Source organism: Cryobacterium glaciale (assembly GCF_004402535.1).
GTDB classification, from domain to species: Bacteria; Actinomycetota; Actinomycetes; order Actinomycetales; family Microbacteriaceae; genus Cryobacterium; species Cryobacterium glaciale.
Genome location: NZ_SOEY01000004.1, coordinates 1 through 53,451, shown reverse-complemented (window position 1 = coordinate 53,451; position 53,451 = coordinate 1). Strand labels below are relative to the sequence as shown.

Below are 53,451 nucleotides of genomic sequence, written 5' to 3'. Positions count from 1 at the left end.
GGCGGGGAGTTGCCTGGCCTGATAATTAGCGCTCTTTCGGCAGGAAACCAGCCACTAACTTGGCAGGATTTCAGCGCCGAAACGGCCTACAAAGAGTTGATCACACACAACCTCGCCGACGTGGCTCCTGCTTCCCTAGGCGACACGCGGGAGGACAGGCGCTGGTACGGCGGCACGCACCGCGCTTTCCACCGGTTGCTCGTGCTTATGGATCCTTTTCCTCACAACCAGAGCACCACGTCCACCTCCACGGAGGTTCAGGCCGTTCTGGACGCGCACGACTCCGACCGCGAGAAGAAAATGAGGACCCGTCTGGACGAATTCACGAACGCTTTCCTGCACATGACATTCCTGCAGCGCCCGCGACGCCTCCGTTACGCCCCTGGCCGCATCGACCTCGCCGTCGGCCAAACGTTCATAGCGTCGCCGACCACCCGCGGCTTTTCGAGAAAGACCCGGGCGGAGAAGGTTACGCACGAAGTCGGCGCCGATCCTCGTGCCCTTCCGCACGGACCCGTCGACGTCTTCGCCGGGGCAGGCACGGCTTACGACGGCAGGAACATCTCTCGCTGGGGCTGGATGGTTAATAGCGCCGTGCGGGTCGACTCGGAACGCCCCGGGGAATCCCGATTTCCCCGGCTGGCGATCAGCGCAACCCTGAGCCTGCCCAACATCGGGGCGGCAGAAGAAGCCGTCGCGCTGATGCGTACTGCACTTAGCACCGGCCTGGCACCTGGCATCCTGGACACCGACAAGGCCTACTTCGCCAATATTCCTGGCGCAGGTCTGCATGAGTCCGCATTTAACCTCGGCTTCACGCCCTCGACCGACTACCGCGTCGAGCAACTCGACGAACACGACCTTCCGGCCTCCCGCCGGGATCCGCACCCAACAGTTTGTGACCTTTGACAAAAACGACGGTATGCACCAGCGGCAGCCCATCACGTATGGGAGTAAGAAGTGGCAGGCTTTTCACAATCACGCACGGAACTCCATGGACTGCTTCAACGCCGATATCACAGAGTCACTTTTCGAGAGTCTTGGCGGCACCTCCCGCCGAACTGTGCGCGGGTTCGCTGCCGCCCAGATCTTCCTGACGATCTCGCTCAGCAACTCCAACCTGAGCGCTATCGCCGCGTCTATGCGCAGGCAAATCAGCAAACCGGTCATACCGTCGCCGGCCGCTGAACTACCCGCGAACATTCGTCGCAGGGACCGAGAGTGGCACTCCCCATACGCCTCGCCCAACCCGGCCGACACCTCGCACAGACCGGAGGACGGCGCGGTGCCGACGACCTAGTCGAAAACGAAGAAGTCGCTCCTGAGGAATCTCAGGAGCGACTTTGTCGTTGGGCAGGACTGGGGCCGAGGGTTGCATGGTTGCCGCGGCCTCGTCACCATTGGGTCTCGAACTCGTTTCTGGCGGCGGCAATCACAGAATCAGGATCGTGGAAGTGGTCCACGGGACGGTCTTCCTCCTTGAAGGATGTATTCGGCCCGCAGAGCCACAGCAACAGGTCGTGTTCGGTCCAGCCGTTCGCCATTGCCAACCCGATGAGTCGCCCCATCAGCGGGAGGATCTTTCCGTGAACCCGATCGAATTGAAATCCGGGATAAAGAACAGCGTTTCCCCTCACGATTCCAGTGATGAGATGCGCCGCGCGTTTCCGCGACGCCAACATCCGGTTTGACGGCCTGGCTCCCAGGACTTCCGCGACCTGGCTGCTGGTCAACAGCCCGAACTCCGCCCCCATACGGGCCCAGGCAATGTGGGTTGCTTGCACGCTGCGCGCCAGCTGATCCGATACGACGTCGGCGCTCGGATGCGCCGCTGGTCTGAGGCGTCGACCGCTTCCGTCGGGAACCCCGGCTTGGTCCGGCTCCGCAGTTGGCCCTGGTGTAGTCATGATCCGCCTTTCTCGGGGCGGTCTGCCTTGGATAGGGACCGCAGCCGCCGAACACTGTCGATGATCTCCCCTCACGGCGGGGCGGCGCCGAGTTTGTCGTTGAGTCGGTGGTTTGAAATTAGGAACCTTCGTAGATTTGTATTTCAGCAGGCCGGAGAGGTCCGACAGAAGGGCACCCGACCACGAGGATCGGGGATCGAAATGGTTGACACGAGTCACAATGCAACAGACGACAGCCCGGAAACAGGACCGGAGTGCCTGGGGGGTATCGAAGGCGGATGCTGGCTGATCGCGACCAGGCGCGTCGTCAGCATTCAAGCGGGACGGGCACGTCCCGTCGAGAGCCCGGAGCGATGACCTACGCCCTGACTGGCGCCGAAGGTGGCCGTTGGCTCGTCAGGACCATCGGGTCCATCCACAGATTTGATTTGGAGGCGATGACCGTCACCCGCATCCCTGGCAAGGATTCCGCGGCAACCCTGAACGATCAAACGCGTCCCCTCATTCAGATCGTGCACTGCACCGTCGGCGCCCGAGGCTACTGGCTCATGAGTCCAGAGCCTGACGAGTCGGAGTACGTCGAACATTTCTGGCACCTGTCGAGCACGATCCAATCAATCGAACCCGCCGTCGATGATGATCCCGACCGGGATATCGCCCCGCGACCAGACCCCGAGAGGTGAAGCGATGCGCTACGTGCCGGAGGGCCAACGCTCCCTAGAGTCCCTCGCCGACGACTCCGTCGGCTGCTACGTCATCAGCACAGAATCTGACACCCGGTACTGGATCCACTGCGACCGACGCTTGGTCCGCCGCATGCCCAGTGCAGAAAACGAGCGTGCGCTCCGGCTTCGGGGCGACGGCGAAGACCTCATCCTAGAAGAGATTGTCGAGTGCCGCCGCGGCCGGCCGCTGCTGCTCCTGATCAATCTGCGGTTGCCCGGCGTCTTCATCACCACTCGCGAATCCACTCCGATCATCCGCATCGACCCGATACCGGAAATCCGTGGTTGGTCATGACCGACACCAACCCTCGCCCGTACGACTACCGCCCCATCAACGCACTGCCGTATTGGCACACGATTGGTGGCTTCATCACCGCTGCAGTCGCCGACACTGCCTCGGCGACGAACCGTGACGAACGTTCCCTCTACCCCGCAACCGTGGCCTTCGTGCTCTGGTGCTGGCAAAGCAGAGGCACGCCCCTGGAACGCAAACGCATCTTTCGCCGCAGCACGGTCGAAGAATTTATCCACCTGGCCATGAAGAACTATGCCACCAGCAGCAGAGCCACCCACCGATCCACGCTCTGGCTCATGGTCGAAACTCTGAACCCGGCCGCCGTGACCGAGCACCGGCCGATCCCACGGTCAGTGCCGACAAAACCCTATTCCTCGTCGGACGTTGCCACGCTCTACAGCTGGGCCACATCGCAAGGAACCGAACATCGGCGCCGCGACGCCGTCGCCCTCCTCGCGCTCGGGCTCGGGGCTGGCCTGGCGGCGAGAGAGATCCTCGGAGTTCGCGTCAGAGATCTCGACGCCACAACCGATCACATCCACGTAATCGTGTGGGAAAGCCGGCCACGCGTCGTACCCCTCAGCCCTCAGTGGGACCGACCCCTCCGGCGAATCCTCGGGGACCTCACACCCACTGACTGGCTCTTCCGCCCCGGCCGCATCAGCGCGACCTCAGGACAAGTCACAGATTTTCTCCTGCGCGCCCGCACCGACCTCGACGTTCGCCCCAGTCGCATGCGCGCGACGTGGCTCGTGGAGCACCTCCGCGACGGGACACCACCCCAAGAACTACTGCGAATTTCCGGACTCAAAAATCTGGCAGCCCTCGACAAAATGGCCGCCTTCGTGCCCCGAACGGCGGTTCCTGCAAAAATTTCTCCAAGAAATTTTAACAAGGTCTGATCAGGTTTTTGGTGTGCCGTGATCATCGAGAATAGGGCAATAGTGCGGATTTTGACCCAGGCGCCGAAATTCCGCCGCACACACACTCTGCATGACCCGAAAAGACCGACTCAACGACATCTTCCGCGACGACTCCCGCACGTACGCCCACCTGCGCGCTGCGGACCCCGAACTTCCCGACCACGTCTGGGAAGTGATCATCCGATATCGGCCGCAGCTCTCCGACCTGCAGTGGGATGCCGTGCGCGAGTTCACGATCGTGACTGCCATCAACATGAAACCGCGCACGTTCGAGACCGTGCGGCGGATGATGACGATGACTGGCCGCTTCAACGCCTGGGTGTGGGCGAGCACCGGAACAACACTCACCGTCGAGCGTGTGTACACGCAGAACAACGTGTATCGCTACCTGCAGGAATGCCTTCCCAAACACTCCGAAACTCACCGCTGGGGTGTTGCACGCCAACTGGGCACCATCGCCGAAGTGCTCGCTGAAAACACCGTCACACGCCTCCCCACGCCCCACGCCCACCGTCGGCGCCCCTTCACTATTGCCGAAGTCGCGTCCATGCACAGCTGGGCCGCCAGCCTCACGACAGACCTGAAACGGCAAAACGCCCAGGCGCTCCTCGGACTCGCGGGCGGCGCCGGCCTCCGCGCCAACGAAATCATCGACCTTCGCCTCGGCGACATCGACATCGTCGACGGGCGCCTCTTCGTCACCGTCCCCGGCATGAACTCCCGCCGAGTTCCGGTGCGGCACCCGTGGAACCGCACCCTGCTCCGCAGCCTCGCCGGTCGTACCGACTCAAGCGAGTATGTCTTTCGTGCCTACCGCTTCGAGGAATACCGTCCTCGGGCCATCCAGACGTTCCTCACCGACCATCCCGGCCGTGTGCGAGCTACTCTGACTCGCCTGCGCGCAACATGGATCGTCGCACAGATCGATAACGGACTTCCCCTTCCCGTGCTCATGGCCTTGGCGGGGTTCTCCACCACGGGGAGCCTCGACAAGCATCTCGTTCACGCCCAACCGCTGGACGTCGCCAACTATGTTGGCCTCGTCATCGGCGAAGAGGTGCTCGCATGAGCGCCGGCGACATCGACTACGGCTTCACCGGATATACCCCCGACCTCGGCGGTATGACAGAAGCGGAAATCATGGGCCGTGGGCGTATCCACGACGTCATCGACCACCAGACCGTGGTGCTGATGGAGGGCCGCGTGCGCAAGACCGGTGTTTTGGAACGACTGCAGGCATGGCGTGACGAAGATGCTCTCGCTTTCAGCATTGGTGGTCGCCCGTCCCTCATCGCCGAACGCGCCGTTATGACCGCTCTGTTGCTGCTCGCAAAGGAAGGATCAGCAATGTTCGTCACCAACGTGCGCGACCTCTTCATGTTTCGCCTCAGCGATGCTTCCCGTGAACTCCTCGGATTGGAGAAATCCCTCGAAGCCTTTGTCGGCCACGTCGGTGAAAAGAACCGCTGGTACGCCAACACCATCCGCGCCTTCCAACGCATGAACGACCTTATGGACCCTTTCCCACAAGAACGACGACACTCAAAAACCTATACAGAAATCCAAGCAATCCTCCGCGCCCACGACGTTGATCTGGAAGTAAAACGCAAGGCCCGACTCGACGAGTACACCAAACTCTTCCTCGTGATGACCTATTACGAACAGCCCCGCAACATTCGACGTGCCTCCAAGAAGATGGACATTTCCTTCGACCAGACCTATATCGGGACCCCGACGGTGAAGGGGTACTCCAAGAAGAACCTCGCTAAACGTGTCGCAGACGAAGCCAAGGTTGAGGACATGAGGACTCTGAAGCCGGGGCCGGTTGATGCTTACGCTGGCTGGCATGTGAGCACAGGGCCCCGCACAGATGTGGGCAGAGGCCAAACAGATCTCACCGATCCCGGTAAGAAAACCAGCTCCGCGGAGTATCGGTGGGGTTGGGAAATCAACATCGCTGTTCGCGTCGATTCCGAAGCTCCCGGACAGAAACGATTTCCCGCCCTCGCCGTCGCCGCGACAATGAGTCTGCCCAATGTTCGCGTCGCCGAGGAAGCAGTCTCTCTTATGAGGGCAACCATGGCCTATGACCTAGCACCCGGGGTCGCCGACGCAGACAAGCAGTATTACGCCAACTCACTGACCGAACGCCTCCACGATCCGACTTTCGCCCTCGGGTATACGCCTTCCACGGACTACCGCGTCGACCGCCTCGGGCACCAAGGCGGCGACCACGGCGCCCTCTACATCGAGGGCGGCACCTACTGCCCCGCCACTCCTGATCCACTAAAAAACGCCACTAAAGAGCTCGTGAGTGGAAGCATTGACGACGAAACCTACGAAGCACGAATTAAGGAGCGCCGGGCTTTTCGACTGCACCAGAAAGAAAAGCCCGACAGCAAAGGTCGCGTTGTGCTGCGCTGCCCCGCCCTCGGCCCAAGCCCGACAGTAACCTGCCCGCTTCGCGAGATGCTCAAGACCAGGAAAATGCTGCCGGCCGTCGACGGTGAGGACCTCCCGGACTTCGCCGACAAGATCTGCGCCCAACACTCCGTGTCCTTCGACACGGCACGCAATCGCCGCACCGCCCAAGCCTTTGAATACGGCAGCAAACAATGGGACGAGTTTCACACCCACGCGCGAAACAGCATCGAATCGCTCAATAACCAGGTGAAGAGCGGCGGCACCGAACATATCGAATCTGCCAGCCGCCGCCGTGTGCGCGGATTCGGTGCCGCCCAAATCATCGTCACCATGCTGCTCACCAACTTCAACCTGCGCAAGATCGCCGCGTTCATCAGCGACAAGATTAAAGACGACGCGAAGAAGCAGGTCAACGGCGAACCGCCAGTCGCGCTCGTCCGGCGTCGCGACCGAGAATTCCACAACCCCTACACGGACACCTACCCGCCCGATGTAAAGCGACCCACCAAACCCAAACGATCAGACGGCGACGAAACCGGCGGACCACCGCGAAGAACCTAAACGGCCACATACGCCGCCACTACCGCCCGAGAGGGCACGCCTCCCGCATTCCGAACAATCCGACGCGCCCCAAAACACAAAAAACCACCGGCGACACGGTCTCGGTCGACGAATCGCCAACACAACTCCACGAATACCCCGCTTAAACCAGAAATCGCTCCTGAGAATCCTCAGGAGCGATTTCTTTTTGTTCCAACCAGACCGTTTCGTGAACAGTTTCGCGAACGGCCCTTTGGTCGGGCTGACAGGATTCGAACCTGCGACCCCTTGACCCCCAGTCAAGTGCGCTACCAAGCTGCGCCACAGCCCGCCGCTTCCACAACGCGATTTCAACGTTCAAAACCTGCGGAAGACAACTGTAAGAGCTTACCGCCTTCTATGAGGCCCTATGAACACATCGTTGGGAACGCCCAGCGCTAGCATCTGCTTATGACTGAGACAACGGATGCGGATCCCACCGACGGTCGAGACGAATCGGCTGCAGAGCGCCTCGACCGCAACTGGAATGACACGCTCCAGGAACTCCGAGTCACACAGACCGGTACCCAAATCATCACGGGCTTTCTCCTGACGCTGGCTTTCCAGAACAGATTCACCGACCTCGACCGCGAACAGGTCGGCATCTACCTCGTGCTCGTAGTGCTGGCTGCTCTGAGCACGATCCTGGGGCTGGCCCCCGTGAGCCTGCATCGAACCCTGTTTCGTAAGAGGGCCAAGGCGGAGCTGGTTGCCACAGCCCACCGGCTCCTCATCGCCACCCTGGGTGTGCTCGGGCTCGTGGTCGCCGGCGTCGTGCTGCTCATCTTCGATGTTGTCGTTTCGACCGCCGCCGGTTTCATCGCCGGCGGTGCCACACTCCTCGCCATCATCGCAATCTGGGTTCTCCTCCCGAGGGCTGCCCGCCCCGATCGAACCTCGCAACATCGCTGAGCGGATGCTGGGGGAGCCGCCCGCAGGTCGGCTCGCCTCGTGCACAACCACGCGTCTCGCTAGGCTGACCTGAATCATGCGAATTCAAGATATCGGTGTGACACCCCTCAAAGGCGGCCGCCACCAGCCGCGGGAAAACCTTGTGCTCGCGGCCGACGGCCCTGTCGGCGATCGTGACTTCGCCGTCGTTGATCTGCACGCCGGCACGGTTTTGAAGACGGTCGAGCATCCGCTGCTGGTGTCTTGTGCGTCCACCTGGGCTGGCGGGGTGCTTTCCGTGGAGATCGACGGCCGCCGGATCGCCGAGAAGCCCACCCTGGCGGGTGAAGTTCTCGAACTCGATTACTGGGGTCGATCCACGTCCATGCAGGTGGTCGACGGTCCCTGGGCTCAGGAATTCTCCCGCTTGCTGGGGCGCAGCGTCGTTCTCACCCGGACCGCGGTGGCGGGAACAGTGGTCTACGGCGATTCGGTCACGCTCAGCACGACGAGTTCCCTGGCCCGGCTGGCTCGAGAATCGGGCATGGCGGTCGATTCGCGCCGATTCCGTGCCACCTTCACAATCGACACCGGTGACGCCGACGCGCACGTCGAAGACTCCTGGGTCGGCCGAGAACTAGAGCTTGGTGGGGCCCGCCTGCTCGTGAAGGACGGTATTCCGCGGTGCGCCGTCATCGACGTCGACCCAGACACCGGTGCGCGCGGAACCAACCTCCTGAAAGCCCTCGCCGGCTACCGACTGCGGTCGAGCGATATCATGTTCGGCGTTTACGCCGAGGTGGTTCGCCCGGGGACCGTCTCGGTCGGAGACGACGTGCGGCTCGTTCCCTCGCCGCAACCCTGAAGCGAGACTCAGCGCTTGATTTCAGCCTCGGGGCGCAGCCGGATGAGGCGGTGCGGTCCGTCCTCTTTCAACTCGGCCTGGTCGCTGCGTGAGGAGAGAAAATCGGTGAAGGAACGAAAGCCGAGCGGCTTTTCGTTGAACGACGGGTCCATGCGGCGCATCTGGTTCTTGATCGTGCCCGTGTTGAGCCACTCGTCGGCATCGCCCTTGGCGTGACCGATCTGCAGGGCGCGCACCAGGAGGTCCGTGGCCAGTGTTTGCGGGTCGATGTCATCGCCCGGCTCCGGCTCGTCGTATTGCGCGTCTTCGGTGTGCGAGAACATGGGAATCGTGGTGAGCCTGCGGGCCGGGCTGGCAACCGCGTCGACCTTGGTGGGAGCAGGTTCGGCGACTTTCCGGCTCTCCCGCGGCGACTCTGTGGCGGCAGGGCTGGCCGAACCGATCCCGGGCAGCGAGTCGTAGTCTTCGAACTCGTCGCACGCGGCCGCGAGGGACGTGCTCGTCGAGCCCGCGACGCCGATGCCCACCACGAAACGGCCCAACCGCTTCGACTTCTGGGCGAGGGCGATGTAGTCCGAATCGCCGGCGATGATGATCACGTGGGTCAGGTCGGGCAGCCGGAAGAGGTCTTCGACCACGTCGACGGCCAAACGGATGTCAGCCCCGTTCTTGGTTCCGCGAGTCGTTGTGGTAAACAGCTGGGTCAGATCCACCGCTCGGGACATGAGCTGGCGCTGGTAACTCGCATTGACCGGCACCGACCAGTCGGCGTAAGCACGATTGACCACCAGGGTGCCGAACGACGCGGCGAAGTCGATGATGGCGTTGAAATCAACCGTCGCGGAGGCCAGCCGTGCGGCGATCTCGGGGTCGGCATCCGGGCTCTTCTTATTGAAATCGCGGATGCCGTCGCGCTGGAAGGCATTGCGCCCGTGTAACTGTTGGTAGCGCGAGATGACGATGTTGTCGAAGTCGATGTAGAGCCCGACGCGCGCATCGTTTGGTTCGGTCATGGTGAGCTCCTCAGCCGCAGGCGGAAGACTCAGTAGCGATCCGGTATGTATAGTCTGCTGCGGACAACGCCGCGAGGGCAACTCGGGGAGCAGGACGGCGGGAGATACTGGAGGGATGGACGACAAAGACACCCTCGCTGATTTTCTGCGTTCGGCCAGGGCACGCCTCAGGCCAGCCGATGTCGGGCTGCCGGTAAATCCGCTCGCGGCGGTCCGGCGGGTGCCCGGACTGCGCCGTGACGAAGTCGCGGGCCTGGCCGGCGTAAGCGTGGACTACTACGCCCGCATGGAGCAGGGTCGGGTGACACAGGCATCCGATGCGGTCGTGAACGCGCTCGCCGGGGTGCTGCACCTGAATGAGGCGGAGCGCAGCTACCTGTTCTCGCTGTTATCCGCCTCGACCGGCGGCCGCGTCCAGCAGCGGCGGCGCACCCATACGGTTCGGCCGTCGGTGCGCACCATCATGGACTCCTTCCCCGAACAGGCGGCATTCGTACTCGGCGTCGGCATGGATGTTCTCGCCATGAACGACCTTGCCAAGCTGCTGCTGAAAGACTTCACAAAGGGCTCGGGGCTCGTTCGCAGCATGGCCCGATGGACATTTCTCGACCCGTCTGCGCGCACCCTGTACCTGGACTGGGAGATTGTGGCGTGCGACGTGGCGGCTATGCTCCGTCACGACGCGCGGTCCCACCCCAACGACCGTGCTCTCAATGAGCTGATCGGTGAGTTGACCGTCAAGAGCGATGAATTTCGCGCTTGGTGGAGTCAGCACCGGGTGTGGGAGTGCACGTTCGGAGTCAAGCGTTTCATGCACCCAATCGTTGGCCGGGTCGACGTGGACTACGAAACCTTCCCGGTGCCGGGGGAACCAGACCAGCAACTCTTCGTCTACAGCACGCAACCCGGGTCCGCCTCGAACGATGCCGTGCGCATTTTGGCCTCCTGGCGCACAGATCAGAAGGATGCCGCAAGGCTCGAGTCCAGTCGCTGACGCTTTTAGAACCCTTCGCGCAGACGCGGAACATACCGTCCCTCAAGGCGTGCGCGCTCGTCGGCGCTGAGATCGAGGTCGAGCGAGGCGACGTCAGCGACGACGGCTGCGACAGCGCGATCGCCGTCCTCTGCCTGTGCGTACAGGGCCTGGCTGACCAAATCCGTCTCGGTGCGGGCGGTCGTCTGGATCCAGTCCCGGGTCAGCTTTCCACGCGCGAAGGGGCTCCACGGGGTGAGACCGCTGCTGGCATCGGCGGCGAGTAGAGTCATTTCGCGCTCCTCTTCGCGGCTGATCAGGTTGTACTGGCTCTGCATCGACACGAACAAAGTCCAAGCGCGCCTTACCCGAGCGCACCACGTCGTGCAACGCTTCCAGCGTCTCCTCGAGGGGAGTAAACGGGTCGAAACGATGCACGATATAGGCCGACTGGTCGCCTCGGTCAGCGTCCAGGCGTGGTTTCCGCGCGCCGAGACATCCAGACCGGTGGTTCCGAGCTTCACGTACGTCACGGGACTCCTTTAATGACGGATGCCCCGGGCCGCATTCAAATCTGCGGCCCGGGGCGGTTCGTGCCTGGGTTTGTTATTGACCGGCGCGGCTTATGCCGCGCCGGTCAAAGCGACTACGCGTCGGCGCGGGTCTCGTTCGCAAACGTGGCCACGTCGATGACGAAACGGTACCGCACGTCACTGCGGATCACACGCTCGTATGCCTCGTTGACCTGATCGACCGTAATGATCTCGATGTCGGCGCCAATTCCGTGGGCGGCACAGAAATCGAGCATCTCCTGGGTCTGGCGGATGCCGCCGATCTTGGAGGCGGCGATAGAGCGACGCTGGGCGGCGAGCCAGAACATCTTCACGCTGTCGGGCTCGGTGGGGATGCCGACGTGCACGAGCGTGCCGTTGAGGGCAAGCAGCTTCAGGTAACGCTCCAGATCGAGGTTCGCGGCCACGGTGTTCACGATGAGGTCGAAGTGGTTCTCGAGCTCGGTGAAGGTGGTCGGGTCGCTGGTGGCGTAGTAGTGCTCGGCGCCGAAACGCAGGCCATCTTGTTGCTTACTCAGGGTCTGGCTGAGCACGGTGACCTCGGCGCCGAGCGCGTGGGCGATCTTCACACCCATGTGTCCGAGGCCGCCCATGCCGAGGATGGCGACTTTCTGGCCTGGGCCGGCCTGCCAATTCGTGAGGGGGGAGTAAAGCGTGATGCCGGCGCAGAGCAGGGGAGCGGCCTCGGAGAGCTCGATGCCGTCGGGAATGCCGAGCACGTAGTTCTCGTCAACGACGATTGCGGTGCTGTAGCCGCCGTTGGTGGGGGTGCCGTCGTGGTTGCGGTCGTTGTAGGTGCCGACCTCGCCCTTTAGGCAGTACTGCTCCTCGCCGGCGAGGCAGTTGGCGCACTCGCGGCAGGAGTCGACGAAGCAGCCAACGCCGACTCGGTCGCCCACCTGGTAACGGGTGACGTCGCTGCCGGTAGCGGAGACGATGCCGGCGATTTCGTGGCCGGGAACCATCGGGAACAATCCCGTGTCCCACTCGTCGCGAGCCTGGTGGATGTCGGAGTGGCAGATGCCGGCGAACTTGATGTCGATCGCCACGTCGTGGGCGCCGGGGGTGCGCAACTCGATCGTGGTGCGAACGAGGGGCTGGTTGGCCGCGGGGGCGGCGAGGGCAGGAACGGTGGTCGTCATAGAAAAATCTTTCAGTGCCGGTGGTGGAATGCGGGGGGACCCCGTGCCGTGGCACGTGTCGACGGTGACATCCGCTCGCACAACGGTACGCGGTGCCACCGAACTGTTCGAGGCTGGAAGGTGGCACTAACTGACCTACCCAAGGGCCGGAGAGAACGCTTCGGCCGCCGTTCGATGGTCAAGGAGCGCTGTGGCCCGAGGGAATATTTCGTCGTAGGCGGATCTTGTAGCAGGTATGCCTAGCATCATCGCTGGCGACTCCGATAAAGACCCAACGCTGGCCGAGCACTCGTGGAACCTTCACGCCAAGCGCGACCGATTCCGCATGCAGATCAGCGCCGACTGATCTCCGTTCGATTGCAGTGGCTGCGGTCGAACATCGTCAAGCGGATGTCTAGGCTGGGCACATGGCCACAGTCATCCTCGTGCGGCACGGCCGCACCACCGCAAACGCCACCGGAGTGCTGGCCGGACGAACAATCGGGGTCAGCCTCGACCAGTTCGGGCGGGACCAGGCGACGCTCACGGGCGAACGGCTCGCGGCCGTTCCGCTGGTGGGCGTGGTCTCAAGCCCCCTGGAGCGCTGCCGGCAGACCGCGCAGCTGATCATCGACCGTCAGGCCGGCTCCCTGGTCACCCCTCTCGACGAGGAACTCACCGAGTGCGACTACGGCCAGTGGCAGGGCCGTACCCTGAGCGATCTGGCCACCGAGAATCTCTGGTCGGTCGTGCAGACCCAACCGTCAGCCGTTGTCTTTCCCGGCGGCGAATCGATGGCCGCTATGCAGGCGCGGTCGGTTGCCGCCATTCGACGCCACGACGCTGTTTTCGAGGCAGAGCACGGGCCCGGCGCCGTCTGGGTGGCGGTGAGTCACGGTGACATCATCAAATCAATTCTGGCCGACGCGCTCGGCATGCACCTCGATCTGTTCCAGCGCATCAACGTGGGGCCGGCATCCGTTTCGATCGTGCGGTACGGCGCGGGCCGGCCGAGCGTTCACGCGACCAACACCGATGCGGGCGATCTGTCGTGGCTGGTCACCAGCATCCACTCGGCCGACGCGCCGGTGGGGGGCGGGGCCGGGTCGCAGGCTCCGCTCACCTGACGCGCTTAGAGTATTTGTATGCCCACAATCGTTCATGAATTCGACTGGCCAGATCGAGTCGTCGTCGGCACGGTCGGCCTGCCCGGGTCGCGCACCTTCTACCTGCAGGTGCGCGCCGGCACCCGGGTCGTGAGTATCGCGCTGGAGAAACAACAGTCGGCGCTGCTCGCCGAGAAGATCGACGAGATTCTCGACCGGCTGATCACCTTCGAGGGCAACCCGTTCAGTATTCCCACGACGACACCCGTCGAGCTCGTCGACAACGACCCACTCGAGCAGCCCGTTGCGGAAGAATTTCGCACCGGTGCCCTGAGCCTCGGCTGGGATCCGTCCACCGTGCAGGTCGTGATTGAGGCCTACCCGCTGATCGACGGCGACGAAGACGGCGACGACGATGCGCCCGACCTGGTGGAAATAGCGGAAATGCTGCTGGTACGCATTCCCGTCGGCACCGCACGCGCTTTCGCGAAGCGTACCCGTGAGGTCGTGGGCGCCGGGCGGCCCATGTGCCCCCTGTGCGGCTATCCAGTGGAGGCCGACGGACACACCTGCACCCTGCCCGACATCTGATGCCCGACCCCGACCTGCTGCACGGCGAGCTGCGGCTCACTGGCCGGATCAACACGGCGTCGAACGCGACTTTCCTGGCCAGCATCGACGAGGCGGCGGTCGTCTATAAACCGGTTGCGGGGGAGCATCCGCTCTGGGACTTCGCCGGCCTCGCCAATCGCGAGGTGGCCGCCTACCTGGTCTCGCAGGTGTTCGGCTGGAATGTCGTGCCGCGCACCTGGCTGCGGGGCGGCCCGATGGGCCCGGGAATGGTGCAACTCTGGCAGGATTCCGACCCCGAGCAGACCGTCGTCGACATCGTGGCCGCCGAGGCCGTGCCCGACACCGGATGGCGCCACGTTTTCGACGGGCGAGACGAGAATGAGCGGATGGTCACCCTCATCCACGAAGACACGGCCGCGCTGCGGCGGATGGCCGTGTTCGACATCGTCGTGAACAACGCCGATCGCAAGGGCGACCACATTCTGCCGATGCCCGACGGCCACCGGCACGGCGTCGACCACGGACTCACCTTTCACGCAGAGCACAAGCTGCGCACCGTGTTGTGGGGGTGGCTGGGTGACGCGCTCAGCACCGACGAGCTCGACGGCGTCGACCGCGTGATCGCCGAATTGAACGGTGCCCTCGGCGAAACTCTCGCCGGGCTGCTCAGCGCGGAGGAAGTCGCGGCGCTCGCCGAGCGCTGCGACCGATTGCGCTCCGCAGCACGGTTCCCGGCCCCGAGCGGCGACATGCCCGCGGTGCCCTGGCCCCTGTTCTAGCTGCGACAAACGCCCGGACTGTGCCACGCTGGAGGCATGGATCTTGAGGTGTCACCGGCGCTCACCATTCCCGAGCGCGAACTCGGCTGGCGGTTCTCCCGATCGTCAGGCCCCGGCGGCCAACACGTGAATACCTCCGACAGCCGCGTCGAGCTGTCCTGGAACGTCGCCGACTCACTGGTGCTCTCCGATGATGAGCGGATGCTGCTGCTCACCCGCCTCGGGCACCGTCTCGTCGCCGGGGTGGTCACCATCGCCGCGAGCGAGCAGCGCTCCCAGCTGCGCAATCGCGAGATCGCCCTGCGCAAGCTCGCCGACCTGGTGATCGCGGGGTTGGCCGCGGAACCGGCCGCGCGCCGCGCGACCAAACCCACCAAGGGCTCGGCTCGGCGGCACCTCGCCGTCAAGCAGCAGCGCTCGGCGACGAAGCGCAATCGGCAGCGGCCGGCCGCCGACTAGCGGCCGGCATCCGCTGAGAGAGGCTTCTACCGAACGAGCAGCATCTGCCGAAAGTACGCTGCCAGCTCGTCGGTTGCCGTCAACGGCAGCACGTTCGCGACGTACTGGTCGGGGCGCACGACGACCACGACGCCGTCGCGGCTGATTCCGCGCCGGTCGAAGATGTCGTGCTCGGGGTCGGTGGCGTACAGCTTTTCGTAGTCGATCAACCCGAACGGGCCGGTCTTGGGCAGAAAAGCGTCGGACACCTGGCTGATATCGACCTCGGTGTGCGCCTGCTGGTAGATCACCTTGACGTCGAAGACGCTGTCGACGTCGGCGCCGGCCGGGGTGTGGGCGAGCAGCGGCGAGTCGCCAGCGGTGCGCATCCACTCGGCCCAGTCGGCGACGGCGGAGCTATCGGCGTCGGCGAACGCGTACACGCGCCAGCGGCCGTCGGCGCGGTGGTGGTGGCCCAGCTGCACCGGGTTGGCGTCGCCGACGCGCACGACCGGGGCGGACTTGAAGCGCTTGCCGATGGGGAATCCGGTGGCGAGCGACTGGTGGGTGGCCTCGCCGATCAACATCGACGGCGGGTACTGCGTCATGAAGCCGGAGGGGAATTCCGCCGTCTGGGTATAGAAGTCCTCGAGGGGAATCTTGAGGTCCTCCGGCTTCGCGGCCATGAGTGAAGACCACTCCTTGTCGAAGTCGATCAGGTTCTTGGCGATGACCTGACGCTCGGCGGAGTAGGTGCAGAGGAGCGTCTCGGGGCTGCGACCGTCGAGCACGTAGCCGAGCTTCCAGCCGAGGTTGAAGCCGTCCTGCATCGAGACGTTCATGCCCTGGCCGGCCTTGGCGCTGTGCGTGTGGCAGGCATCACCCATGATGAAGACCCGCGGCGAGCGGATGCCGATTTCCTCGGGAAGCACGTCGTCGAACCGGTCGGTGAGCCGGTGAGCGACCTCGTACACGCTGTGCCAGGCGACGTTCTTCACGTCGAGTGTGTAGGGGTGCAGAATCTCATTCGCCTTCACGATGATCTCGTCGATCGAGGTCTTGCGTACCTCGCCGTTGTCGTCGGCGGCCACTTCGCCGAGGTCGACGTACATGCGGAACAGGTAGCCGCCCTCGCGCGGAATGTGCAGGATGCTTCCGCCGGTTCCGGACTGGATCGCGCACTTGGTGCGAATGTCGGGAAAGTCGGTAACGGCGAGTACGTCCATGACGCCCCAGGCGTGGAAGGCCGCGTCGCCGGCGAGAGTGCAGCCGATCGAATCGCGCACACCGCTGCGGGCGCCGTCGGCGCCGACCACGTACTTGGCGTGCACGATGCGCTCCTGGCCTGAATCGGCGCCGGTGGTGTGCCGGAGCGTCACGGTGACGGGGTAGTCACCCGCGTTGGTGTTGGTGAGGCTGAGAAACTCGAACCCGAAATCCGGCGTCATGCGGGTGGGGGAATTGGCCATCACCTCGGCGAAGTAGTCCAGCACGCGCGCCTGGTTGACGATGAGGTGCGGAAACTCGCTGATGCCGGTGGGATCGTCGATGGCGCGGGCGGTGCGGATGATGTTGGCCGGGTTGGTGGGGTCTGGCTTCCAGAACGCCATTTCGGTGATGCGGTAGGCCTCGGCGATGATGCGCTCGGCGAAGCCGAAGGCCTGGAAGGTCTCTACGCTGCGGGCCTGGATGCCGTCCGCCTGGCCGATCGCGAGGCGTTCGCCGCGACGCTCGACGATGCGGGTCGTGATGTTCGGAAACTGGGAGAGCTGGGCGGCGGTGATCATGCCGGCCGGGCCCGTACCCACGATGAGAACGTCGACGTTGTCGGGCAGTTCCTCGGGGCGATCGATGCCGACCCCGGCTGCATCCTGTTGGCGGGGATCGGTGGACACGTATCCGTGGTGGTGAAACTGCACGGCTTCCTCACTTCTCTGTGTGGTTTGTGTGATTAGTTGTTACCAGCATCACTGCTTGTTCGATAATAGAACGCGGTGTTCTATTATCGTTTATTGAATCATATACGTTCCTGAAAGATTCGCAACGTCGGCGGGGCGGGTATCGTGCTGCCAATGACGATTGACCCGAAACTCCTCGAATGGATGCTCGACTCAGACCCCGCACTGCGCTGGCGGGTCGAGCGCGACCTGGCCGGCGCTCCGCCCGTCGGTAAGTGGCCCTTGACACAGTGCGTGTTCTCACAACGATGGAAGGGAGTCCGCAGCGCGCGGGCATCCGTCGCCAGACCCACCTCGCCAGACCCACCTCGCCAGACACAGGAGTCACCATGGTTACCAGCATCTTCGTCAACCTCCCCACGAGCGACCTCGACCGGTCGAAAGCCTTCTTCACCGGACTCGGTTGGAGCATCAACCCGTTCTTCACCGACGAAAACGCCGCCTGCATCGTGATCGAGGAGAACCTCTACCTCATGGTGCTCACGCGGGACTTCTTCGCCACCTTCACCGACAAGCCGATCGCCGACCCCAGCACCACGGTGCTCACCCAGACCGCGTTCAGCCGGGACTCCCGCGACGAGGTCGATGCGATTGTGGACAAGGCGCTCGCCGGCGGTGCCACCGAGCCGCGTGCGGCCCAGGACTACGGGTTCATGTACGCCCGCGACTTTTAAGACCCCGACGGCAACGAGTTCAGTGCCCTCTGGATGGACCCGGTCGCCGCCGAAAAGGGTCCGGAGGCCTATATGGCCGAGCAGCCGTCCGAGAGCTGACTCCGGATGGCGGCACGCAGCTGGACGGGCACCGCGGTGCCGGCTGCGCTTAACCGCGGGTGACCGGACCGCGGTCTGGTCGGCTTGGTAGATGACGATGCCGACCATCTCTGCGAAGGTGGCCAGACCATTCCGCTGCCGAGGGCTCCGGTGAAGCCCGACTTCGTTCCCATGACGTCGGCGACCAGCCAAAACCTGGCGGTGACGGCGGCCTCATTAATGTCGCTTCCCCCTGGTGCTGTTCGCTGGTCCATTCTGCCTTTTTGACGAGTGTCGCTTGAGCAGCCGGGGCGCTCGCGGCTAGCCATCCGCTTGAAGAGGGCCGATGATTGCTCTGTGAAAACATGCAGCGTGCGGAGCGGGTCGTGAACCCGGCGGCGCGACGGGTGCAGCGCGTCTACCTCACCCTGATGCTCGGCAATACGCTCGCAGCCTCGTTCATCTGGGGCATCAACACGCTGTTTCTGCTCGACGCGGGGCTGTCGAACTTCGAAGCCTTCGCCGCCAACGCGTTCTTCACCGTGGGCATGGTGATCTTCGAGATTCCCACCGGGGTCGTCGCCGACACCGTCGGGCGCAAGACGTCGTACCTGCTCGGCACCATCACCCTGTCGGCCACAACCGGCCTGTACTGGATGCTCTGGCTCTGGCACGCCCCGTTCGTCTGGTGGGCGCTCGTGTCGGTGCTGCTCGGGCTCGGCTTCACCTTCTTCTCCGGCGCGGTGGAGGCGTGGCTGGTTGATGCGCTCGCCTTCACCGGGTACTCCGGCAGCCTCGAGGCCGTGTTCGGACGTGGGCTCGTGGTGACCGGAATCGCCATGTTCACCGGCTCGGTGCTCGGCGGTGTGATCGCCCAGGCCACCAACCTCGGCGTGCCGTTCCTGGTGCGTGCAGGAGTGCTCGTGGTGATGCTCATCTTCGCCTACATCGTGATGCGAGACCTTGGCTTCACCCCGGACCGCTCTGCCGGCCCGCTGAAAGCGACCCGCAACGTGCTCACCCAGTCGATCGAACACGGCCTCAAAAAACGATCCGTGCGCTACGTCATCTTCTCGGCGCCGTTCGCCGGCGGGGTCGGCATCTACGCGTTCTACGCGCTCCAGCCGTACCTCTTGCAACTCTACGGGGACCCGACGGCATACTCCATCGCCGGACTCGCCGCGGCCGTACTGTCCCTCGCGCAGGTGGGCGGCGGATTGCTGGCGCCGCGCATCCGCTCTCTCTTCGCCAAGCGCACCAGCATGATGCTCGTGGCCGGACTCATCAGCATCGGAACGCTCGTGGCGCTCGGATTGAACAGTATGTTCTGGCTGGCTGTGCTGCTCCTGGTGGTCTGGGGTTTCGTCTTCGCCGTCGCTGGACCGGTGCGGCAGGCCTACCTCAACGACATGATCCCGTCGAAACAACGCGCGACCGTGCTGTCGTTCGATTCGCTGTTCGGCAGCTTGGGCGGGGTTTTCATTCAGCCGGCCCTGGGCCGTGCGGCCGACCTTCAGGGTTACGGCCCCTCGCTCGTGATCGGCGCCGTCGTCGAGCTGATCGGTGTGCCGTTTCTGCTGGCCAGCCGCCGCCAGAAGGACCGCGCCGATACCAACACCGTACGAGCGGATGCCGCCGCTCGCGCCGCGTAGACCACGTTGCTCCCGTCCCGCCCTGAGTAGGATCATCGTATTGTCCGCTAACCGAGCAAGGGGAACTCATGGCCACCGGTGAGACGCAAATCGACAATGGTATTTTTCGCGTGACCAAATGGACGATTGAACCCGGAGATGCCATTCCCATGCACGTTCATGAATATGAATATGCGGTTGTGCCCCTCGTCAGTGAAACCATGCACGTGATCAACGCCGACGGCTCAGAGATCGTCGCGGAAATTCGTAACGGGCAGAGTTACACGCGGCCATCCGGTGCCGAACATACCGTCGAGAATCGCGGGTCGCGGACCATCGAATTCGTCGAGGTTGAAAAACTCGCCTGACGACCCACCTACTGTGTCCCGCACCCTTGCGCGACCGAAGCGATCACAGTAACCTACAATCAAATGGTTGTATATGAGAGCGTGAGCGACGAGACCGACCGCATATTTCATGCGCTCGCGGATGCCACGCGCCGCGACATCGTCGTGCGGGTCGTGCAACGCGGGCAGTCGGTGTCGACGCTCGCTGAGCGGTACGCCATGAGCTTCGCCGCCGTGCAGAAGCACGTCGCCGTGCTCGAACGCGCGCACCTCATCGTCAAAGAGCGTCGCGGGCGGGAACAGATCGTGCACGGCAACCCCGACACGCTGCGCAAAGCCACAGTGCTGCTTCAGCACTACGAGGAACTCTGGCGGTATCGCGCCCAGAGCATCAGCGACATCTTGTCCGAAGATGTCACGGTGAAACAAGAAGGAGAATCATGACCGTCGTCAGTTCACAGACAGATCCTGAGGCGCTGACCCTCACCTTTGTGGCCGAATTCAACGCGAACGTCGAACGTGTGTGGCAGATCTGGGAGGATCCGCGCCAGCTCGAGCGCTGGTGGGGACCACCCACCTGGCCAGCCACCTTCGACCGTCACGACTTTGTTCCCGGCGGCAGATCGAGCTACTACATGACCGGACCGGACGGTGAGAAGGCGCGCGGCTGGTGGGTGACCACCGCCATCCGCTCGCCGGAGCATTTGGAATTTGACGATGGCTTCGCCGATGACGACGGCGAGCCCACCGGGGATCTGGGGGTGACCCATGCGGTGGTCACCCTCGAGCAGGTCGAAGCTCGAACCCGCATGACCATTTTCAGTACCTTCGAGAGCGCCGATCAGCTCCAGCAGATGATGGAAATGGGCATGGAAGAAGGCATGCGCGAGGCGATGGGGCAGATCGATCGCCTGCTCGCCGAGGTGCGGGCTTAGGCAGGCGTGAAAGGGGCTCCCGACCAATCTTGGGAGCCCCTTTCGTTGCGGGGGTACGCTGTGCCGCATGAAAACAGCCGTGTACCGCCACTACGGACCCCCGAGCTTCGTGCACGTCGAGGAGGCGCCGCCTCCGACGCCCCAGGCCGGCGAACTGCTCGTGCGGGTCTTCGCCAGCACGGTGAACCGCACGGACTGCGGATTTCTGAGCGGCAAGCCACGCCTGGTGCGGTTGTTCAGCGGTCTCCGCGCCCCGCGGGCGACGGTTCTCGGCTGCGAATTCGCCGGTGACATCGCGGCGGTCGGGCCTGGAGTCAGATCGTTCACGGTGGGCCAACGCGTTTTCGGCTACAACGGCGTGAAATTCGGCGGGCACGCTGAGTACCTGGCCATCGCCGAAACCGGTCTCGTCGCCGAGATTCCAGCGGCACTGTCGCACGAGGAGGCTGCACCGATCGTGGAGGGCGCCCACTACGCGCTCAACATGATTCGTGCGGCGAAGATCACGGCCGGGCAGAACGTGCTGGTCAACGGCGCAACCGGGGGAATCGGCTCGGCAGCAGTGCAATTGCTCGTGCACCTCGGTGCTTGCGTCACCGCGGTCTGCGCCACGGCGCACCTGACTCTGGTTCAATCGCTCGGTGCCGCGCGGGTCGTGGACTATACCCGGGACGACTTCACGGCGCTCGATGACGAGTTCGACGTGGTGCTCGATGCGGTGGGCAAGAGCAGCTTCGGGCGGTGCCGGCGGCTGCTCGTTCCCGGGGGAATCTATGTGTCGTCCGAGCTTGGGGGCTTCTGGCAGAACCCGGTGCTGGCACTGACCACGCCACTCCTGCGCCGGAAGCGGGTGCTATTTCCGATTCCCAAGGACACCAGGGAAGACGTGTTGTTTCTCAAGGGCCTGGTCGAGACAGGTGAGTTTCGGCCGATGCTCGACCGCACATATTCCCTCGACCAGATTCGCGAGGCCTACGAGTACGTGGCGGTCGGCCAGAAGGTCGGTAACGTCGTCATTCGTGTTCGCGACGAGAGTGCTACGGAGTAGGGCCTGCCGCCTCAGCACGGCATCGGAGTAGGCGCGCACGAGGGTGGAGATTCTCGGCGCCACAGTCCCCTCCTGCAGGTCGTCATCTGGATGTCAGTGTTTCGCTGATGTTCGTGTTGACCTGGCTGGTGGAAAAATCCAAGCTCGGTCGCGGCATGCGTACCATCGCTGAAGACCCGCATGCTGCCGCCTCGCCCCAGGGCCACTACCGGTGAGTCTGATCAGGGCAACGCTGCCGCGAACTCAGTTGGAGATACTAACCCTTACGGTTATCTCGATACTCGGCCACGCTGTAGTCCTCTTTGAGTATTTGCAAATGCATCCACGTAGTAAGACCAACGACCCACGGTTCGCGGCGCAGCTCATCCGTCAGATCGCTCGCCTCCCGCAAGGTCTTGAAGACTGCCGTCGCGATGATTCCAAAATCACCTGTCGTGGTGGCAAAGAACGCCACGCCCATCCTAGTAAGTGCCTCCACGCCGGCGTGAGAACTGCCGGTGTGCCGTATGCCGATGCCGAGGGCGAACGTGTATGCGCGTCCAAAACTACCCTGCGGTACCGCAACCACGCGAATGATCTCACCATCAATGAGCCTCGTCATGCGATGACGCACGGAGCTTTCTGGCAGGCGCAGAGCCGCAGCCAGCACGCGCACCGGGGCGCGCCCATCCCGTTCCAACGTTTCGATCAGGCTCATATCGGTCGCATCAAGGGAGGACTGTTCCACCGCCTGGAGAGTCGGAGCATAAATATTGTGCACGATGTTTTCGTAGCGGTGTACCCGGATCGAGAGCACTTCGCTGTGTGTTCGAATGGCCGAGAGCAGTTCGACCAGCTCAGTTTCGAAGCGACAGCGCACCTGAATGCACAGTCCCGCCTCTCCGGTCGTTGTGGAGACGTAGGTGGTCAGGGGGGACTTGGCCATCTCTTCGTACAGGTCGCGGGCGTCACCGCGAAGTACGACCTGGAGGTGTCCCTCAACTGTGAAACCGAACATGCGTGGATTGACGCTCGCCGTGAAGCGAAGTTGTCCGCTGTCCACCATGGACTTAATGATTTCAGTGACGTTGCTCCGGGTCAGTCCGAGCTCTTCTGCTATGGAGGAATACGACGCACGTCCATCTCGGCGCAGGTGGTCAATGACATGATCCTGCACAATGGAGCTGCCGAAGGTATCGGTCACTCGTGCCTCGTTTCAAAATCAGGGTTACGATATCCTGCCACACCATGTGCATATTCGCCTCAAATGATCCCTATTTTGGGTAATTTGCACCGCAAACTCGGTTTTTTCGCTACGATCTATCACAATAACCGCCGCTTTTTTGTGAAACAGTTTCAACAATGAGGTTCATCTGCGCCCTGCCTGGTAGCTGCTCCTCCTGCTGCGAACCGATGGGAAATCATGAAGGTCATTATTGTTGGTGCCGGGCTCGCGGGGCTGACCGCCGCGTGGAAACTTCGCCAGCACGGCCATGACCCCGTGGTTCTTGAAGCACGAAACAGGGTGGGCGGGCGCACCTGGTCCGAGACTCTCGGCAACGGCCAGATCACCGAGCGTGGTGGCGAGTATGTCTTTCCCACGGAGTTTGCCATTCGGCGCTTGTCAGCAGAGATAGAGGTGCCGATCCTGACGCACAACGTGCGGTATGCACGGAGAACGGTCAATGGGGTGCACCTCAGCCTCGACGAGCTCAACTCCGTAACCGACCGACTTATCGGAACCCTCACCGAGATGCTCGCCGATCGTGTGGTCAACGTTTCGGTAGACGAGGTATTCCGGGCAACGATTGGTGCAGATTTTCATGCTCATCCGGCGTACCGGAGAATGTCAACGTCGTTGGCCGGCGACCCTGCACTCATCAGCGCACAGGCGGCTCTGATGCACGAGTCCTCGGCCGTTGGTGGCTACGTAGAGGACGGCGGTCGATTCCTCGGGGGCAACCAGTCGCTCGCCCTCGAGCTCGCCCGACTGCTGGGAACGGCCGTACGGCTGGAGTCCCCGATCAGCGCGATTGACCAGTCGCGCTCTGGCGTTCAAGTAACCCTGCGCGACGGTAGTACCGTCGATGGCGACGCAGCCGTGTTGGCTGTGCCGCTCCCCATCCTGCGCAGCCTCACCCTCGACTTTGAGTTTCCGGAATCACAGCGGAGCGCGCTTGACCACCGGTCAATGGGCACGGCAGCGAAACTCGGTGTTCCCCTGTCGGATGTTGATGCGGATACCGCGCTCCAAAATGCTGACCACGCGTGGTGGTCGTGGCGATCTATGTCGATCGATGGCGAGCAGCGTGTTCCCGCGCTCTCCTGCTTCGCTGGGGGGCCGAGCACGCTCGCTGCGCTTGAGACGGTGAGCGGACCTGATCGGTGGGTTGCCGAACTCAAACGGATGCGCCCGGAGCTTGTCATTGACGGCGACGTGCTGCTGACCGACTGGACCACCGACGAGTGGACCCGGGGATGCTACTCGGCGCCGTCCCTCACCTGGCGCCCCGACGACGCATCGGCGTTCGACTCGGCGGCAGGCTTGGTTGCGATCGCTGGAGAGCATACCGGACTCCAGCAGTCTCTCAATGGCGCGGTCGAGTCCGGTTTTCGAGCAGCCAAAGTCATTTCGAGCATCGCGCAGATGGGGTAGAGGCTACACAGTGGAAACCACAGACGTTGTAGTCATTGGAGCCGGATTCGCCGGACTGGTAGCCGCACGAGAGCTCGGCCGTTCTGGCCACAGCGTGATCGTTCTTGAGGCGCGAGATCGAGTCGGCGGTCGAACGTGGACAAATCATGCTCTCGGCCATGACCTCGAACTCGGTGGCACCTGGGTGCACTGGGTACAACCGCATGTGTGGTCGGAAATGACCCGGTATGGCCGAGAAATAGTGCGCAGTCCAATGGCCGAGGAGGCGTACTGGCTGGGCGCTGGTGCCGAAGTGCGAAAGGGTACGCTCGCTGACTTCACAGCTCTGATCGACGAGGGGCAGCGACAGATAATAGCGGATGCGCTCGCTATGATTCCTCGCGCCGTCGATCCCACGGTCGGTGGGATCACCGAACGAGACCAGCTGTCCCTACAGCAGCGATTAGACGAAATAGCCCTTGATGATGAGGCACGATCCGCGAACGAATCCGTGTGGGTCGGTCACGTTAACGCTCCGTTGAATGAGGTCGGGCTCTCCAGTGCGCTGCGCTGGGCGAGTGCGGCAGGCGGACACTGGCCGCTGATGCACGAGGCATCGGCAACGTATCGCGTGGTTGGCGGAATGTCTGGTTTCACCGCTGCCATCGCCGCAGATGTGCCCGGTGACATTCGCTTGAACTCAACCGTGACGGCAGTCGAACACGACGCCACCTGCGCTGTCGTCTCGCTCTCCGATGGACGACAGCTGCGGGCGCAACGGGTTGTCATGACTCTTCCGATCAACGCCGTGGACACCATTAAGGTCACACCCGTCCTCCCCGATGCGTGGGTGCGCTCCAACCGGGAGCGTGTTGCCTCCCAGGGGTTCAAAGTGTGGATCAAAGTGCGTGGCCGCCTGCCGCGGTTCTTCGCCTACGCCTCCCAGCACCACGCGATCTCGGTGCTCAAGAGTGAGTTCGTTGAGGATGACCACACGATTTTGGTCGGCTTCGGCGCCGACCACCGAGCCATTGACATCACGAGTGTGGAGCAGGTGAACGCGGCGCTCGGAGTCTGGCGCGACGACCTCGAGGTGATCGGGGTTGCTGCGCACGACTGGATGAAAGATCCACTCTCGCAGAACACCTGGATGACGCACCGCCCAAGCCAGCTGACGCGCGATCTCAGTGAACTGCAGCAAGCAGATGGCGTGCTCCACTTCGCCGGATGTGACACCGCCGATCTGTGGGGCGGTTTCATCGATGGAGCCATCGAGAGCGGATTGCGCGAGGCGCGTCTGGTGTCGGCTTCCCTGGCGACCTAGAGCTGCCAGGCCCCGTTGGGGCCTGGCAGCATCCGCGTTGTTCAGCTGCTTTGTGCAGGACTACGTGAGCGACACACCTTCATCACCCGTGTCTTCGAGAAGTACACCGCAGTCAACATCCCATCGCATCAATGCCCGGCTGCCTGGCTCCCGGACCCCAGCGGCCTGTGCCGCACGAACAGTGCCCGTACTGCCATCTGGCAGCTCTACTTCACAACGCCACGACGAACCAAGGTAGTTGGCATCGAGCACTGTGACCGGAAGAGTATTGATGCCGGCCGCGGACGGCGCGGATCCTTCATCACAGAGAATGATGTTTTCCGGACGAATGAGTATTGCCAACGACTCGGAACTGAGCTGCCCGGGAACGCGAATGGCGTGCCCGGAGATATCCAATGTCGTTTCACCGGCTCCACTGCTGACCATCGAACCGGACAGCACTGTGGACTCACCGAGAAAACGGCCGACAAAGAGCGTCTGGGGTTTTTGATAGAGGTCTGCCGGACTTCCGACCTGCTCAATCCGCCCATTATTGAATACCGCGATTCGGTCAGAAAGCGACAGCGCCTCCTCCTGGTCGTGCGTCACGTAAACAAACGTCGATCCGACCTCTCGGTGAATTCGCTTGATTTCTTTTTGAAGCCATTCGCGCAGTTTCTTATCCAGGGCACCCAGCGGCTCATCCATGAGCAAAACGCGGGGCTTATAGACGAGCGCCCGAGCAAGCGCCACACGCTGTTGTTGACCGCCCGACAGCTCGGTCGGAAAGCGGTCGCCGAATTCCCCCATGCGCACCATTTCGAGAGCGCCGGCGATCATCGTTTTCTGCTCTGCCTTCGAGATTTTGCGCCGATCCAACGGATAGGCGATATTTTCGGCAACCGTCTTGTGTGGAAACAGAGCGTAGTTTTGAAAAACCATGCCGATGTCGCGTTTGTGTGCGGGTAGTTTTGCGACGGGCTTTCCGTAGATATGCAGCAAGCCCTCTGTGGCCGAAACAAAACCGGCAATCATATTCAGTGTTGTCGTCTTACCCGAGCCGGACGGACCGAGGAAGGTCATGAATTCACCTGGCTTTATAACCAGGTTGATGGCGTCGACAACAGCCTTGTTGCCGTAGCGTTTCGTCACGTCGCGCAGGCTGATGCCCGCGTCGTTGATCACACTGATGACCTCGGTATTGAGGTGCAATTGCCGGAGCTCCTGTTCGTTCTGGCCCACGGTGAAGGCACTACTTTCCGGTTTCATACTGAAACTCGCTTTCTCTTGCGGGTAGCAAATTGTGCAGTGAGCATGACTAATACAGAGGTGAACATGGCAATTACCGCAACGGCGGCGACGGTGGGATCACTGGTCTGAGTCACGCTGTTGTAAATTTTCACCGGCAACGTCTGCAACTGCGGACTCTGAACAAACAGCGACAAGATAATTTCATCGAAGGAGGTGACGAATGCGAACAGGGCTCCTGCTGTCACCCCGGGCATGATGAGCGGGAGGGTGATGCTGAAGAACGTGCGAAGTCGTCCGGCTCCCAGCGTCGCCGAGGCCTGTTCCAGCTTGGGGTCAACACCCTGTAGCGAGGCCGTCACGTTTATGATGACCAGCGGCAGCGCAACGACGGTGTGGGCAAGCACGAACCCGGGAAGGGTGCCGAGCAGGTTGAATCGCAAGAAGAGCGAGTAAAGCCCGATGGCGATGACAATACCGGGAACGATGAGCGGCGTGAGAAAGTAGCTCTCCAGCAGGGCCTTCCCCCGAAACTTGACCTTGGACAGGCCGATCGCCGCCATGATCCCCAGCGCCGTGGCGACAACCATGGTGATGAGCGCGACTTGCAACGATGAACCCAACGATCGCAGCCAGGACGGGTCGGTGAAGAAGTTCTCATACCACTGCAGGGAGAACCCCTGAGGTGGAAAGTTGAACGACGCCGCCGAGTTGAACGACATAGGAATGATGACGAGGGTCGGAAGGAGCAGCCAGAGAACGATAAGAACAGCCAGTGCGCCCAGTGCGCGTTTGAACGTCATTTTCCACGCCCCGCGAACAGATTCGTTCCCTTGGAGGCACGACCCACCAGTGCCAGAACCACAATCGTCGTCGCCAGCATGAATATGCCCAGGGCGGTCCCGTGTCCCCACATGAGGAATCCGCTGATTTGTTGGTACATCAGTGCGGACATCATGATTTCCTTCGACGAGCCGAGCAGAGCGGGAATGATGTAGAAACCCAGCCCAAGAATGAAGACCGTGACCGATCCCGCAAATATCCCCGGTCGGGACAGCGGCAGGTAAACCGTGAAGAAGGCCGTGACGGGCCTGGCCCCCAGGTTTGCCGCAGCGGGCAGCAATCGCTTATCGATCTTGGCCAGTGCCGAATAGATCGGCAGCACCATGAAGGGCAGGAGCACCTGGGACATACCAAGGGCCACCCCGAACGTGCTTCGAATGAGCGGCAGTGGTCCGATTCCAAACACCGCTTCAAGAAGGCCGTTGATAGGACCGGTGTCTTGCAGCAGTACCAGCCAGGCCAGTGTTCGCACCAGAATACTCGTCCAGAGCGGCAGCATAATGAACAGTTGCAGCATATTGCGGGTGCGATCACTGACAACCGTCATCAAATATGCGTACGGGTACGCGATAAGCAGGCAGACGACCGTAACCAGGAGTGACGTGGCGAAGGTGCGAAAGGCCACGACCATATTGGTGGGCGTGGTGAAGAGCCACACGTAGTTCTGAACACCGAGCGTTGGATCGCTGATACTTCGGTAGAAGACATCGATAAGCGGTGCCAGAAAAAAGAACGAGACGACCACAAAGGCTGGTATCAGTAGCAGAAACGGGCGCCAGTTCTTTGGCTCTCGAACCTGCTTTGCTGTGGCACCGCCGCGACCGGAGCCTTTGCTCCGGTCGCGCAGGGTAGATATGTCAGGCATGCCGGTTAGCTGCCGGTAACCCAGCCGGCCCATGCCGCCGACAGCGCGTCATAGTTTTCCACCCAAAAGTCAATGTTCGGAGCGATTCCGGTTTTCAGGTGTTCGGTGGTCAACCAGGTCTCCAGAGTCGCGTCAACCTTCGGCTTCGCGTCAACGTTCACCGGTCCGTACGAGGTCAGCTCCGTCATGCGTGCCTGCTGTTCCGCGCCGAGGTAGAAGTTCACCGCAGCGAAAGCCGCCTGCGGGTCTTTGACGCCCTTGGGAATGGCCGTGGAATCAACCATAATCATCCACTCGTCCCACATGGGAGCGACCGGTGCGCCAGCCGCAGCGGCGCCGTAGCCACGGCCCGACCAGACCAGGCCCATAACGGCCTCGCCCGATTCCAGCTGCTGCTGCGCCTGAGATCCCGATGTCCAGCCGATAACGTCGTCACCGAGGGCGCGGTACTTGTCGAAGGCGACGTCGATGTCGGCAACGGTGACGTCGTTGACGTTCTTGCCGTCTGCCGCTAGCGCAAACTCAACGGTTTGGGGGTCGACATACGGAGATTGACTGACCGTGCGCTTACCCGGAAACTTCTTCGTGTCGAAGAAGTCTGCGGCGCTGGTCGGCGGGTTGTCACCGAATGCGTCTGTGTTGTAAGCCAGGACGAGGCCGTACAGAATGTTGGGCACCATGCACTTGTCGGTGATCGTTCCTTCAGGAACGCGTGAAATATCAACCTGAGAGTAGTCGTACTCCTCATAGAGGGTTCCGCAGCCACGCGCAGTATCGAACTGGGTGGCGTTGGTGACGTCCCACGTGACATTTCCGCTGTCGACCATGGCCTTGAGCTTGCCGGCGTCGAAGGCGTCCTGCAGGAACGTAGCACCCGAGATCTTTGCGAACGGATCCCATGCTGCATCACGTTGGCCGTCTTGAAAGATCCCGCCGGAGGCCGCGTAGGTCAGAGTCACGCCGTCAAAGACACCGTCGGCGACGACTCCCGCCACCGGCGTGCCGAGATCTCGATCTGCCACAGGGGGGGTCTCGGTACCTCCGGCGCAGCCGGCCATGAGTATTGTGGCTACTCCGCCAAGGGCTATCGCGTTTAGCTGTCGCTTCAGATTGTGATTTCGCATTCTGTACCTTTTTCTCTCACTCCGTTGTGAATTCTTTTAGGCCGGGTGTAGGCAGCGGCCTGGTATAGACAACCGACGCGTCGTTGATCTGCGGAATCGGTAGGCCAAATGTAGCAAGTCCGGTCTCGAAGTGCGAACGTTTTACCAAAAATAGGTAGCTCAAAAGACGAAAAGTGCAAAGAAAACGCGAGGAAACTAACATTTCAGTGACGTTTTACGGAAACTTTGGCGAATTTATACTGATGCCGCTAGGCGTGGACGAAGGCGTGGACGAAGGCGTGGACGAAGGTGATGGGCCAAATTGACTGCCTGCTCGCCGAAAAGGTGCGCGCTGAGGTTCGTGCGAGCATGGTCTACCGCACGGACTGCGGCTTTCTGCGCGGGAAGCCGCGGGTCGTACGGCTGTTCATTGGGCGGCGGGCACCGAGGGCGACGATTCTCGGCTGCCAATTTCGCCGGCGAGGTGGCGGGCATCGGAGCCGAGGTCACTGCGTTTACGGTCGGCCAACCTGAATTCGGCTACAACGGCGTGAAATGCGGCGCCCACGCTGACTTTCTGACCATCGCCGAAACCGGTCTTGTGGCCGACTCGAACAGATTCGAGAGGCGTATGCCTACGTAACGTCCGGTCAGAGGATCGGCGACGTCGTCATTCGTGTGCAGGCTGAGGCGGAATGGTCTCGCCGGCTTTTCGCTCGCGGAACGCGATCATGTTCATGCGGTTACCGCAGCGCACGCTGCAGAACCGCTTGGACCCATTGCGGGAGAGGTCGAGCAGCAGGCCGGTGCAGCCATCCGCTTCACAGCTGCGTAGGCGACCCATTTCATCGCTGCGGATCACGTCGATCAAGGCCAGGGCGGCCTCGACGCGCATGCGCTCGCCGAGCGGCGCCTCGGGCACTGTCGCGTGCAGGTGCCAGTCGGACACGTCGTGGCGCGCGAGCTGCGGGAGCGCCTTCGCCTCGCGCAGCATACGGTTGACTTCGACCACGGCGTCGTCACGGTCGAGGGTCCAGACCCGGCGGAGCAGAGCACGGGTCTGCCGTACGTCGGCCAGTTCGGCGGCATCCCCGTCGATGCGGCCGGTGAAGGGGATCGGGGCGAGCAGCGCGGCGAGGTCGGCGAGTGTTTCGAGTTCGTCGCGACCGCTGCGGGAGGCACCAGGGTCGGTGTTGGCGAGCAGGACTACGAATTCGAGAGCCTCTTCCGTGTCAGGGGCAAAATGCAAGTTGACTCCTTGTCGGTTCGGTCGTACTGTCAGTGGCACAGACCACTTTAGACCATGACGGGCTCGACCAAAGGATTTTCAATGAAGCTGTCCTCACTGCCCGGCGGCCTGGCCGTCGCGGCGCTCTCGGCCCTCTCCTTCGGAACCTCCGGCGCCCTCGTGAAACCACTGCTCGAGGCCGGATGGTCTCCGGCCGCCGCCGTCACGGTGCGCGCTTTGACCGCCGGACTGGTGCTGCTGCCCTTGGCGGTTGTGGCGCTGCGCGGGCGCTGGGCCGCGCTCTGGCTCGCGCGTTGGCGGGTGCTCGGCATGGGCGTCGTCGGAGTCGCGTGCACCCAGCTCGCCTACTTCGCGGCGATCTCGACCATTCCGGTCTCGACCGCGCTGCTGATCGAATTTCTGGCTCCTCTGATTCTGGTCGGCGTCGCCTGGGCCGTCTCCAAGCGGATGCCCCGCCCGGCCGTCTTCCTCGGCTCGGCCCTTGCAGTCGGCGGCCTCGTGCTCGTGATCGGCCCCGGAGCGATCCAGGCGGTGGACCCGATCGGTCTGACCTTCGCGTTTCTCGCCGCGATCGGCTGTGCGGCCTATTTCTTCATCGCCGCGCGCCCGGACCGCGACCTGCCGCCCGTTGCACTCGCGGCGTTCGGCCTGATCGTCGGCGGCGTCATCCTCGGTGTGCTCGGGGCCACCGGCCTGCTCTCGTTCACGGCGACGTTCGGCGACCTGCCGCTGTTCGGTGCGCTGGCGCCGTGGTGGGTGCCGGTGGTGCTGCTCGTGCTGGTCAGCACGGCCATCGCCTACGCCACCGGGATCACGGCGGCCGGTGTGCTGGGATCGCGGCTCGCGTCGTTCGTCGGGCTGCTCGAGGTGGTCTTCGCGTCCCTGTTCGCCTGGCTGCTGCTCGGCGAGCAACTCACGCCCCTGCAGCTGCTCGGCGGACTGCTCATTCTCGGCGGCATCGCGGCCGTGCGCTCCGAACGGGCCGAGGCGCTGCCGCCGGAAGAGCCGCCTCAGCACGATGTGGCGATCGTCGCCTCGGGTGAGGCGACGGCCGCGGCATCCGCTCACTGAATGGTCAGCCGCCGAACGCGAAGAGGCAAAACGTCACGCGGGGTAGAGAACAATCGCCAGGTCGTGCCCGTCTGCTTCCCTGTTAGAAGCCAGGCGCGCAGCATCCGCTTCGGCAAGGTGACCGGAGAGCGTACACAGCGAGTTTGCTAACCTCGGTGCCATGCTCCTGCGCCCCTTCACCGTGCTCGACGGTGAAGCGACCCTCGATGTGTTTCTGCGCGCGATTCGTATCACCGCGAGCAGCAGGTACACGCCCGAGCAGATCGCCGCGTGGGCTCCGGACGACATGGACATCGTGGCCTGGACCGCCAAACGAGCACGGACCGCGACGGTTGTGGCGACCAATGGCGTTCAAGTTGTTGGATTCACCGATCTCGACGACCGCGGCTACATCGACATGCTGTTCGTCGATCCCGATTTCGGTCGGCGAGGTGTCGCCTCGGCGCTCCTGGGCTGGGTTCTCGAGCGGGCCGACGACCGGGGTCTGACCGAGTTGTCGACCCATGCCAGTCTCGTCGCGCGGCCCTTCTTCGAAAAGTTTGGCTTCGTCGTTCTGGAGCAGCGGTATCCGGTGCAAGGCGGTGTGCGGCTGACCAACTTCATCATGCACCGCGCGCTGGCTGACCCCGCGATCTAGGCTGAAAGCCATGACCGGCAAGAAAGACCGCAGCGACGCCCGACTGAACGTGGCTCGATACCAGATAGAGCGGATGCTGCCGCCCGCGCAGGTCACTCCCGAACCGGAGCAGAACACCGCCGGGCAGTCCATGATGGAAGCCCGTGCCCAGTACGTGGAAATGGCCATCCAGCAGGCCATTCGTCGCGGTGAGTTCGACAACCTGCCCGGGGCCGGTAAGCCGCTCACGAACCTCGACCGCGGGTACGATCCGGATTGGTGGATTCGCCAGAAGATCGAGAGCGAGAAGATCACCGGGCTCGGGCCGCCCGCCCTCACCCTGCGAACCGAGAACGTCAAGCTTGATGCCCGCCTCGATGGCGCCCAGTCCGAGGCCGCGGTAATGGAGATTCTCAACGATTTCAACGGCCGCGTCGTGGCAGCGCGCCGGCAGTTGCAGGGTGGGCCGCCTGTAGTGACCCCCACCCGCGACGTGGACGAACAGCTCACGCTCTGGCGGGAGCGTCGGGCCGCACGAAGTGAGGCCGCCAGGCAGCAGCGCGAGCAGCAGGCGGCTGCGTTCGCCGCCATGACCTGGCGCGAACGCCGCCGCGCTCGCCCTCGCTGAATCTGCAGCGCCGCGGTCGTTGGCCCCCAGCATGCGCATCACGGTCGGCCGAAGCTCGCGCATGTCGATGTTCTGGTGACCGCGTCGCGTAACGTTGGACAGCCCAGGAGAAAGCCTTGCCATGACGAATACCCAGACGCACACCCCCGAAACCGGACTGACCGCTGCGAGCACCGAAGCCCTGAGCGTGCGAGCGCTCTATGAAATTCTTGAGCAACGCTTCAACGGCAAGACCTGGTCGCTCAACGAAATGGCGATCGGTTACACCAACGATGTCGGTTATATCGGTCGGCTGCTGCTCGCCCACGACGGCACCTGGCCGATCGACGGCGACTCGACCGCCGAACTGAAGCACAAGCTGGCTGAATCGCTCTGGTGGACCTTCGTGCTCGCCAACAAGCTCGACATCGACATCGACCAGGCGTTCAGCGAGACGATGAGCACCATTCGTAAGAACCTGGAAGCCACGATCGAACGCACCGCGCTTTAGGGAAACATTCCCGCGCCCCCGGCGTTAGCTCTCACATGAAGACAATTGTGTACAGCGAAACCGGTGCCCCGTCCGTGCTCCACCTCGTCGAACGGCCGGTAACCGATCCCGGAGCCGGCGAAGTGCGCGTACGAATCGTGGTGGGCGGGGTGAATCCGACCGATTGGAAGTCGCGCCGTGGCTCGGCACCGGGGGAGGCGCTCGCTTTCGATGACATCGTCCCGAACCAGGACGGCGCGGGGTTCGTCGACGCGGTCGGAGTCGGAGTCTCGAACGTGGCCGTCGGCGACCGCGTCTGGCTCGCCCTCGCCGCATACCAGCGGGCTGACAGCGGAACCGCCCAGGAACTCGCGGTGCTGCCGGCGGAACGCGTCTTTCTGCTGCCTTCCCCGGCCAGTTTCGACCAGGGCGCCAGCCTCGGAGTGCCGGCCATCACCGCCTACCGGGCCCTCACCGTGGCCGAGGACGGCCCCCGGCGTCTGCATCCGGGGGCGCTCGACGGCAAAATCGTGCTCGTCGCGGGCGGTGCCGGCGCCGTCGGCCATGCCGCCATCCAACTCGCGCGCTGGGCCGGAGCTGCGGTGATCACGACAGTGAGCGGTGCAGCCAAGGCCGCCCTCGCCGCAGCCGCCGGCGCCCACCACGTGGTCACCTACACCGAATCCGATGTCGCCGCTAAAATCCGAGCCATCGCACCCGACGGCGTCGACCTCATCGTCGAGGTAGCCCCGGCCCAGAACTCCGAACTCGACCTCCAGGTCATTCGCAACCGCGGATCCATCGCGGTCTACGCCAACAACGGCGGCGACCAGATGACCCTTGACGTGCGCAAGCACTTCAGTCTCAACGTGCGCTACCAGTTCGTGTTGCTGTACACGGTCGGCATCGAGGTCGTGCAGCAGGCCGCTGCAGCGATCAACGAAGCACTCGTCGACGGCGCTCTGCCCGTCGGATCGGATGCGGGACTGCCGCTGCACCGCTTCGACCTGGCCCACACAGCGGATGCCCACGCCCTCGTCGAGAGCGGCGTCACCGGCAAGGTGCTCATCGACGTTTCCGCAGGCTGACGCGCAGCGGCGGAGTTCAGGAGTCGGCCCGGCGCATAACTCCTGCAATTTGTGGGGCGCAAACGGAACTTCCACGTGGTTCTGCGGGTGCTGCGGCAGGCCCGGTACGAATTGCAGGAGTTATGCGCGCCGGGGCGCTGCACGGTAGCCAAATCTGCAGAAAGCACCCCCGCCGCAAACGGTGAGGGGGCTTTCGTGGGCTCAGGCCTTAGTACTCGCGGCGCGGAGCGCGCGGCGGGCGGTCGCCCTGCTCGGCGGAGCGTGAGGCGCCGCCCTTGTCAGCACGCAGCTCGATGAGCTTGCCGCTGATGCGGGTGTTCTCCAGCTTCGAGAACACGTCACCCGACAAGTCAGCGGGCAGCTCGACCAGCGAGAACTCGGGCAGAATCTTGATGTGCCCGAAGTCGTCGCGGCTCAGCCCGCCCTCGTTGGCGAGGGCGCCGACGATCTGACGCGGTTCCACCTTGTGACGCTTGCCGACCTCGATGCGGTATTGTGCCATCGGCTTGCCGCTGGAACGCACCGGGCGTTCGCTGCGCACCGGACGGTCTTCGCGCGGAGCATAGCTGCCGCGGTCGTCGCGGCTGCCGCCACGGTCGTCGCGACCAAAACGGTCGTTGCGGCCGCCACGCTCCGGTCGATCGCCGCGCTGCTCCGAGCGTTCGACGCGCTCGTCGCGTTCGATGCGCTGCTGCGCCCGAACGTCCTCGGCGGAGAGTAGCAGGGGAGTCTCGCCCTGGGACACCACGGCGAGGGCAGCGGCCACGTCGACCTCGGGAACGTCGTGGTGGGACACGTAGTGCGCGATGATGTCGCGGAACTTGCTGATGCGGTCGGTCTCGTCGAGGGCCGCGGTGATGGCATCGTCGAAGCGGGTGAGGCGCGTCACGTTGACGTCCTCAACGCTCGGCAGCTGCATCTGGGTGAGCGGCTGGCGGGTGGCCTTCTCGATGGCGGTGAGCAGGCGACGTTCGCGCGGGGTGACGAAGCTGATCGCCGCGCCCGAGCGGCCGGCGCGGCCGGTGCGGCCGATGCGGTGCACGTAGGACTCGGTGTCGATCGGGATGTCGTAGTTGACCACGTGGCTGATGCGCTCGACGTCGAGTCCGCGAGCGGCGACATCCGTTGCGACGAGAATGTCGAGCTTTCCGCTCTTGAGCTGATTAATTGTGCGTTCGCGCTGAACCTGCTGCACGTCACCGTTGATCGCCATGGCGGAGTAGCCGCGGGCACGCAACTTCTCGGCGAGCAGCTCGGTCTCGTTCTTGGTGCGGGCGAAGATGATCATGCCCTCGAAATTCTCGACCTCGAGAATTCGGGTGAGCGCGTCGAGCTTCTGCGGGTACGACACCATCAGGTAGCGCTGCGTAGTGTTCGCGCTGGTTGTGGTCTTGCTCTTGACCGTGATCTCTTCGGGATCGTGCAGATACTTCTTGGAGATGCGGCGAATCTGCGCCGGCATCGTGGCCGAGAACAACGCGACCTGCTTGTCGTCCGGGGTGTCGGCGAGAATGGTCTCGATGTCCTCGACGAAGCCCATGTTGAGCATCTCGTCGGCCTCATCGAGCACCAGGAACTTCAGCTCCGAGAGGTCGAGGGTGCCCTTGGCGAGGTGGTCCATGATGCGACCGGGAGTACCGACAACGATGTGCACGCCGCGACGCAGGGCTGACAGCTGCTGGCCGTAGCCCTGTCCGCCGTAGACCGGCAGCACGTGCACGCCGCGCATGTGTGCGGCGTACTTCTCGAAGGCCTCACAGACCTGCAGCGCGAGTTCGCGGGTGGGCGCGAGCACGAGGGCTTGCGGGTTCTTCTGCGACAGGTCGAGACGGTTCAGAATCGGCAGCGCGAACGCGGCCGTCTTGCCGGTACCGGTCTGGGCGAGTCCGACAACGTCGCGACCCTCCAACAGCGGGGGAATAGTGGCGGCCTGAATGGCCGAGGGGGTTTCGTAGCCGACGACTTTGAGCGCCTTGAGCATGGCTTCGTTGAGTCCGAGATCGGCAAAGGTCTTGGTTGCAGTGGCAGTTTCTGCCTCGTTCTGCGCAGTGGTGTCTGGTGCGGTCATAGTACAACGGTAGTCGACGCCGCCGCTCCCTGCGTAAAGGCTCGTCCGGCGCGCGATAAAGCGGATCCCCGCGGCCGCGGCATCCGCTTGCCGTCGCGCGGGAGGGAGGTTGCGGCTGCCGCCGAAACCGGCGGGGCTGGACACCTCTATTGGTGGTGCGATCGCGCTATTCTCGTTGCATTCCGGGCAGCGTCGCCCGGAGGGGGGCCGAGTGCTGGGTGAAAGGTTCCGCCACATGTTCACGCAAGGTTCTCCTCAAAACACGAAACTCCTCAACCGCTGGCGAGCAGCGATGGCTGCCCTGTTGGCGACGGTGCTGTGTCTGACAACCGTTGCTGCCAGTGCCTCCGCGATCGGCACGAGGACCCACAGCGTAGCGCTGCCGGCGCCATACTCGCACTCGGTGTTCATTAACAACGACGCCAGTTTCCTCGATCACCGCATGAGCCTGCCCACATCGAGCACGAGCGTCCGTTTTATCTTGCCGGCCGACGTCGCCGCACTGAACATCACCACCGTGCGCTATAGCCTGTACGGCGAAAACTTCACCGTGGGCGGCACCGCATCGCTCGACGCCCAGAAACGCAGCGTCACGATCCCCTTGCCGGCCGGGTTCTTCGCCGTGACGCCAGATCATCGACCCTTGATCGGGCCGTCGGACAACGGAGTTCCACTTCATGCCGCCGGATACTACGGGGTAACGTTTTCAGGGGCCGGAGCATCAGCGCAGCCGCCGCAGGTGGGCTTTCCCTCCGGGGACAGCCTGGAGGCCAATCTGATTCTGGAGCGTGGTACCCGTACCGGCGAGCGCGCTCCTGCCCTCAGCCTCGCTCGCGGAGATGTTGACACGGTGTATTCCATCAAGCAGCACTGGGTAACGTCCACTCTGACGGTACGAAAGGGCGACCTGGTCACGGTGGCGGGCCCCCGTGGATTCTGGACGGGCACCACTGCACCGTTCGTGTCACGGCAGGTCACTCTCGGATCCGACCTCAACGACGACTCGCTGGACAACCTTCCGCTGCCCTCTGCGGTGTCTGCCGACGGGAGTAAAATCACGGTCACCGTTCGCGACGGTTCCTCGTCGACATCAGACTTCGTGCAGCCAGGGGCAGCACCAATGATCACAATGACCATGATGACTGGCCTTCTCTTCGGCGGCGTCGAAGACGCCGACTACGTCGCCGTGCATATCCCCGTTCGGACGGTCCCGGGGGAGCCGACGATAGGAACGCCGACAGCGGGCAAGGCCTCCGCTACGGTTCGCTGGGCGGCCCCCACCAACGGTGGTGCTGCAATCCTCGGTTATCGGGTGCGAGCCTATGCGGGCGGGAAGCTCGTGACCACAAAACTCGTGGTCGGCCGGGTGCAATCGACGGTGGTGACCGGGCTGAGGAACGGCACTTCGTACACCTTTGATGTGGCGGCGGCCAACAGGGTCGGAATCGGACCGGTCGGGAAACGGTCGACGGCGGTCACACCCCGAGGCTAGTTCGGGGCCTCCCGGTAAAGCACGGGCACCTCTGAAAGACTGATCTCATGGAACAACGCGTGCACTTCATTTCCTTGGCCACGAGCGACCTCGAAATGGTGCGCACCTTCTATCGCGACGGCTTGGGCTGGACTCCGCTGATGGACGTTCCCGGCGAGATCGTGTTCTTCCAGGTGGGGCCCGGCCTGATGCTCGGCCTGTTCGACGCTGAGAAGTTTGACGAAGACCTGCAGCGCGAACACACGACCACCGGGGCCAGCGGCATCACCCTCGCGCACAATCTCGGCAGCCGGGAGGAGGTCACCGCCACGATCGCCGCGATGGCGGCCGCGGGCGGCACCGTGCTCAAACCCGCCCAGGACGGCGCGTTCGGCGGCATCTTTCACGGGCACGTCGCCGACCCGAACGGCGTCATCTGGGAGATCGCGCACAACCCGGGCTGGCACGTCGCCGACGATGGAACCGTTTCGCTCGGCTGAGGACTAGGGCTTGAGGAAGGCGATCGCCGCCTCGCGGAACGGCCGCGACGTGGGTGCGTTGAAGTGGTTGCGGCCGGGAATCTCGAAGAAACTCCCGTTCGGCGTCGCCTCGGCCAGCGCCCGCGAGGCGGCGAGAATGCTGTCTTCGCTGCCGGTTGCGAACAGCAGCGGCTGGGCGGGGGCGTTGGTCGGTCCGGGCTGCGGGCCGTCACGCATGCCTTCGACGAGGGCGACGAGTGCCGCGAGATCGTTGCCCGGCAAGGCCTTCGCCATCGTGAGATAGGCGCCGGTGAGGCGGTCGGTCACGGCGGCGCCGTGCTCGAGGTGGGCGCGGGCATCCGCTATGTGAAAGCGTTTCAGCGGATCGCCGTCGGGGATGCCGCCGAGAACCGCTTGCGTGATGCGCCCGCCGAGCTCGCGGGCGGCCTGCCAGCCGACCCGGGCGCCGAGGGAATAGCCGACGTAGCGCACCTCGGTGAGCAGGTAGGCGTCGAGCACGGCCTCGACGTCGCCGACGAGTAGTTCCATCGTGTAGGCCTCGGCCGAGTGCGGTTTGTCGCTCGCGCCGTGGCCGCGCTGGTCGATGCCGATCACGTGAAAGCCGGCCCGGGTCAGGTCGCGCGTCCAGCCGGTGGCGTGCCAGTTCGCGATCGCGCTCGAGGCGAAGCCGTGCACCACGAGCACGGTCGGATGATCGGGGTCACCCAGCTCGTAGGTGGCCAGTTGCACCCCGTCGAGGGACGGGACAAAACGGTGCTCGGGGGCGCTTCGGTGCAACATTCCCCTATTTCACCACGGATGCGGCGGCACCGTTTCCCCAGATTCGCCTGCCCGTGCCCTACCCGAGGCCGCACAGGAAGACTACTCTGGGCCGCAACCAGGCCCGCTGTGACCGGCAGCCGTGGCGGTGTCGGAAAGTACGGTGAGGGTCGTGTTCGCTGATCGAGCGGATGCCGGGCGCCAGCTGGCCGCGCGGCTAACGTACCTGCGACCCAGCGACCCGGTGGTCGTGGGGCTGCCGCGCGGGGGAGTGCCCGTGGCGTACGAGGTGGCGCGGGCGTTGCACGCGCCGCTGGACGTTATCGTGGTGCGGAAGCTCGGTCTGCCGGTTGATTCCGAGGTGGCCATGGGCGCCATCGGCGAGGGCGGGAAGCGGGTGCTCAACGACGATATCGTTCGGCACGTCGGCGTGAGCGCGGGGGAACTGCGCACGGTCGAAGACCGGGAGCGGGCGCTGCTCGAGGCCAGGGAAACGCTGTTTCGCGGCGGTCGGCCGCGGTGCGAGCTGTACGGCCGGGTGGTGATCATCGTCGATGACGGCATCGCGACCGGTGCCACGGCCCGCGTCGCCTGCGAGGTAGCTCGACAGCTCGGCGCCCTGCGGGTCGTGGTGGCCGTCCCCGTCGCTCCAGCCGGCGCGGACCTTCGGCTGGGTGCCGACGAGATCGTCAGCGTGGTGCAGCCCGCAGAGTTCTGGGCGGTCGGTGCGCACTACCGGGATTTTCGAGCGACCACCGACGCCGAGGTTGTGGCCCTGCTCGCCGCGGAGACGGTCAGCTGATCGACCGCAGGGCGGACTGCACGATGACGACGTCCGGGCCGTTCTTCTCGTCGATGAACTTCTGGATGGTGCCATCGTCGTAGAGCACAGACACCCACAGGTATCCGTTCATCGGCATCGAGGTCAGTATCTGCGGTTGGTTGAGTCCGTCTTGAATGGTCTGGAGGGTGGCGTCGTCGCTCGCGCCCGCGTTCTCCGGGTCCTGGCGCGGATCGGGGGACCCGATCGGCGAATACAGCGACAGGGGAATCGGCGGCTGGGTCTGGGTGAAGGCGGTGTCGTCCCAGGTGCCGAACACGGCGTAGGTGCCCCAGGTGACCGACGACGCAGTTTCGGAATACTGCGCCTGGGCCCAGTCCCAGCCGAGAATCGTCGGGCCGCTGCACTGCGGCGGATAGGACTCCAAGATCGGGCCCAGGCAGAGTTGCGGCTCGGCTTCGCCCTGTTGCAAGACCGTGCCCTGGCCGACCAGTTCGTCGCTCGTCAGCGTGGGCTGCGGAAAAGCGAGGTACGGCGGCAGCGTTCTCGGAACCTCTGCGCCGGGTACCGCGTCGCCCGCGCACGCGGCAATCGTGACGAGCCCGGTGGCGGCGAACGCGGCGAAGACGAGCGATCGAGGTCTCATGCTCTGAGTGTGGCATCGACCCGAGAGTGTCGCCAGCGCCAGTGGAGTTGGTCGCCGAATCGTGACGTTTTCGCGGTGGAGGCCTGGCGCCGGTTACGCTGGGCACACAGAAGAGCGAGCGGGAGCAGTCAGTGAACGAGAACACATCCGGGCTCAGCCCCGAGGTCATCGAGGGCGTTTTCGACCTCGCCCGCGACGGCCTCACCGGCCCCTTGGGCGAAATGATCGACGCCGGAGTCGGCCTCAACGTCGTCAACGCCCGCGGGGACACGCTGCTGATCGTCGCGGCCTACCAGCAGCACGCCGAGACCGTCGGTGAGCTGCTTCGGCGCGGGGCGGACGCATCCGTTGTCAATGCCATGGGCCAGACCGCCATCTCCTGCGCGGTCTTTCGGGGCAATGAGGCGATTCTGCGGTTGCTGCTCGAAGCGGATGCCGACCCTCGCCTCGGCACGCACAGCGGCGTGGCCATCGCCGACCAGTTCGGCCTGCCGCGCATGCGCGAGATCATCGAGTCGTACCCTCGCGACTGAGTAGCCGGAACAAGGGCGCCTCCCGGATGGGAGACGCCCTCATTTATACAATCAGGTTAGCGGCCCAGCCCGAGTCCGAGGTCGCCGAGAACGTCATTGACGATCGAGTCGACCGAGCCGTCGATGTTCTCCACATCGACGCCGCCGACGTCCGTTCCGACGTCGGTGCCGTTTCCGGCATCAACCGGGGCGGTGACGGGCGCTTCGATCGGAGCGACCACGTCGTTGCCGTTGCCGACCTCGTTGCCGGAGGCAACATCACCGACGTCGTTGTTGAGGGAATCGTTCACGAGCGGTCCGTTCACGACTCCGCCGTTCACGAGGCCGCCGTTGGCTACGCCGCCTGGTGAAGTGTCATTGCCGAGAACACCGTTACCGGTCGTGTCGTTGCCCGAGAGGTTGAACAGATCGCCGATGATGTCGAGGCGGTTCTGTTCGGACGAGCTGTCGGTGCTCGTGCTGGTGGTGGTGCTCGTGCTCTCGCCGTCGAAGGCTTGGGCCGGGGCGACGAAACCGCCGATGATGAGGGCGGATGCTGCGGCGCCGGTGATTCCCAGCGCGGTAATCTTGCGAACGTTCGTGTGCTTCGTGATCGTGTTCATGTGAGCTCCTATTCGTTGTTCTGTTCCGGCCCGATGTTCACCCGGGCCGCACAGATGGTCCGGAGCCCCGCCTCATCCGGTTTGGTCGACGCACCCCAAATGGGTGTCGTGCATCGTTTTTTGGCGCGGGTCCTGCACACCGTGACGCGAGCCGATCGCCGCCGTGGGGGGCATCCGCTCACGGCGGTGGTTCAACCTGAGAAGAGGCTGGCAACCGGTGAGCGTTGCCCGTCGCGACGGCGAGCGAGGGCAAGTTCTAGAGGAGCAGGCCCACGACGCGGTCACGCAAGACGTTGCTGCGCTCGGTGAAACCGCGCTGCCGGCGCACATACTCGGCCTTGCCGGCGGGAGTCTCGACCGTGACCGGCTCGTAGCCCCACTCCCTTAGGTCGTAGGGGGAGGCCTCCATGTCGAGCTGGCGAATGTCTCGGGCGAGCTCGAAGGAATCGAGCAGTACCTCGCCGGGAACCAGAGGGCCGAGCTTGATCACCCACTTGTAGATGTCCATGCCGGCGTGCAGGCAGCCGGGCTGCTCCAGCAGTGGCTGGTTCTCCCGGGAGGGCTCCAGCTGGTTCAGCGGGATGGCTGCGGGGGTGAAGAACCGAAACGCGTCGAAGTGGCTGCAGGCCACACGGTTGCCGTCGATGACGGCGTCGGTGTCGCCCTGGCCGAGGCGCAGCGGCGCAACGTGGCGGTGCTCACCCTGGCGGTAGACCATGGCCCACTCGTGCAGACCGAAACAGCCGAAGTGGGCGGGTCGCTGCCTGGTCGAACTCAGCAGTGAACCGATGAAACGGATGACGCGCTCGTTTTTCTCGGAGAAGGCCGCGACATCCACTCGGCTGTCGCTGCCGTTGCGCCGGTACCACTTCCAACTGGCACGGGGGTAGTCCGCGGCCCCCTGCAGCAGCACGCCGGCACCCGGATGCCAGCGGCGCAGCAGGCCGGGACGAAACGGGTAGTAGGTGAACAAAAAATCGTCGACCGGATGCGTCTGGCCGGTAGCTGCGCGCTCGCGACGGCCACGCGTGAAGGCATCGGCGCGTTCCTCGTGGGCCTGCTCGAGGGCGAGCCATTCGGCGGCCCCGAGCACCCGGGTCTGGTCAGTCAGTTGCACCCATCGACACTACGCCTGGAATCGTGAAGCCCCGCCTTCAGCTGGCCGGAATTTCTCGCCACTTTCTCATTACGAAACTGCCAGGAACCGTGCTGTTCACGCGTTGCCCTGTGGGAGGGGCCGGGAATGCGCATCCGCTTGTACGGCGAGCGAGCTAGGCGGCCAGGGGAGTGGCGCCGGCCTGCCAGCGGATGGCACGCATGCCGGCCCGGGTACCGTGTGGTTCATTACCGTGGCCGCGCAGGCGGCGGCACTCGACGAGGTCCTCGGCCGGCGTGATGTGCGGGTCGCGGCAGGAACTGTCGTAGCCGGTGTAGTCGATTTCAAGCAGGAGTTCGTCGTCGGTCATGGTGGTTCCACTTCGGCGGGGCATCTCGTCTGAGGTGCCGGGCGAATGCACCTGCCGGAGCAGGCCTGTGCCTCGAATCGATCAGGCGCGAATTGTTGGCACGCGATCGGGATCGAGGCCCGATGTCACTCTCCGGCGATGCTGGCGGAGCTGGTCTGTGCGTACGAGGGTAAGTCGCCCGCGTGCAGAACGGTTGCAAGAAGGCGAAAATGTTTCATTTCGTTACACGCTGGTGATGTGTGGTTAACCTGCGTTGGCACCCTTCTCTCCCGGGCGTACCCTCGAACTATGAAACGTGCACTCGCACTCAGCCTGGTCACCGGGCAATTTCTTCTCCTGGCGGCTCTGATCTTCCTGCCGCGCGGCACGCTCTGGTCGACGAGCATCGGGGTGATCGTGGCCGCGATCGTGTTGGGGCTGGTCGGCGCCGTACTCGCGGTGCTCGGCGTCGTCGGGCTGGGGCCGGCGTTGACCGCGAGTCCGATTCCACGCGAGGAAGCCCCGCTGGTCACCACAGGGGTGTACGGGCTCGTGCGCAGCCCCATCTACGCGGGACTCATGACCGGCGGCGTCGCGCTCGTGCTGGTGGGGGCCTCCGCCTGGCACATTGTGGTGTGGGTCGCGCTGGTCGGGCTGCTCTCGTTCAAGACCCGGTGGGAAGAGCGGATGCTCGTGGCCGGGCACCCCGATTACCGCTCCTATGGCACGCGGGTCGGGCGCTTCATGCCCGGTGTCGGTCGATTCGCCGAGCGCGGGTGAGTCGCGGCAATTTCGCGTTCGTCGGCCGAACCGGGTAACGAATTCGGTGCGGCGGTGTTGCCCCCAGTATGACTATTCCGCTCTCCATTCTTGACCTCGCTCCGATTGCCCCCGGGCAGACCGCTCGGGAGAGCTTCGCGGCGAGTGTCGCGCTCGCGCAAACGGCCGAAAAACACGGGTACGAGCGCGTCTGGTATGCCGAGCATCACAACATGCCGACCATCGGGTCGTCGGCGACGAGCATTCTGATCGGCTACGTCGCCGGGCAGACAGCCACGATCCGGCTCGGATCCGGCGGCGTCATGCTGCCCAACCACTCCCCGCTCGTCATTGCCGAGCAGTACGGCACCCTCGCCGAGCTCTACCCCGACCGCATAGACCTGGGCCTCGGGCGTGCGCCCGGCAGCGACCAGAACACCGCCCGGGCGATGCGCCGCGACCCGCGCGCGTCCGACCAGTTTCCGCAGGACGTCATGGAACTGCAGGCCTACCTGCGCGGCCAGTCGATCGTGCCGGGCGTGCAGGCCGTACCCGGCGCCGGCACCAATGTGCCGCTGTACATTCTGGGGTCGTCGCTGTTCGGCGCCGGGCTCGCTGCCGCGCTCGGGCTGCCCTACGCCTTCGCATCGCACTTCGCGCCCGACGCGCTGCACGACGCCATCGCGCTCTACCGCCGCGACTTCACGCCGTCGGAGCAGCTGGCAGCGCCGCACCTCATCGTGGCGGCCAACGTGATTGCGGCCGACGATAAAGCGGATGCCGTGCAGCAGTTCGAAACGACCCGCCGCACCCGGGTGCGCGGCATGCTCTCTCGCGGGCCGGCGACCCCCGAGTACAGCGACGACCAGATCGACGTCTTCCTGACGACGCCGGAGGGCCGCAACATCGCCAACATGATGCGGTATTCGGCCGTCGGCACGGCGGACGAGGTGCGTGCCTACCTCGAGGAGTTCGCGGAGGGAACGCAGGCGGACGAACTCATCCTCGCCCACCAGTCACCGTTCATCGCCGGCCGCCTGCGCTCGGTGGAACTCACCGCCGACGCCATGAGCCTCGTCGCCGCCTAGTTGTGCTGCCCAGGGGTACTAGGGTCGCAGCATGACCCCGGACGCGCTCGTCGATCTCTGCCTGAGCCTGCCCCAGGCCATCGAAACGTTTCCGTTCGGCGAGGAGACGAGCGTGTTCAAGACCAGCGGCAACGGCAAGATTTTTGCCCTCGCGGTCCTTGCGAGCGAGCCGCTCACGGTGTCGCTCAAGTGCGATCCAGAGGAGAGCCGCGCCCTGCGGCAAGAGTTTGCGCTGTGGATCACGCCGGGCTATCACCTGAATAGGAAGCACTGGATCACGATCGTGCTCGACGGCCACGTTCCCGCTGAGCTCGTCGAACAGCTGCTGCGCGACAGCCACGCGCTCGTGCGCCCGCGGGTGCCTCGAGCCAAGCCGCAATAGATTCCAATTGCTCGACCAGCGCTGGCGCACGGAAGGGCGGCCTGGTCAGTCGTCGAGCGGCTCGCCCAACGGATCGGCGGCGCTCAGATCGGCGAGGGCCATACCGCCCACGGGAAGGCCCGCCCACGACAGCAGAGTCCAGCCCTCTTCGGGCGAGCCGGTCAGCTCGACCACACCGGTGTTGTCGAGCTCGTTCTCGCCGGCAAAGGTCGCCGGCACGTTCTGAGCGCGGGCTGCGGTCCACACACGAATGGCCGCGCCGTGGCTGAAGACAGCGGCGACGTCGGCGTCCGCGGCCGCTACAGCGATGTCGGCGTCGAACCGCCAGAAGAATTCGTGACCGTCGTGAGCGCCGGGCATCCGCTTGTCGAGGTCGCCGGAGCCCCAGGCCACCGCGGTTTCCAGATAGGTGCGCACGGAGGCCCGATCGCGCAGCCCCTCGAGGGCGCCAGCTTCGATCTCGTGCAACCCGGCCGCGACCTGCAGATCGAGGCCGCGATCGGCGGCGAGCGGATGCGCCGTCAGCTGAGTGCGCAGCAGGGTCGACACGAAAATGGCGTCGATCGGGTCGGAGCGCAGGGCCTCCGGAATAGCGGCGGCCTGGCGCAGGCCGAGGTCGGTCAATCCCGGACCGGGACGCTCGGTGTCGAGCCGCCCGAGAACGTTGCCGGGAGTCTGGCCATGGCGGATCAGGAGAAGTCGCATAGTCTCTCCAGCATAAGCATTGGCCTTGCAGCATGGGGAACGCGGCCGGGTCAGGGGAGTGGTTGCGTCGCCGGCGCGGTCGTACCAGCGGAATGGCGCGTCCGTGCAGCGGAAAGTGGCAGCATGGTGGAAATACCTCCGAGCGTTCGAACAGGAAGCAGTCCCATGACGATCATCAAAATCAACGCCATCACCGTACCGAGCGACGGCGGCGACGAGTTGGCCCGCCGGTTCGCTGCCCGGGCGGGCGCCGTCGACGACCGCCCCGGTTTCGAGGGCTTCGAGCTGCTCAAGCCGACGGATGACCGCCTGACCTGGCTCGTCGTGACGCGCTGGGCCGACGAGGAGTCGTTCCAGGCCTGGCTGAGCTCCCCGTCCTTCTCCCACGGGCACCGCAGTGAGACGCCGAAGGAAGGCGAACCGGCCGTGCGACCGGTCGGGGTGAGCAGTGAGTTGTGGTCGTACACGATCGCCGGCGGTACCGGGCACTGACCGGACGCGGAGTCCGGACGAGACCCCGTCGACGCGCAACCCTACGCTGAGTCGGGGCTCTCGTTCGCCAGGAGCTCGGTGATCGATCGGAGCGTTTCGGGGGAGACGTCGCCGAGCATCCTCGCCGCAAAGCTCACCACGCGGGCAACGCGCAGACTCTTCACGAAGGCGAGCTGCGCGTCGACGCGTTCCGGCAGGTCGCCGTCCCCGCCGAGCATGTATTCCGGGGGGATGCGGAAAAAGTCGGCGATGCCGGTGAGGAGTGCCGGATCGGTGACCAGCGGGCCTTCGCCGGTGATCATGTAGGCCCAGCGTGCGCGCGAGAGGGTCAGGCCGCGTTCGTTCAAGCCCGCTTCGATCTGGCGATAGGTGTAGGGGGTGTTGCCCTCGGCCACGACGACATCGAGCAGCAGGTTGAGCTTGCGCGCCAGTTCGAGCTGCGGGCTCACCTCGTCGGCGTTGGGTGCGGCGGTCATTTGGCCACCCCTGCGAGAGCGGATGTTTGGGCCTGGGTGCGCGCTTCGGCCCGGTCGATCACGGCCAGTTCGGCGGGGGTCATGGCCTGCCCGGGGCGTACCAGGAGGCTGTCGCGGATTTCGACGTGCCGCCGATACAGGTGCACTCCGGGACGGCGCACGGTGAGCAGTTGCCGGGAGGAGAGCTTCCGTTCGATGCTGAGCTCGGGAGTGTCGGCCAGGAGGCGTTGCCAGAGCGGCGTGATCTGCCAGAGCAGCACGCGGTCGCGGTAATTCTTTCGGGCGGCGGCCAGCCCGTCAGCGGATGCCGACAGCCCGAGCCCAATGACGAGGAAGATGGGGGACAGCAGAAGCGTCAGGCTGTAGGTGGTGCGCGCCCAGCCAACCAGCAGGAAGTCCGGGTGCAGAACGGCCAGCACGGCACTGGTCAGGCTGATGACGGCGTAGCTGAGCACGCCCAGGCAGGCGAGCAGCACCAGGCTCAGCGAGACCAGCGTGACCGGGCGGCGTTGCCGACGCAGGTCGGCCACGCAGGCCGTGGCGAAGGATACCGCAAAGATTCCCATCGCAATCCAGGTGGTGGCCGCGTACGCGGTGAAGTCCCAGCGGGGAATGAAGGACGCTGCGATGTCGTCGGTCACCCGCCAGTCACTGCCGAAGAACAACAGAGCCTGCAGGGCGATGATCGCAGCGCTGACCATCATCGTGGCACGCTTGCGCGCCCGGGTGAGGCCGCGTGGCGACATGGCTTCCTGCACGATGACGTCCAGGAGCGCGATGGCCACAATGGTCAAAGCGTGGAAGATGAAATAGGTCACATTGCCGTTGCCGAGCAGCGCATCCACCGGCCGGTACACCGGCTCGGGCATCAGCGTCATGGTCAGCGCGAAGACCGTCAGAAACAGCAGTAGCGGCCGTCGTCGTCCGCGAACGGCCGACGGCACACACACCGCCGCGGCGATCCAAAAGACCGCCGAGAGTGCGAACAGAACCGCCTGCATTAGAGAACTCGTCCGAATCCGGTTTGGCTGCCGTGGGCTGCTTCGCGCCCGTCGTGCAGCATGATGAGGGCCAGTTGATCGCCGATGGCCTCGGCGAGGGCCTCCTGCTCGTCGGTGAACCGGCTGCGAGAGAGTGCGTGGGCGATGGCATCCAGCGGAATCAGCGGCGCGAGCAGAGCGACCCGCTCCGCCGAGAGCAGCTCTTGCTCCTGGTCGAGAATCATGTGGCCGAATTCGTGATTGATGAACTGCTGACGGTGCACCATGGAGGTGGTCGGTGCATGGTGGATCCGCTCAAAACTTTCCCCGACCACGGCAATCCAGAGCCCGCACAGCCCGGCCTCGAGCATACGTGGGGTCGCGGGCTGCACCACGATCTTCTTTCCACGCACCGTTTCCATGTGCTGGTGCAGCAGCTCGGCCGTGAGGGGTCGGGGCAGGCCTAGCGCGACCACCAGCGTGTGAGCCTGTTTCTGGCGTGACGCGTAGCTCATGGAATACCCCCTATTTGCCCATTCAGCCTACCTCCCGTCGGGTACGGCCAGCGGATGCCTGCACTGACCCTCCGATAGGTTACGATAGACATGTCTAACGTGGCTTCCGGGGGGAAGCGGCTGCTGCGACGCTCGTGAGTGGTGAATAATGCGGGGGCTCTGTTTCTGTGCCTGGCACAGGATCTGCCGCCACTCCGAGCTGTCGCCGCGTGCCACGCGGCCGGCACGACACTCGGCGCCCCCATGGGGCGCCGAGTTGCGGCGGCGCGCTCGGTCTGAGCCGCGCGCATCCGCTCAGGCTAAGAAACGTTACTTCGGCGCGGCCGACCCTTCGCACCCGCCGTTAAGCTGAGCCAATGAGCACTGAGCGAACGACTGCCGCCGAAATACCCGTCGAAGCGGCGCGCCCGGCTCGAGCCCAAGCCCTGCTGGATGCCGTGACGAACTCCGTGGTGATCGCGGACGGCGCCATGGGCACCATGCTGCAGGAGCACAATCCCACCCTCGACGACTACCAGCAGCTCGAGGGCTGCAACGAGATCCTCAACGTGAGCCGCCCCGATATCATCGCGGCCATCCACGATGTCTACCTCGAAACCGGCATCGACGCCATCGAAACCAACACCTTCGGCGCCAACTGGTCGAACCTCTCCGACTACGGCATCGAAGACCGCATCGAGGAACTCGCCCGGCTCGGCGCCGAGATCGCCCGCACCAGCGCCGAAAAGTTCGAAGCCGGCGACGGTCGCGTGCGCTGGGTGCTGGGGTCGATGGGTCCAGGCACCAAACTGCCGAGCCTCGGCCACACCACCTACGCGAACCTGAAGGCCACCTTCGCCGAGCAGGCGCTCGGCCTCATCCGTGGCGGCGCCGACGCCTTCCTCATCGAGACCTCGCAGGACCTGCTGCAGACCAAGAGCGCGGTGAACGGATGCAAGCAGGCCATTGCCGATACCGGCATCCGCTTGCCGATTTTCGTCGAGGTTACGGTGGAGACCACCGGAACCATGCTGATGGGCAGCGAAATCGGCGCCGCCTTGACCGCGCTCGAACCCCTCGGCATCGACGCGATCGGCCTGAACTGCGCGACCGGGCCGACCGAGATGAGCGAGCACCTGCGCCACCTCTCCAAGTTCTCGCGCGTGCCCGTGATCTGTATGCCCAACGCCGGCCTGCCGCAGCTGACGAAGACCGGCGCGAGCTACCCGCTGACCCCCGACCAGCTCGCTACGGCGCACGAACAGTTCGTGAAGGAATTCGGGCTGGGGCTCGTGGGCGGATGCTGCGGAACGACTCCCGCACACCTGCGCAAGGTGGTCGAACGGTTGCGGGGAGTCACCGTGAAGCCGCGTGTTCTCGAAGCGGATGCCGGCGTCGCCAGCTTGTACCAGCACGTCAGCTTCGACCAGGACAGCGCCTTTCTCGCCATCGGGGAACGCACCAACGCCAACGGCTCCCGCGCTTTTCGCGATGCCATGCTCGCCGAGAACTGGGACGACTGCGTCGACATCGCCCGCAGTCAGGTGCGCGACGGCGCCCACCTGCTCGACGTCTGCATCGACTACGTCGGCCGTGACGGCGTCGCCGACATGAAACAGGTCGTCTCCCGCCTCGCGAGCGCGTCGACGCTGCCGCTCGTCGTCGACTCGACCGAGCCGGCCGTGCTGCAGGCCGGGATGGAACTGATCGGCGGACGCCCGGTCGTGAACTCGGTCAACTTCGAAGACGGCGAGGGGCCGACCTCGCGCTTCGGCCGCATCATGCCGCTCGTGAAGGAGCACGGCGCCGCAGTGATCGCCCTGACCATCGACGAAGAGGGCCAGGCCCGCACCGCCGAACACAAGGTGCGCATCGCCACCCGCTTGGTCGAGACCCTCGTGAACGTGTGGGGCATGCGGGTCGAGGACATCATCGTCGACGCCCTGACCTTTCCCATCGCGACCGGCCAGGAGGAAACCCGTCGCGACGGCATCGAGACCATCGAGGCGATCCGTCAGATCAAGGCGAAGTACCCCGGCATCCACACCACCCTCGGGGTGTCGAACGTGTCGTTCGGCCTCAACCCCGCCGCCCGTTCGGTGCTCAACTCGGTCTTTTTGCACGAGGCCACCGAAGCCGGCCTCGACTCGGCCATTGTCAACTCGGCCAAGATCGTGCCGCTCGCCTCGGTACCAGACGACCGTCGCAAGGTGGCCCTCGACCTGGTCTGGGACCGCCGCGAATACGACGTCGACGGTACCCTCACCTACGACCCGCTCGTGGCGCTGCTCGACCTGTTCGCCGGCGTCGACTCCGCAGCATTGAAAGACGAACGCGCCGCCGAACTGGCCGCCCTGCCGGTGGGCGAACGGCTCGAACGCCGTATTATCGACGGCGAGGCCAAGGGGCTGGAGGCCGACCTCGACCTCGCCCGTGCCGGGGGACTGAGCGCGCTCGACATTGTCAACGTGCACCTGCTCGTGGGCATGCAGGTCGTCGGTGCCCGCTTCGGCAGCGGGGAGATGCAACTCCCGTTCGTGCTGCAATCCGCCGAGGTCATGAAGGCCGCCGTGGCGCTTCTGGAACCGCACATGGAGAAATCCGAAGCGGCCGGCAAGGGCACGATCGTGCTCGGCACCGTGCGCGGCGACGTGCACGACATCGGCAAGAACCTCGTCGACATCATCCTCACCAACAACGGCTACGACGTGATCAACATCGGCATCAAGCAGCCGATCGCTGAGTTCATCCGCGTTGCCGAGGAGCACAACGCCGACGTCATCGGCATGAGCGGGCTGCTCGTGAAGTCCACCGTGGTGATGAAGGAGAACCTGCTCGAACTCGAGTCGCGCGGACTCGCCGGCAAATGGCCGATTTTGCTCGGCGGGGCCGCCCTCACCCGGTCCTACGTCGAGGACGACCTCGACAGCGTCTTCGCCGGGCAGGTGCGCTACGCCCGCGACGCCTTCGAGGGTCTCGCCCTGATGGAACCGCTCGTGGCCATCGCCCGCGGCGCCGACCCTCGTGCGGTGGGGCTGCCACCGCTCAAGAAGCGCATCCACAAGAAGAGCCTGCTCACCCTGACCGAGCCCGAGGAAATGCCGGCCCGCTCCGAGGTCGCGAGCGACAACCCCATTCCGGTGCCGCCGTTCTGGGGCACCCGCATCGTCAAGGGCGTCGCGCTCGCCGACTTCTCGGCGTTCCTCGACGAACGAGCCACCTTCATGGGGCAGTGGGGGCTCAAGCCCAGTCGCGCCGAGGACGGCGCCAGCTATCAGGAACTGGTCGACACCGTCGGCCGGCCGCGCCTGCGCTACTGGCTCGACCGCATCCTGGGAGAGGGGATGCTCGACGCCTCCGTCGCCTACGGCTACTTTCCGGTCGTCGCCGAGGGCGACGACATGGTCGTGCTGCACCACGGCGACGACCCCACCGGCCTGGTCGGTCAGGCCGGCCTGCTCGCGCCCGATGGCGGCTCCGGCGGCGAACTCGGCACCGACCGCCTGCGCTTCAACTTTCCCCGGCAACGCCGCGACAAGCACCTGTGCCTGGCCGACTTCGTGCGCGGGCGCCCAGATCCGCAGAAAGGAGAGCGCGGCCAAACGGATGTCGTCGCCCTCCAGTTGGTCACCGCCGGCTCCCACGTCGACGAGGTCACAGCGAAGATGTTCGCCGCGAACCAGTACCGCGACTACATGGAACTCAACGGACTGACCATGCAGCTGACCGAGGCGCTGGCCGAGTACTGGCACTCGCGCATCCGCTCGGAATTCGGTGTGGGCGGCGAAGACCCCACCGATATCGCCGGCATGTTCAAGCTCGAGTATCGCGGTGCCCGGTTCTCGCTCGGCTACCCGGCCTGCCCCGAGATGGAGGACCGTCGCAAGGTGGTTGAGCTGCTGAAGCCAGAGCGGATGGGCGTGGTGCTGTCCGAGGAGCTGCAGCTGCATCCGGAACAGTCGACCGACGCGTTCGTGTTCCACCACCCGGAAGCGAAGTACTTCTCGGTCTAGCGGAGCGTCGGCCCGTGAGCCATCTCGTGAGGCGTTCGAGGTAATCCGCACGTCCCCAGGGGCAGCGCTCGCCAAAAGTCACCGCCCAACCTCTCGACCCCCAAGGACAGGTCGGTACGTTGCGCGGGAGCTACGCCAGTGCGCGGGACTTGCACCAGTGCGCGGGTAGTTCGGCGCGGCCCCTCCCGCGCGTCTGCGCGCGATGTCAAGCTGAGTGGAGTCACTCGGGTTAGTTTTTGACGCCGGTGTCGGGAAGATGATTGATCCCGACGATGCCGGCTGGTGCCGGCGTTGTGGGGCGTGCA

57 protein-coding genes and 1 tRNA gene are annotated in these 53,451 nt (G+C 64.2%); 36 read left to right on the top strand and 22 right to left on the bottom strand.

Translation table 11 applies throughout. The features are described 5' to 3' along the window. Positions 1-909: hypothetical protein (locus tag E3O06_RS17375; protein WP_166788060.1), on the top strand; the 909-nt coding region annotated here is incomplete at its 5' end. Further along, positions 899-1,300 (top strand): hypothetical protein, encoded by a 402-nt coding sequence (locus E3O06_RS01685; protein ID WP_166788059.1) that lies wholly within the window; start codon positions 899-901, stop codon positions 1,298-1,300. The genes E3O06_RS17375 and E3O06_RS01685, both read left to right, overlap by 11 nt. A 94-nt stretch (positions 1,301-1,394) precedes the next feature. On the opposite strand, the gene E3O06_RS01680 is transcribed toward E3O06_RS01685, so the two are convergent. Continuing rightward, complete coding sequence (locus E3O06_RS01680; RefSeq protein ID WP_134501305.1) at positions 1,395-1,907, bottom strand: hypothetical protein; 513 nt, start codon at positions 1,905-1,907, stop codon at positions 1,395-1,397. A 353-nt stretch (positions 1,908-2,260) separates the two neighbouring features. On the opposite strand from E3O06_RS01680, the gene E3O06_RS01675 reads away from it, so the two are divergent. The 5 genes from E3O06_RS01675 (at position 2,261) to E3O06_RS01655 (ending at position 6,835) form a co-directional block, all read left to right on the top strand. Beyond that, complete coding sequence (locus E3O06_RS01675; RefSeq protein WP_134501304.1) at positions 2,261-2,590, top strand: hypothetical protein; 330 nt, start codon at positions 2,261-2,263, stop codon at positions 2,588-2,590. A gap of 4 nt (positions 2,591-2,594) precedes the next feature. Next, the gene (locus E3O06_RS01670; RefSeq protein WP_134501303.1) at positions 2,595-2,927 is read left to right on the top strand and encodes a hypothetical protein; all 333 of its coding nucleotides are present in this window, start codon (positions 2,595-2,597) and stop codon (positions 2,925-2,927) included. Beyond that, positions 2,924-3,829, top strand: a complete 906-nt coding sequence (locus tag E3O06_RS01665) for a site-specific integrase (RefSeq protein ID WP_134501302.1) — start codon at positions 2,924-2,926, stop codon at positions 3,827-3,829. The genes E3O06_RS01670 and E3O06_RS01665 overlap by 4 nt, the downstream gene beginning before the upstream one ends. A 91-nt stretch (positions 3,830-3,920) precedes the next feature. Further along, complete coding sequence (locus E3O06_RS01660) at positions 3,921-4,919, top strand: tyrosine-type recombinase/integrase (RefSeq protein WP_134501301.1); 999 nt, start codon at positions 3,921-3,923, stop codon at positions 4,917-4,919. Then, positions 4,916-6,835 carry a hypothetical protein gene (locus E3O06_RS01655; RefSeq protein WP_134501300.1) on the top strand — a complete coding sequence of 640 codons (1,920 nt, stop codon included), beginning with the start codon at positions 4,916-4,918 and terminating at the stop codon, positions 6,833-6,835. The genes E3O06_RS01660 and E3O06_RS01655 overlap by 4 nt, the downstream gene beginning before the upstream one ends. 233 nt (positions 6,836-7,068) lie before the next feature. On the opposite strand, the gene E3O06_RS01650 is transcribed toward E3O06_RS01655, so the two are convergent. Beyond that, positions 7,069-7,145: transfer RNA gene (locus tag E3O06_RS01650), tRNA-Pro, on the bottom strand. Positions 7,146-7,264: 119 nt separating this feature from the next. Here E3O06_RS01650 and E3O06_RS01645 point away from each other — a divergent pair. Together E3O06_RS01645 and E3O06_RS01640 are read left to right on the top strand one after the other, a co-directional pair. Then, the gene (locus E3O06_RS01645) at positions 7,265-7,765 is read left to right on the top strand and encodes a DUF6328 family protein (RefSeq protein ID WP_134501299.1); all 501 of its coding nucleotides are present in this window, start codon (positions 7,265-7,267) and stop codon (positions 7,763-7,765) included. A gap of 97 nt (positions 7,766-7,862) precedes the next feature. Continuing rightward, on the top strand, positions 7,863-8,609 hold the full coding sequence (locus tag E3O06_RS01640) for an MOSC domain-containing protein (protein WP_206751360.1): 747 nt from the start codon (positions 7,863-7,865) through the stop codon (positions 8,607-8,609). A gap of 8 nt (positions 8,610-8,617) precedes the next feature. On the opposite strand, the gene E3O06_RS01635 is transcribed toward E3O06_RS01640, so the two are convergent. Further along, positions 8,618-9,622 carry an NYN domain-containing protein gene (locus tag E3O06_RS01635; protein ID WP_134501297.1) on the bottom strand — a complete coding sequence of 335 codons (1,005 nt, stop codon included), beginning with the start codon at positions 9,620-9,622 and terminating at the stop codon, positions 8,618-8,620. 115 nt (positions 9,623-9,737) lie between these two features. On the opposite strand from E3O06_RS01635, the gene E3O06_RS01630 reads away from it, so the two are divergent. Then, the gene (locus tag E3O06_RS01630; RefSeq protein WP_134501296.1) at positions 9,738-10,616 is read left to right on the top strand and encodes a helix-turn-helix transcriptional regulator; all 879 of its coding nucleotides are present in this window, start codon (positions 9,738-9,740) and stop codon (positions 10,614-10,616) included. Between the two features lie 5 nt (positions 10,617-10,621). Here the strand turns inward: E3O06_RS01630 and E3O06_RS17685 are convergent, their stop codons facing one another. Then, a complete protein-coding gene (locus tag E3O06_RS17685; protein ID WP_174843194.1) occupies positions 10,622-10,939 on the bottom strand; it encodes an aldo-keto reductase family protein in 318 nt (105 codons plus the stop codon). A gap of 302 nt (positions 10,940-11,241) precedes the next feature. Further along, entirely contained in the window at positions 11,242-12,309 is a 1,068-nt protein-coding gene (locus tag E3O06_RS01620) for an NAD(P)-dependent alcohol dehydrogenase (RefSeq protein ID WP_134501295.1), read from the bottom strand. Positions 12,310-12,716: 407 nt separating this feature from the next. Between E3O06_RS01620 and E3O06_RS01615 the strand changes: the two genes are divergently transcribed. From E3O06_RS01615 to arfB, 4 genes are read left to right on the top strand one after another with little or no spacing between them, the layout of a single operon-like run. Continuing rightward, positions 12,717-13,415 (top strand): histidine phosphatase family protein, encoded by a 699-nt coding sequence (locus E3O06_RS01615; RefSeq protein ID WP_134501294.1) that lies wholly within the window; start codon positions 12,717-12,719, stop codon positions 13,413-13,415. 18 nt (positions 13,416-13,433) lie between these two features. Further along, positions 13,434-13,985, top strand: coding sequence for a DUF3090 domain-containing protein (locus E3O06_RS01610; protein ID WP_134501293.1), 552 nt, complete (start codon positions 13,434-13,436; stop codon positions 13,983-13,985). After that, positions 13,985-14,746, top strand: coding sequence for an SCO1664 family protein (locus tag E3O06_RS01605; protein WP_134501292.1), 762 nt, complete (start codon positions 13,985-13,987; stop codon positions 14,744-14,746). The genes E3O06_RS01610 and E3O06_RS01605 overlap by 1 nt, the downstream gene beginning before the upstream one ends. Before the next feature lie 36 nt (positions 14,747-14,782). Further along, positions 14,783-15,205 (top strand): alternative ribosome rescue aminoacyl-tRNA hydrolase ArfB, encoded by a 423-nt coding sequence (arfB, locus tag E3O06_RS01600; protein WP_134501291.1) that lies wholly within the window; start codon positions 14,783-14,785, stop codon positions 15,203-15,205. A gap of 26 nt (positions 15,206-15,231) precedes the next feature. On the opposite strand, the gene E3O06_RS01595 is transcribed toward arfB, so the two are convergent. Then, entirely contained in the window at positions 15,232-17,103 is a 1,872-nt protein-coding gene (locus E3O06_RS01595) for an FAD-binding monooxygenase (RefSeq protein WP_134501290.1), read from the bottom strand. 368 nt (positions 17,104-17,471) lie between these two features. Between E3O06_RS01595 and E3O06_RS01590 the strand changes: the two genes are divergently transcribed. From E3O06_RS01590 to E3O06_RS01565, 6 genes are all read left to right on the top strand, one after another. Beyond that, entirely contained in the window at positions 17,472-17,816 is a 345-nt protein-coding gene (locus tag E3O06_RS01590) for a VOC family protein (protein ID WP_338144782.1), read from the top strand. Between the two features lie 464 nt (positions 17,817-18,280). Continuing rightward, positions 18,281-19,546 (top strand): MFS transporter, encoded by a 1,266-nt coding sequence (locus E3O06_RS01585; protein ID WP_134501309.1) that lies wholly within the window; start codon positions 18,281-18,283, stop codon positions 19,544-19,546. Between the two features lie 68 nt (positions 19,547-19,614). Continuing rightward, a complete protein-coding gene (locus E3O06_RS01580; RefSeq protein WP_134501289.1) occupies positions 19,615-19,893 on the top strand; it encodes a cupin domain-containing protein in 279 nt (92 codons plus the stop codon). 63 nt (positions 19,894-19,956) lie between these two features. Continuing rightward, positions 19,957-20,316: an ArsR/SmtB family transcription factor gene (locus E3O06_RS01575; RefSeq protein WP_134501288.1), complete on the top strand. Its 360-nt coding sequence runs from the start codon at positions 19,957-19,959 to the stop codon at positions 20,314-20,316. After that, on the top strand, positions 20,313-20,807 hold the full coding sequence (locus E3O06_RS01570) for an SRPBCC family protein (RefSeq protein ID WP_134501287.1): 495 nt from the start codon (positions 20,313-20,315) through the stop codon (positions 20,805-20,807). Before E3O06_RS01575 ends, E3O06_RS01570 begins: the two co-directional genes overlap by 4 nt. 67 nt (positions 20,808-20,874) lie before the next feature. Then, positions 20,875-21,855 (top strand): NAD(P)-dependent alcohol dehydrogenase, encoded by a 981-nt coding sequence (locus E3O06_RS01565; protein ID WP_134501286.1) that lies wholly within the window; start codon positions 20,875-20,877, stop codon positions 21,853-21,855. 256 nt (positions 21,856-22,111) lie between these two features. On the opposite strand, the gene E3O06_RS01560 is transcribed toward E3O06_RS01565, so the two are convergent. Then, positions 22,112-23,038, bottom strand: a complete 927-nt coding sequence (locus E3O06_RS01560) for an Lrp/AsnC family transcriptional regulator (protein WP_134501285.1) — start codon at positions 23,036-23,038, stop codon at positions 22,112-22,114. Between the two features lie 219 nt (positions 23,039-23,257). On the opposite strand from E3O06_RS01560, the gene E3O06_RS01555 reads away from it, so the two are divergent. Together E3O06_RS01555 and E3O06_RS01550 are read left to right on the top strand one after the other, a co-directional pair. Further along, a complete protein-coding gene (locus E3O06_RS01555; RefSeq protein ID WP_134501284.1) occupies positions 23,258-24,490 on the top strand; it encodes a flavin monoamine oxidase family protein in 1,233 nt (410 codons plus the stop codon). Beyond that, on the top strand, positions 24,426-25,793 hold the full coding sequence (locus E3O06_RS01550; RefSeq protein WP_134501283.1) for a flavin monoamine oxidase family protein: 1,368 nt from the start codon (positions 24,426-24,428) through the stop codon (positions 25,791-25,793). The genes E3O06_RS01555 and E3O06_RS01550 overlap by 65 nt, the downstream gene beginning before the upstream one ends. A gap of 60 nt (positions 25,794-25,853) precedes the next feature. Here the strand turns inward: E3O06_RS01550 and E3O06_RS01545 are convergent, their stop codons facing one another. The 5 genes from E3O06_RS01545 to E3O06_RS01525 form a co-directional block, all read right to left on the bottom strand. After that, a complete protein-coding gene (locus tag E3O06_RS01545; protein WP_134501282.1) occupies positions 25,854-27,041 on the bottom strand; it encodes an ABC transporter ATP-binding protein in 1,188 nt (395 codons plus the stop codon). Beyond that, positions 27,038-27,823, bottom strand: coding sequence for an ABC transporter permease (locus tag E3O06_RS01540; protein ID WP_134501281.1), 786 nt, complete (start codon positions 27,821-27,823; stop codon positions 27,038-27,040). The genes E3O06_RS01545 and E3O06_RS01540 overlap by 4 nt, the downstream gene beginning before the upstream one ends. Further along, positions 27,820-28,728 carry an ABC transporter permease gene (locus E3O06_RS01535; protein ID WP_134501280.1) on the bottom strand — a complete coding sequence of 303 codons (909 nt, stop codon included), beginning with the start codon at positions 28,726-28,728 and terminating at the stop codon, positions 27,820-27,822. The genes E3O06_RS01540 and E3O06_RS01535 overlap by 4 nt, the downstream gene beginning before the upstream one ends. A 5-nt stretch (positions 28,729-28,733) precedes the next feature. Next, positions 28,734-29,750, bottom strand: coding sequence for an extracellular solute-binding protein (locus E3O06_RS01530; protein WP_241979804.1), 1,017 nt, complete (start codon positions 29,748-29,750; stop codon positions 28,734-28,736). 751 nt (positions 29,751-30,501) lie between these two features. Continuing rightward, on the bottom strand, positions 30,502-31,080 hold the full coding sequence (locus tag E3O06_RS01525; RefSeq protein ID WP_134501278.1) for a CGNR zinc finger domain-containing protein: 579 nt from the start codon (positions 31,078-31,080) through the stop codon (positions 30,502-30,504). 81 nt (positions 31,081-31,161) lie between these two features. Here E3O06_RS01525 and E3O06_RS01520 point away from each other — a divergent pair, with 81 nt between their 5' ends. From E3O06_RS01520 to E3O06_RS01500, 5 genes are all read left to right on the top strand, one after another. Further along, positions 31,162-32,151 carry an EamA family transporter gene (locus tag E3O06_RS01520; RefSeq protein WP_134501277.1) on the top strand — a complete coding sequence of 330 codons (990 nt, stop codon included), beginning with the start codon at positions 31,162-31,164 and terminating at the stop codon, positions 32,149-32,151. 160 nt (positions 32,152-32,311) lie between these two features. Next, positions 32,312-32,788, top strand: a complete 477-nt coding sequence (locus E3O06_RS01515; protein WP_134501276.1) for a GNAT family N-acetyltransferase — start codon at positions 32,312-32,314, stop codon at positions 32,786-32,788. A 10-nt stretch (positions 32,789-32,798) separates the two neighbouring features. Beyond that, positions 32,799-33,395, top strand: a complete 597-nt coding sequence (locus E3O06_RS01510; RefSeq protein WP_134501275.1) for a DnaJ family domain-containing protein — start codon at positions 32,799-32,801, stop codon at positions 33,393-33,395. A 121-nt stretch (positions 33,396-33,516) separates the two neighbouring features. After that, complete coding sequence (locus tag E3O06_RS01505) at positions 33,517-33,885, top strand: nucleoside triphosphate pyrophosphohydrolase family protein (RefSeq protein WP_134501274.1); 369 nt, start codon at positions 33,517-33,519, stop codon at positions 33,883-33,885. A 35-nt stretch (positions 33,886-33,920) separates the two neighbouring features. Next, positions 33,921-34,952, top strand: a complete 1,032-nt coding sequence (locus E3O06_RS01500) for an NADPH:quinone reductase (protein ID WP_134501273.1) — start codon at positions 33,921-33,923, stop codon at positions 34,950-34,952. Between the two features lie 208 nt (positions 34,953-35,160). On the opposite strand, the gene E3O06_RS01495 is transcribed toward E3O06_RS01500, so the two are convergent. After that, positions 35,161-37,020 carry a DEAD/DEAH box helicase gene (locus tag E3O06_RS01495; RefSeq protein WP_134501272.1) on the bottom strand — a complete coding sequence of 620 codons (1,860 nt, stop codon included), beginning with the start codon at positions 37,018-37,020 and terminating at the stop codon, positions 35,161-35,163. Positions 37,021-37,129: 109 nt separating this feature from the next. On the opposite strand from E3O06_RS01495, the gene E3O06_RS01490 reads away from it, so the two are divergent. Continuing rightward, complete coding sequence (locus E3O06_RS01490; protein ID WP_241979803.1) at positions 37,130-38,512, top strand: fibronectin type III domain-containing protein; 1,383 nt, start codon at positions 37,130-37,132, stop codon at positions 38,510-38,512. Between the two features lie 47 nt (positions 38,513-38,559). Beyond that, the gene (locus E3O06_RS01485; RefSeq protein WP_134501270.1) at positions 38,560-38,991 is read left to right on the top strand and encodes a VOC family protein; all 432 of its coding nucleotides are present in this window, start codon (positions 38,560-38,562) and stop codon (positions 38,989-38,991) included. Between the two features lie 3 nt (positions 38,992-38,994). On the opposite strand, the gene E3O06_RS01480 is transcribed toward E3O06_RS01485, so the two are convergent. Continuing rightward, on the bottom strand, positions 38,995-39,771 hold the full coding sequence (locus tag E3O06_RS01480) for an alpha/beta fold hydrolase (RefSeq protein WP_134501269.1): 777 nt from the start codon (positions 39,769-39,771) through the stop codon (positions 38,995-38,997). Between the two features lie 151 nt (positions 39,772-39,922). Here E3O06_RS01480 and E3O06_RS01475 point away from each other — a divergent pair, with 151 nt between their 5' ends. Then, positions 39,923-40,552 (top strand): phosphoribosyltransferase, encoded by a 630-nt coding sequence (locus E3O06_RS01475; protein ID WP_241979802.1) that lies wholly within the window; start codon positions 39,923-39,925, stop codon positions 40,550-40,552. Here the strand turns inward: E3O06_RS01475 and E3O06_RS01470 are convergent. After that, entirely contained in the window at positions 40,545-41,177 is a 633-nt protein-coding gene (locus tag E3O06_RS01470) for a hypothetical protein (RefSeq protein ID WP_134501267.1), read from the bottom strand. The two genes, E3O06_RS01475 and E3O06_RS01470, sit on opposite strands and share 8 nt — an antisense overlap. Positions 41,178-41,308: 131 nt before the next feature. Between E3O06_RS01470 and E3O06_RS01465 the strand changes: the two genes are divergently transcribed. Beyond that, positions 41,309-41,710 (top strand): ankyrin repeat domain-containing protein, encoded by a 402-nt coding sequence (locus E3O06_RS01465; RefSeq protein ID WP_241979801.1) that lies wholly within the window; start codon positions 41,309-41,311, stop codon positions 41,708-41,710. Positions 41,711-41,766: 56 nt separating this feature from the next. On the opposite strand, the gene E3O06_RS01460 is transcribed toward E3O06_RS01465, so the two are convergent. From E3O06_RS01460 to E3O06_RS01450, 3 genes are all read right to left on the bottom strand, one after another. After that, positions 41,767-42,312: a hypothetical protein gene (locus E3O06_RS01460; RefSeq protein ID WP_134501266.1), complete on the bottom strand. Its 546-nt coding sequence runs from the start codon at positions 42,310-42,312 to the stop codon at positions 41,767-41,769. A 256-nt stretch (positions 42,313-42,568) separates the two neighbouring features. After that, positions 42,569-43,429 (bottom strand): 3-methyladenine DNA glycosylase, encoded by an 861-nt coding sequence (locus tag E3O06_RS01455; RefSeq protein WP_420898858.1) that lies wholly within the window; start codon positions 43,427-43,429, stop codon positions 42,569-42,571. A gap of 154 nt (positions 43,430-43,583) precedes the next feature. Continuing rightward, positions 43,584-43,778, bottom strand: a complete 195-nt coding sequence (locus E3O06_RS01450) for a hypothetical protein (protein WP_134501265.1) — start codon at positions 43,776-43,778, stop codon at positions 43,584-43,586. A 288-nt stretch (positions 43,779-44,066) separates the two neighbouring features. On the opposite strand from E3O06_RS01450, the gene E3O06_RS01445 reads away from it, so the two are divergent. The 3 genes from E3O06_RS01445 to E3O06_RS01435 all read left to right on the top strand — a co-directional run bounded on the left by E3O06_RS01445 (position 44,067) and on the right by E3O06_RS01435 (position 45,986). After that, entirely contained in the window at positions 44,067-44,537 is a 471-nt protein-coding gene (locus E3O06_RS01445; protein ID WP_166788058.1) for a methyltransferase family protein, read from the top strand. A gap of 68 nt (positions 44,538-44,605) precedes the next feature. After that, positions 44,606-45,604 carry an LLM class flavin-dependent oxidoreductase gene (locus E3O06_RS01440; RefSeq protein WP_134501263.1) on the top strand — a complete coding sequence of 333 codons (999 nt, stop codon included), beginning with the start codon at positions 44,606-44,608 and terminating at the stop codon, positions 45,602-45,604. Between the two features lie 31 nt (positions 45,605-45,635). Continuing rightward, on the top strand, positions 45,636-45,986 hold the full coding sequence (locus tag E3O06_RS01435; protein WP_134501262.1) for an MmcQ/YjbR family DNA-binding protein: 351 nt from the start codon (positions 45,636-45,638) through the stop codon (positions 45,984-45,986). Positions 45,987-46,031: 45 nt separating this feature from the next. On the opposite strand, the gene E3O06_RS01430 is transcribed toward E3O06_RS01435, so the two are convergent. After that, complete coding sequence (locus E3O06_RS01430; RefSeq protein ID WP_134501261.1) at positions 46,032-46,691, bottom strand: histidine phosphatase family protein; 660 nt, start codon at positions 46,689-46,691, stop codon at positions 46,032-46,034. A gap of 165 nt (positions 46,692-46,856) precedes the next feature. Between E3O06_RS01430 and E3O06_RS01425 the strand changes: the two genes are divergently transcribed. Then, positions 46,857-47,183, top strand: coding sequence for an antibiotic biosynthesis monooxygenase family protein (locus tag E3O06_RS01425; protein ID WP_134501260.1), 327 nt, complete (start codon positions 46,857-46,859; stop codon positions 47,181-47,183). 41 nt (positions 47,184-47,224) lie between these two features. Here the strand turns inward: E3O06_RS01425 and E3O06_RS01420 are convergent, their stop codons facing one another. The 3 genes from E3O06_RS01420 to E3O06_RS01410 are packed head-to-tail and all read right to left on the bottom strand — an operon-like array spanning position 47,225 to position 49,154. Next, positions 47,225-47,659 (bottom strand): hypothetical protein, encoded by a 435-nt coding sequence (locus E3O06_RS01420; protein WP_134501259.1) that lies wholly within the window; start codon positions 47,657-47,659, stop codon positions 47,225-47,227. Then, positions 47,656-48,660: an MAB_1171c family putative transporter gene (locus E3O06_RS01415; protein ID WP_134501258.1), complete on the bottom strand. Its 1,005-nt coding sequence runs from the start codon at positions 48,658-48,660 to the stop codon at positions 47,656-47,658. The genes E3O06_RS01420 and E3O06_RS01415 overlap by 4 nt, the downstream gene beginning before the upstream one ends. Next, a complete protein-coding gene (locus E3O06_RS01410; RefSeq protein ID WP_134501257.1) occupies positions 48,660-49,154 on the bottom strand; it encodes a hypothetical protein in 495 nt (164 codons plus the stop codon). The genes E3O06_RS01415 and E3O06_RS01410 overlap by 1 nt, the downstream gene beginning before the upstream one ends. A 356-nt stretch (positions 49,155-49,510) precedes the next feature. On the opposite strand from E3O06_RS01410, the gene metH reads away from it, so the two are divergent. After that, positions 49,511-53,146 carry a methionine synthase gene (gene metH, locus E3O06_RS01405; protein WP_134501256.1) on the top strand — a complete coding sequence of 1,212 codons (3,636 nt, stop codon included), beginning with the start codon at positions 49,511-49,513 and terminating at the stop codon, positions 53,144-53,146. Positions 53,147-53,451 lie beyond the last annotated feature (305 nt).

Coding starts and splice junctions, on each gene's coding strand:
- E3O06_RS01680 (WP_134501305.1), bottom strand. CDS start 1,907: ATGACTACACCAGGGCCAACTGCGGAGCCGGACCAAGCCGGGGTTCCC.
- E3O06_RS01675 (WP_134501304.1), top strand. CDS start 2,261: ATGACCTACGCCCTGACTGGCGCCGAAGGTGGCCGTTGGCTCGTCAGG.
- E3O06_RS01670 (WP_134501303.1), top strand. CDS start 2,595: ATGCGCTACGTGCCGGAGGGCCAACGCTCCCTAGAGTCCCTCGCCGAC.
- E3O06_RS01665 (WP_134501302.1), top strand. CDS start 2,924: ATGACCGACACCAACCCTCGCCCGTACGACTACCGCCCCATCAACGCA.
- E3O06_RS01660 (WP_134501301.1), top strand. CDS start 3,921: ATGACCCGAAAAGACCGACTCAACGACATCTTCCGCGACGACTCCCGC.
- E3O06_RS01655 (WP_134501300.1), top strand. CDS start 4,916: ATGAGCGCCGGCGACATCGACTACGGCTTCACCGGATATACCCCCGAC.
- E3O06_RS01645 (WP_134501299.1), top strand. CDS start 7,265: ATGACTGAGACAACGGATGCGGATCCCACCGACGGTCGAGACGAATCG.
- E3O06_RS01635 (WP_134501297.1), bottom strand. CDS start 9,622: ATGACCGAACCAAACGATGCGCGCGTCGGGCTCTACATCGACTTCGAC.
- E3O06_RS01630 (WP_134501296.1), top strand. CDS start 9,738: ATGGACGACAAAGACACCCTCGCTGATTTTCTGCGTTCGGCCAGGGCA.
- E3O06_RS01620 (WP_134501295.1), bottom strand. CDS start 12,309: ATGACGACCACCGTTCCTGCCCTCGCCGCCCCCGCGGCCAACCAGCCC.
- E3O06_RS01615 (WP_134501294.1), top strand. CDS start 12,717: ATGGCCACAGTCATCCTCGTGCGGCACGGCCGCACCACCGCAAACGCC.
- E3O06_RS01610 (WP_134501293.1), top strand. CDS start 13,434: ATGCCCACAATCGTTCATGAATTCGACTGGCCAGATCGAGTCGTCGTC.
- E3O06_RS01605 (WP_134501292.1), top strand. CDS start 13,985: ATGCCCGACCCCGACCTGCTGCACGGCGAGCTGCGGCTCACTGGCCGG.
- arfB (WP_134501291.1), top strand. CDS start 14,783: ATGGATCTTGAGGTGTCACCGGCGCTCACCATTCCCGAGCGCGAACTC.
- E3O06_RS01590 (WP_338144782.1), top strand. CDS start 17,472: ATGGTTACCAGCATCTTCGTCAACCTCCCCACGAGCGACCTCGACCGG.
- E3O06_RS01580 (WP_134501289.1), top strand. CDS start 19,615: ATGGCCACCGGTGAGACGCAAATCGACAATGGTATTTTTCGCGTGACC.
- E3O06_RS01575 (WP_134501288.1), top strand. CDS start 19,957: ATGGTTGTATATGAGAGCGTGAGCGACGAGACCGACCGCATATTTCAT.
- E3O06_RS01570 (WP_134501287.1), top strand. CDS start 20,313: ATGACCGTCGTCAGTTCACAGACAGATCCTGAGGCGCTGACCCTCACC.
- E3O06_RS01565 (WP_134501286.1), top strand. CDS start 20,875: ATGAAAACAGCCGTGTACCGCCACTACGGACCCCCGAGCTTCGTGCAC.
- E3O06_RS01555 (WP_134501284.1), top strand. CDS start 23,258: ATGAAGGTCATTATTGTTGGTGCCGGGCTCGCGGGGCTGACCGCCGCG.
- E3O06_RS01550 (WP_134501283.1), top strand. CDS start 24,426: ATGGCGCGGTCGAGTCCGGTTTTCGAGCAGCCAAAGTCATTTCGAGCA.
- E3O06_RS01545 (WP_134501282.1), bottom strand. CDS start 27,041: ATGAAACCGGAAAGTAGTGCCTTCACCGTGGGCCAGAACGAACAGGAG.
- E3O06_RS01540 (WP_134501281.1), bottom strand. CDS start 27,823: ATGACGTTCAAACGCGCACTGGGCGCACTGGCTGTTCTTATCGTTCTC.
- E3O06_RS01535 (WP_134501280.1), bottom strand. CDS start 28,728: ATGCCTGACATATCTACCCTGCGCGACCGGAGCAAAGGCTCCGGTCGC.
- E3O06_RS01520 (WP_134501277.1), top strand. CDS start 31,162: ATGAAGCTGTCCTCACTGCCCGGCGGCCTGGCCGTCGCGGCGCTCTCG.
- E3O06_RS01515 (WP_134501276.1), top strand. CDS start 32,312: ATGCTCCTGCGCCCCTTCACCGTGCTCGACGGTGAAGCGACCCTCGAT.
- E3O06_RS01510 (WP_134501275.1), top strand. CDS start 32,799: ATGACCGGCAAGAAAGACCGCAGCGACGCCCGACTGAACGTGGCTCGA.
- E3O06_RS01505 (WP_134501274.1), top strand. CDS start 33,517: ATGACGAATACCCAGACGCACACCCCCGAAACCGGACTGACCGCTGCG.
- E3O06_RS01500 (WP_134501273.1), top strand. CDS start 33,921: ATGAAGACAATTGTGTACAGCGAAACCGGTGCCCCGTCCGTGCTCCAC.
- E3O06_RS01495 (WP_134501272.1), bottom strand. CDS start 37,020: ATGACCGCACCAGACACCACTGCGCAGAACGAGGCAGAAACTGCCACT.
- E3O06_RS01485 (WP_134501270.1), top strand. CDS start 38,560: ATGGAACAACGCGTGCACTTCATTTCCTTGGCCACGAGCGACCTCGAA.
- E3O06_RS01480 (WP_134501269.1), bottom strand. CDS start 39,771: ATGTTGCACCGAAGCGCCCCCGAGCACCGTTTTGTCCCGTCCCTCGAC.
- E3O06_RS01470 (WP_134501267.1), bottom strand. CDS start 41,177: ATGAGACCTCGATCGCTCGTCTTCGCCGCGTTCGCCGCCACCGGGCTC.
- E3O06_RS01460 (WP_134501266.1), bottom strand. CDS start 42,312: ATGAACACGATCACGAAGCACACGAACGTTCGCAAGATTACCGCGCTG.
- E3O06_RS01450 (WP_134501265.1), bottom strand. CDS start 43,778: ATGACCGACGACGAACTCCTGCTTGAAATCGACTACACCGGCTACGAC.
- E3O06_RS01445 (WP_166788058.1), top strand. CDS start 44,067: ATGAAACGTGCACTCGCACTCAGCCTGGTCACCGGGCAATTTCTTCTC.
- E3O06_RS01440 (WP_134501263.1), top strand. CDS start 44,606: ATGACTATTCCGCTCTCCATTCTTGACCTCGCTCCGATTGCCCCCGGG.
- E3O06_RS01435 (WP_134501262.1), top strand. CDS start 45,636: ATGACCCCGGACGCGCTCGTCGATCTCTGCCTGAGCCTGCCCCAGGCC.
- E3O06_RS01430 (WP_134501261.1), bottom strand. CDS start 46,691: ATGCGACTTCTCCTGATCCGCCATGGCCAGACTCCCGGCAACGTTCTC.
- E3O06_RS01425 (WP_134501260.1), top strand. CDS start 46,857: ATGACGATCATCAAAATCAACGCCATCACCGTACCGAGCGACGGCGGC.
- E3O06_RS01420 (WP_134501259.1), bottom strand. CDS start 47,659: ATGACCGCCGCACCCAACGCCGACGAGGTGAGCCCGCAGCTCGAACTG.
- E3O06_RS01415 (WP_134501258.1), bottom strand. CDS start 48,660: ATGCAGGCGGTTCTGTTCGCACTCTCGGCGGTCTTTTGGATCGCCGCG.
- E3O06_RS01410 (WP_134501257.1), bottom strand. CDS start 49,154: ATGAGCTACGCGTCACGCCAGAAACAGGCTCACACGCTGGTGGTCGCG.
- metH (WP_134501256.1), top strand. CDS start 49,511: ATGAGCACTGAGCGAACGACTGCCGCCGAAATACCCGTCGAAGCGGCG.